The 57,671-nt window shown below is 39.2% G+C and carries 45 protein-coding genes (2 of these 45 cut by a window edge); 16 read left to right on the forward strand and 29 right to left on the reverse strand.

All coding sequences use genetic code 11. The features are described from left to right. Window positions 1-408, forward strand: partial view of a VIT domain-containing protein gene (locus tag CBG49_RS13715; RefSeq protein WP_088594918.1) — the end only. Its footprint begins 2,613 nt before the window's first position; the window shows 408 of its 3,021 coding nt (coding positions 2,614-3,021); its start codon lies off the left edge, out of view; the stop codon is at window positions 406-408. A gap of 87 nt (window positions 409-495) precedes the next feature. Here CBG49_RS13715 and CBG49_RS13720 read toward each other — a convergent pair whose 3' ends face one another. From CBG49_RS13720 to CBG49_RS13795, 16 genes are all read right to left on the reverse strand, one after another. After that, window positions 496-1,665: an OmpA family protein gene (locus tag CBG49_RS13720; protein ID WP_088595339.1), complete on the reverse strand. Its 1,170-nt coding sequence runs from the start codon at window positions 1,663-1,665 to the stop codon at window positions 496-498. A 180-nt stretch (window positions 1,666-1,845) separates the two neighbouring features. Beyond that, on the reverse strand, window positions 1,846-5,007 hold the full coding sequence (locus tag CBG49_RS13725) for an efflux RND transporter permease subunit (protein WP_088594919.1): 3,162 nt from the start codon (window positions 5,005-5,007) through the stop codon (window positions 1,846-1,848). Between the two features lie 84 nt (window positions 5,008-5,091). Further along, entirely contained in the window at window positions 5,092-6,489 is a 1,398-nt protein-coding gene (locus tag CBG49_RS13730; protein ID WP_088594920.1) for an efflux transporter outer membrane subunit, read from the reverse strand. A 57-nt stretch (window positions 6,490-6,546) separates the two neighbouring features. Next, window positions 6,547-7,086, reverse strand: coding sequence for a carboxypeptidase-like regulatory domain-containing protein (locus tag CBG49_RS13735; RefSeq protein ID WP_088594921.1), 540 nt, complete (start codon window positions 7,084-7,086; stop codon window positions 6,547-6,549). Between the two features lie 141 nt (window positions 7,087-7,227). After that, window positions 7,228-7,773 (reverse strand): carboxypeptidase regulatory-like domain-containing protein, encoded by a 546-nt coding sequence (locus tag CBG49_RS13740; protein WP_227002903.1) that lies wholly within the window; start codon window positions 7,771-7,773, stop codon window positions 7,228-7,230. A gap of 12 nt (window positions 7,774-7,785) precedes the next feature. After that, window positions 7,786-8,340: an Ig-like domain-containing protein gene (locus CBG49_RS13745; protein ID WP_088594923.1), complete on the reverse strand. Its 555-nt coding sequence runs from the start codon at window positions 8,338-8,340 to the stop codon at window positions 7,786-7,788. A 5-nt stretch (window positions 8,341-8,345) separates the two neighbouring features. Continuing rightward, window positions 8,346-9,179 (reverse strand): carboxypeptidase-like regulatory domain-containing protein, encoded by an 834-nt coding sequence (locus CBG49_RS13750; protein WP_088594924.1) that lies wholly within the window; start codon window positions 9,177-9,179, stop codon window positions 8,346-8,348. Window positions 9,180-9,348: 169 nt separating this feature from the next. Next, the gene (locus CBG49_RS13755; protein WP_088594925.1) at window positions 9,349-10,455 is read right to left on the reverse strand and encodes an efflux RND transporter periplasmic adaptor subunit; all 1,107 of its coding nucleotides are present in this window, start codon (window positions 10,453-10,455) and stop codon (window positions 9,349-9,351) included. 293 nt (window positions 10,456-10,748) lie between these two features. Then, window positions 10,749-11,624, reverse strand: coding sequence for a geranylgeranylglycerol-phosphate geranylgeranyltransferase (locus tag CBG49_RS13760; RefSeq protein WP_088594926.1), 876 nt, complete (start codon window positions 11,622-11,624; stop codon window positions 10,749-10,751). 30 nt (window positions 11,625-11,654) lie between these two features. After that, a complete protein-coding gene (locus tag CBG49_RS13765; protein WP_088594927.1) occupies window positions 11,655-12,965 on the reverse strand; it encodes a lytic transglycosylase domain-containing protein in 1,311 nt (436 codons plus the stop codon). A 97-nt stretch (window positions 12,966-13,062) separates the two neighbouring features. Beyond that, entirely contained in the window at window positions 13,063-15,384 is a 2,322-nt protein-coding gene (locus CBG49_RS13770) for a penicillin-binding protein 1A (protein ID WP_009750814.1), read from the reverse strand. Between the two features lie 74 nt (window positions 15,385-15,458). Further along, window positions 15,459-15,938 (reverse strand): gliding motility lipoprotein GldH, encoded by a 480-nt coding sequence (locus tag CBG49_RS13775; protein WP_009750813.1) that lies wholly within the window; start codon window positions 15,936-15,938, stop codon window positions 15,459-15,461. Further along, window positions 15,925-17,286, reverse strand: coding sequence for a PSP1 domain-containing protein (locus tag CBG49_RS13780; RefSeq protein WP_193433069.1), 1,362 nt, complete (start codon window positions 17,284-17,286; stop codon window positions 15,925-15,927). Before CBG49_RS13780 ends, CBG49_RS13775 begins: the two co-directional genes overlap by 14 nt. A 226-nt stretch (window positions 17,287-17,512) precedes the next feature. Beyond that, window positions 17,513-19,174, reverse strand: a complete 1,662-nt coding sequence (locus CBG49_RS13785) for an MBOAT family O-acyltransferase (protein ID WP_088594928.1) — start codon at window positions 19,172-19,174, stop codon at window positions 17,513-17,515. Between the two features lie 7 nt (window positions 19,175-19,181). Further along, complete coding sequence (locus CBG49_RS13790; RefSeq protein ID WP_088594929.1) at window positions 19,182-20,642, reverse strand: SGNH/GDSL hydrolase family protein; 1,461 nt, start codon at window positions 20,640-20,642, stop codon at window positions 19,182-19,184. A 3-nt stretch (window positions 20,643-20,645) separates the two neighbouring features. Beyond that, window positions 20,646-22,535, reverse strand: a complete 1,890-nt coding sequence (locus tag CBG49_RS13795; protein ID WP_088594930.1) for an ABC-F family ATP-binding cassette domain-containing protein — start codon at window positions 22,533-22,535, stop codon at window positions 20,646-20,648. Between the two features lie 156 nt (window positions 22,536-22,691). Here CBG49_RS13795 and CBG49_RS13800 point away from each other — a divergent pair, with 156 nt between their 5' ends. Next, window positions 22,692-23,558 carry a lysophospholipid acyltransferase family protein gene (locus tag CBG49_RS13800; protein ID WP_009750807.1) on the forward strand — a complete coding sequence of 289 codons (867 nt, stop codon included), beginning with the start codon at window positions 22,692-22,694 and terminating at the stop codon, window positions 23,556-23,558. 63 nt (window positions 23,559-23,621) lie between these two features. Here CBG49_RS13800 and CBG49_RS13805 read toward each other — a convergent pair whose 3' ends face one another. Together CBG49_RS13805 and CBG49_RS13810 are read right to left on the reverse strand one after the other, a co-directional pair. Continuing rightward, a complete protein-coding gene (locus CBG49_RS13805; RefSeq protein ID WP_088594931.1) occupies window positions 23,622-26,060 on the reverse strand; it encodes a tetratricopeptide repeat protein in 2,439 nt (812 codons plus the stop codon). An 82-nt stretch (window positions 26,061-26,142) separates the two neighbouring features. Continuing rightward, on the reverse strand, window positions 26,143-26,928 hold the full coding sequence (locus CBG49_RS13810) for a DUF3108 domain-containing protein (protein WP_088595341.1): 786 nt from the start codon (window positions 26,926-26,928) through the stop codon (window positions 26,143-26,145). 207 nt (window positions 26,929-27,135) lie between these two features. Here CBG49_RS13810 and CBG49_RS13815 point away from each other — a divergent pair, with 207 nt between their 5' ends. The 14 genes from CBG49_RS13815 (at window position 27,136) to nhaD (ending at window position 43,231) form a co-directional block, all read left to right on the forward strand. Then, the gene (locus tag CBG49_RS13815; RefSeq protein WP_088594932.1) at window positions 27,136-29,397 is read left to right on the forward strand and encodes a GH92 family glycosyl hydrolase; all 2,262 of its coding nucleotides are present in this window, start codon (window positions 27,136-27,138) and stop codon (window positions 29,395-29,397) included. Window positions 29,398-29,506: 109 nt separating this feature from the next. Next, on the forward strand, window positions 29,507-29,929 hold the full coding sequence (locus tag CBG49_RS13820; protein WP_088594933.1) for an SMI1/KNR4 family protein: 423 nt from the start codon (window positions 29,507-29,509) through the stop codon (window positions 29,927-29,929). Between the two features lie 20 nt (window positions 29,930-29,949). Continuing rightward, window positions 29,950-30,492, forward strand: coding sequence for a hypothetical protein (locus CBG49_RS13825; RefSeq protein ID WP_088594934.1), 543 nt, complete (start codon window positions 29,950-29,952; stop codon window positions 30,490-30,492). Window positions 30,493-30,538: 46 nt separating this feature from the next. After that, window positions 30,539-30,985, forward strand: coding sequence for an SMI1/KNR4 family protein (locus tag CBG49_RS13830; RefSeq protein ID WP_088594935.1), 447 nt, complete (start codon window positions 30,539-30,541; stop codon window positions 30,983-30,985). 11 nt (window positions 30,986-30,996) lie between these two features. Then, complete coding sequence (locus CBG49_RS13835; RefSeq protein WP_088594936.1) at window positions 30,997-31,401, forward strand: hypothetical protein; 405 nt, start codon at window positions 30,997-30,999, stop codon at window positions 31,399-31,401. 75 nt (window positions 31,402-31,476) lie between these two features. Further along, entirely contained in the window at window positions 31,477-32,724 is a 1,248-nt protein-coding gene (locus CBG49_RS13840) for an efflux RND transporter periplasmic adaptor subunit (RefSeq protein WP_088594937.1), read from the forward strand. Window positions 32,725-32,735: 11 nt separating this feature from the next. Further along, a complete protein-coding gene (locus CBG49_RS13845) occupies window positions 32,736-34,391 on the forward strand; it encodes a DUF4836 family protein (protein ID WP_088594938.1) in 1,656 nt (551 codons plus the stop codon). After that, complete coding sequence (locus CBG49_RS13850; RefSeq protein WP_227002904.1) at window positions 34,381-35,025, forward strand: ABC transporter ATP-binding protein; 645 nt, start codon at window positions 34,381-34,383, stop codon at window positions 35,023-35,025. The genes CBG49_RS13845 and CBG49_RS13850 overlap by 11 nt, the downstream gene beginning before the upstream one ends. Window positions 35,026-35,043: 18 nt before the next feature. Beyond that, window positions 35,044-36,228: an ABC transporter permease family protein gene (locus tag CBG49_RS13855; protein WP_088594939.1), complete on the forward strand. Its 1,185-nt coding sequence runs from the start codon at window positions 35,044-35,046 to the stop codon at window positions 36,226-36,228. Between the two features lie 680 nt (window positions 36,229-36,908). Then, entirely contained in the window at window positions 36,909-38,309 is a 1,401-nt protein-coding gene (locus CBG49_RS13860; protein WP_088594940.1) for a sigma-54-dependent transcriptional regulator, read from the forward strand. Window positions 38,310-38,385: 76 nt separating this feature from the next. Then, window positions 38,386-38,565 carry a hypothetical protein gene (locus tag CBG49_RS13865; protein WP_009750798.1) on the forward strand — a complete coding sequence of 60 codons (180 nt, stop codon included), beginning with the start codon at window positions 38,386-38,388 and terminating at the stop codon, window positions 38,563-38,565. Between the two features lie 2 nt (window positions 38,566-38,567). Further along, window positions 38,568-38,912 (forward strand): hypothetical protein, encoded by a 345-nt coding sequence (locus CBG49_RS13870; RefSeq protein WP_227002905.1) that lies wholly within the window; start codon window positions 38,568-38,570, stop codon window positions 38,910-38,912. Then, a complete protein-coding gene (locus CBG49_RS13875; RefSeq protein ID WP_088594941.1) occupies window positions 38,909-41,821 on the forward strand; it encodes a glycoside hydrolase family 3 N-terminal domain-containing protein in 2,913 nt (970 codons plus the stop codon). Before CBG49_RS13870 ends, CBG49_RS13875 begins: the two co-directional genes overlap by 4 nt. Before the next feature lie 84 nt (window positions 41,822-41,905). Further along, window positions 41,906-43,231 (forward strand): sodium:proton antiporter NhaD, encoded by a 1,326-nt coding sequence (gene nhaD, locus CBG49_RS13880; protein ID WP_088594942.1) that lies wholly within the window; start codon window positions 41,906-41,908, stop codon window positions 43,229-43,231. Window positions 43,232-43,285: 54 nt separating this feature from the next. On the opposite strand, the gene CBG49_RS13885 is transcribed toward nhaD, so the two are convergent. From CBG49_RS13885 to recJ, 11 genes are all read right to left on the reverse strand, one after another. Continuing rightward, on the reverse strand, window positions 43,286-44,218 hold the full coding sequence (locus tag CBG49_RS13885) for a peptidylprolyl isomerase (protein WP_088594943.1): 933 nt from the start codon (window positions 44,216-44,218) through the stop codon (window positions 43,286-43,288). A 20-nt stretch (window positions 44,219-44,238) separates the two neighbouring features. Further along, window positions 44,239-45,423: an aspartate aminotransferase family protein gene (locus CBG49_RS13890; RefSeq protein ID WP_088594944.1), complete on the reverse strand. Its 1,185-nt coding sequence runs from the start codon at window positions 45,421-45,423 to the stop codon at window positions 44,239-44,241. Continuing rightward, entirely contained in the window at window positions 45,420-45,596 is a 177-nt protein-coding gene (locus tag CBG49_RS15875) for a hypothetical protein (RefSeq protein ID WP_009750791.1), read from the reverse strand. Before CBG49_RS15875 ends, CBG49_RS13890 begins: the two co-directional genes overlap by 4 nt. Before the next feature lie 83 nt (window positions 45,597-45,679). Next, window positions 45,680-46,960 carry a WG repeat-containing protein gene (locus tag CBG49_RS13895; RefSeq protein ID WP_088594945.1) on the reverse strand — a complete coding sequence of 427 codons (1,281 nt, stop codon included), beginning with the start codon at window positions 46,958-46,960 and terminating at the stop codon, window positions 45,680-45,682. A gap of 20 nt (window positions 46,961-46,980) precedes the next feature. Next, on the reverse strand, window positions 46,981-48,165 hold the full coding sequence (locus CBG49_RS13900; RefSeq protein ID WP_088594946.1) for an aspartate aminotransferase family protein: 1,185 nt from the start codon (window positions 48,163-48,165) through the stop codon (window positions 46,981-46,983). Then, window positions 48,165-48,938 carry a GIN domain-containing protein gene (locus tag CBG49_RS13905; RefSeq protein WP_088594947.1) on the reverse strand — a complete coding sequence of 258 codons (774 nt, stop codon included), beginning with the start codon at window positions 48,936-48,938 and terminating at the stop codon, window positions 48,165-48,167. Before CBG49_RS13905 ends, CBG49_RS13900 begins: the two co-directional genes overlap by 1 nt. A 175-nt stretch (window positions 48,939-49,113) precedes the next feature. Beyond that, window positions 49,114-52,053 (reverse strand): type III restriction-modification system endonuclease, encoded by a 2,940-nt coding sequence (locus CBG49_RS13910; protein WP_088594948.1) that lies wholly within the window; start codon window positions 52,051-52,053, stop codon window positions 49,114-49,116. A 2-nt stretch (window positions 52,054-52,055) separates the two neighbouring features. Next, entirely contained in the window at window positions 52,056-53,981 is a 1,926-nt protein-coding gene (locus CBG49_RS13915) for a site-specific DNA-methyltransferase (RefSeq protein ID WP_088594949.1), read from the reverse strand. A 98-nt stretch (window positions 53,982-54,079) separates the two neighbouring features. Further along, window positions 54,080-56,503, reverse strand: coding sequence for an FtsK/SpoIIIE family DNA translocase (locus tag CBG49_RS13920; protein ID WP_088594950.1), 2,424 nt, complete (start codon window positions 56,501-56,503; stop codon window positions 54,080-54,082). Between the two features lie 311 nt (window positions 56,504-56,814). After that, on the reverse strand, window positions 56,815-57,315 hold the full coding sequence (gene tpx, locus CBG49_RS13925; protein WP_088594951.1) for a thiol peroxidase: 501 nt from the start codon (window positions 57,313-57,315) through the stop codon (window positions 56,815-56,817). A 266-nt stretch (window positions 57,316-57,581) separates the two neighbouring features. Continuing rightward, on the reverse strand, window positions 57,582-57,671 hold the final stretch of the coding sequence (gene recJ, locus CBG49_RS13930) for a single-stranded-DNA-specific exonuclease RecJ (protein WP_088594952.1). 1,605 nt of this gene lie beyond the right edge of the window; the window shows 90 of its 1,695 coding nt (coding positions 1,606-1,695); its start codon lies off the right edge, out of view — the gene reads right to left on this strand; its stop codon occupies window positions 57,582-57,584.

Raw genomic sequence — 57,671 nt, forward strand, 5'->3', positions numbered from 1 at the left:
AAAACGAGCTATATCGACAAGCGTTTGCTCAAAAAAGAGCCTGTAGATGTGCGTGTAGTACTCTCTTGGGATACCAATGATTGCGATATGGACTTATGGGTAACCGACCCTAAAGGCGAGAAATGTTATTACCAAAACACAATCACTTATCTCGGTGGAAAAATATCAGACGACGTAACTGAAGGTTATGGCCCTGAAGAGTTTATGATTAAAAAAGCTATGAAAGGTCAATACAAAGTGCAGGTAAATTACTATGGTAGCAATTCCCAAAAGCAATTGATGCCAGTAAGCTTACGCATTACTTTCTACACCCACTACGGAACACCACAACAAAAACAACAAGAAACAACGATACGCCTCAACGATGAAAAAGATGTAATTGAGGTAGGATCTTTTCAGGTAAGGTAACAGGAATAGGAATAGAAACAAAAAAGCGAGGCTTTCGCCTCGCTTTTTTTAGTAATTCTTATTTTTAAGTCTCAAATTATCTATAAATTACTCAACAATATTAGCAATACTTACACGGTTCCAATCTGGCTCGCTAAACATATCACCGATACCATTACCTTCAGCTTGGATTCTATCAGCTGAGATTTTGTAACGTTTAACTAAGAGAGTTTTAACAGCTTCAGCACGAGCAGTAGCTAATTTTTTGTTTTTCTCTAAGTCACCTTCAGGAGAAGCGTAACCTTTGATACTTACTTTAGCATTTGTATATTTGTTAAGGTAAGAAGCGATACGCTCTACGTTAGGCAATTGAGATGCATCGATAGTACTTTTAGCTACACGGAAAGTAACTACAGACTCTAAAGTTTTTTTGTTTTTAGTAACAACTTTCTCAACTACTTCAGGTTTTTTGTTGCGAGCAGCTTCTAAATCATCTTGCAATTTTTTGATTTGTTTTTGGTCATCAGCTAATTGTTTGTTTTTGCTGTTCAACTCATCACGAAGTCTTGCTAACTCACCGCTGTTATCAGGCGCTTGAACAGCTGTAGTGAAGTGGTGAGCACCATTGCTACCTTTGAAACGGTAAACCACACCAGCAGTTACTTGAGTCCAAGAGTTTTTGAGGTTCAACTCATTTTGAGAGTTAGATTCAGCACGGTTTTCTACACCATCAACAAAGTAGATAAGTGCTGGGCTGATTTTGATACCCCAAGCTTTGCTTTGACCTAAGTTGAATAACAAGTTAGAACCAAATTGGCTTGTCATAGCATTCAATACATTAGGAGCTTTTCTGTTGTCAGCACCTTGTGGGTATTTGTGAGCCCAACCTAAACCAGCAAAACCTTCAACTTCAAAGAAACGAGGAGTTCCTTTGTAACCAGCAAAAAGGTTGCTCAAGTTTACAGTACCTACCAAACTTATGTTTGACATATCTACAAAGTTTCCATACTCTGGAGCATCATCAAAATCTACTGGACGTACATACGCCATACCTTCAACGCCTAAACGGAACGCTGGAGAGATTTGTTTACCTATCTCGGCTCCAAAAGTGGCACGGGTGTTTTTGATAAAGGCTTCACGGGTAGTCCAAGAGAATCCACCACCTTTAACACCTACTTGCCAGTTGTCAAAAAATTTGCTCTTACTTAGCATTTCTTGTGCGTTAGCACTTACGAAAGTTGCAACGATAGCTGCAACACTTAAAAGAGTTCTTTTCATAAAAATAACGTTTAAAAAAAACTTATTCACGATTAATACGGGGCAAATGTATAACTATTTTTTATAACTACCTCATTTTTGAGCTACAAAAACGCACTATCCTCTCATTTTTTAACTTTTCTTTTACATTTTGTTTGGAAAAATCTTATAGTTCTGTTAAAAAATAAAATGTTTTTTAAATTAATATTCATCCGTTGGGGTTACAAATATCTCATCGGATTTATGGCGATAACCGCTAATGCGTTCTTGCAAATCTTGGAAAATCACAAAGAGTACAGGTATAACGATTAATCCAAAGAAAGTACCTATCAGCTGTCCTACCGCAGCTCCTGTAGCTACTGAACGGTTACCTTCAGCACCTACTCCTGAGGCAAATACCAATGGCATCAAACCAACGATAAAGGCAAAAGAGGTCATCAAGATAGGGCGCAAACGCGCCATAGCGGCATTGATGGCTGCTTTAGAGAGACTCTCACCCATACGGCGGCGCTGTACAGCAAATTCTACAATCAGAATTGCGTTCTTTGCCAAGAGTCCCATTAGCATAATAAGAGAGATTTGGAAATAGATATTGTTTTCCAAGCCAAAAAGCCACTGTCCTAAATAAGCTCCAAAGATACCAAAAGGCAATGAGAAGAGCACTGATAATGGCAATAAGTAACTCTCATACTGTGCTGAAAGGATAAAATAAGTAAACACCAAGCTGAGCAAGAAGATGAGTATGGTTTGTGAGCCTGCGGTTTGTTCTTCACGTGTTAAACCTGTATAATCGATACTATAATTAGCATTGAGGGTTTGGGCTGCTACCTCTTGTACTGCTTTTAGGGCATCACCCGTACTATAGGCAGGGTTGTTCTGAGCCGAAATAGATACCGAAGTAAATAAATTATAACGGCTGAGCGATTGAGGTCCAAAGGTACGTGTGAGCGTTACGAACTCGGTAATAGGCGCCATTGTGCCACTACCTGTTTTTACGAACAAGTTGTTCAGGCTATTGAGGTCTTTACGCGCTTCGGGCAACGATTGTACCATTACGCGGTATTGCTTTCCGTAGAGGGTAAAGTCGGTAGCGTAAAAACCACCTATATAGTTCTGCAAGGTAGAAAGAATCGTACTCACCGTAATACCCGATTGCATAGCGCGCTCTACATTGATATCCATTTGGTATTGTGGATAATTTACATTGAAAGAGGTTTGAGCAAATTTTATTTCAGGGCGTTGCATCAAAGCACCTAAAAATTGCTGTGCATTTTTGTTCACCTCACTGATATCACTTCCGGATTTATCCAAGAGCACAAATGATACCCCACCCCCTATACCAAAACCAGGTACTGAAGGCGGTTGGAAGAAAATTACATTGGCATCTTTGACATTAGCTACTGCACGAAAGGCATTATTGATAATTGACTGAATGTCTTGACCAGGGAGTTTAGAACGTTGTTCGAAAGGTTTCAGCTTGAAGAAGCCCATACCATTGTTACTACCTTCGCCCGAAATCATACCACGACCCGTTACAAAGGTAACATTTTCCACCCCTGGGATATTGGAAAGACTTTCGTTTACTTCACGCATAATATTGGCGACACGTTCCATAGATGCCCCAGGAATCATAGATACATCCATCATCACAAACCCTTGGTCTTCACTGGGCACAAAGCCCGATTTCATACTTTTATTGGCAAAATAGATACCACCTCCTGCTAAGAGTAAAAGCACTAAGGTTACCCATTTGTGGCGAAGGAAGAAAGTAAAAGTTTGTCCGTATTTATAAGTCGCTGCATTGAAAGCTACATTAAACTTGTGGAAGAACTTACCGAACCACGATTTTTCTTCGTATTCTTTATCGCCGTGAGGTTTGAGGAAGAGCGAGCAAAGTACCGGACTGAGGGTGAGCGCATTGATTGCTGAAATGACAATCGCTACAATCAGAGTTACCCCAAATTGTTTGTAGAACACCCCCGTAGTACCGCCCATAAAGGTTACCGGCACGAACACTGCTGCCATTACCAAAGTGATAGAGATAATCGCCCCTGTAATCTCGTTCATAGCCGAAATGGTAGCGGGTTTCGCTTTCTCGTGAGTTTGCTCCATCTTGGCGTGTACTGCCTCGACGACGACTATCGCATCATCTACCACTATACCAATAGCCAACACCAAGGCAAAGAGGGTGAGCATATTGATAGAATAGCCAAAGAGGTTCAAGAAGAAGAAAGTACCCACGATAGACACTGGCACCGCAATAGCAGGAATAAGCGTAGAGCGGAAGTCTTGCAAGAAAATATACACCACCAAGAACACCAACAAGAAAGCCTCCAAGAGGGTAGACACTACCTTAGAAATGGCAGCATCTAAGAACGTATTGGCGTTGTAGTTGATAGTATAAGTAATCCCTTCGGGGAAAGAAGGTTTTAGCTCCTCTAAAAGTTTTTCGATATTTTGGATAATTTCGTGAGCATTAGAGCCTGGGGTTTGGGAAATACCCATAGCTACCGCAGGACGACCTTTACTTTCAGAAAATCCTGTATATCCCAAGGCATCGAGTTCTACAGTAGCCACATCTTTGAGGCGAAGTACACGTCCGCCATCTAAGGCTTTAAGCACTATATTCTCGTATTCAGATACTTGAGTGTATTTTCCTTTATATTTAATTACATATTCATAGCTACTACCGCTATTTTGTCCCAAAGTACCTGCAGCCGCTTCTTTACTTTGAGCTGAAATTGCAGCAGTTACCTCCGTAGGGTTGAGACCGTATGCTTGGAGTTTCTGAGGGTTGATCCAAACGCGCATAGAATAGGTTTTACCTCCAAAAGCACTGGCATCCCCTACCCCACTGATACGTTTGATTGCAGGAATCACATTGATGCTCAAGTAGTTTTGCAAGAACACATCGTCTAACTCTTTATTTTCAGAAAAGAAAGTGAGGAACATCAGGTTACCTGAACTCTGCTTGCGCACGGTTACCCCCGATTGAGTTACCTCCGATGGCAAAATAGAGTTCGCACGCGACACTGCATTTTGCACGTTTACTGCTGCAATATCACCATTGGTGCCTTGTTTGAAATACACAGTAATATTTGCTGAACCACTATTAGAAGCCGATGAGGTAATATAATCCATATTTTCAACCCCATTTATTTGTTCTTCTAAGGGAATCACCACTGCTTTAAGCACTGTTTCGGCATTGGCACCTGCATAGTTAGCCGATACCTGTACTGTTACAGGGGCAATGTCGGGGTATTGGGAAATAGGTAAGGATATAATCCCTAAAATCCCTAAAATTACTATCAGAATAGAAATTACCGTTGATAGTACCGGTCTGTTTATAAAACTTTTTATCATAAGTTTAAGTTATAGATTCTTCTTTTTAATTTGCCAATTTGGTGCGAGATGCACAAACAATTTGCTAATTTACTAATTTGCCAATTATTTCCAGCCTCCTCCGAGGGCTTTATACAAGGTGATACCATACTGCATACGAGTGAATTGTGCGTTGGCAACACTAAGCTCGGCATTGAGGCGATTTACTTCGGCAGTGATCACCTCTAAATAATTCACCATACCGCTATCAAAGAGTTGTTTAGAGAAATCAGTTGCCTTTTGATAGGCTTCCATTTCTTTAGTTTTGAGTTGGATAAACTCGTCTTGAGAGTTGAATTGGTGCATTGCATCGGAGACTTCTTTGCCTGCTGAAAGAATTGCCTTTTTGAAGTTGAGCAAAGCGGTTTCTTGAGCAGCTTTTTGCACTTCGTACTGGGTGCGTATTTGTCGGCGATTGAGGATAGGTTGCGCCAATCCCGCTATAAAGTTAGCAAACATCGATTTGGCTGAAAACCAAGTATCGAGTTCAGTACTGCTGATACCGCCACGAGCACTGAGAGTGAGGGTAGGATAGAAAGCAGCACGGGCTACATTGGTGAGTTCAAAAGCGTTGCGCAAGTTGAGTTCGGCACGTGCCACATCAGGACGATTTTCGAGCAAACTTACAGCATATCCCTGACGAAATTCAGTAGGAAATTGTTGTTCGGCAAGGGTGCTTCGCTCTATGTGATGAGGTTCTTCGCCAAGGAGTACACATATCGTATTCTCTAATGCCCATACGCTATTGTTGATTGTAATAAGTTGTGCTTGTGCGTTATACACAAGTGCTTCGATTTGCTTGGTCGCTACTTCGGTAGTAGAACCTGCATTTTTGAGTTGTTTGGTAGTTTCTAAACTTTTGGTGCGGAACTCAATTGTTTGTTCGAGTACTTTTTTCTGTTCGTCAAGCATCAACAATTGGTAATAAGCTGTCGCTAAAGTTGCTACCACTTCGGACTGCACTGCTTTTTGAGCTTCGACAGTTGCCAAATAAGAGGCATAGGAGGCGCGTTTTTGGGCGGAGAGTTTGCCCCAAATATCGGCTTCCCACGAGGCTGAGCCTGTGATATCAAATAGGTTGTTGTAAGTACGTTCTCCCAGACCTCCCGCTGCATTGATAGAGTTGGTGCTGCGGGTGTAGTTTGCTCCTACTGAGAGAGTAGGAATAAAAGCCGCCTTACTTTGCTTAAGATAGGCTTGTGCTGAAACTACACTTTGCATCGCTACACGTACATCAAGGTTATGAGAAAGCGCCTTATTGATATGTCCTTGGAGAGTAGCATCGGTGAAGATGTTACGCCAAGAGACATTGGCACTGCTAAGACTATCCGTAGGGATATTATCTGTACGGAAAAGTTTTTCATTTACGACATTGGGGCGCTCGTAAGTTTTGCGACCTGCGCAAGCGGTGAGAGTAAGGGCTACAAAAGCCGCTGCGAAACCTTTATAAATGATTCTGTTCATAATCTTAATTTAGGTAATAAGTAATAGATAATAAGCGATAAGGTTTTATAATATTAATTATTTTTGTTTGTTTTTGATATGTTGGTTATAGTAATCTTGGGTGTAAACAAACACATTATACATAGAAATCTGTTCTATTTCCTTAGGCATCTCATCCCAAGTGCGTATCTCATAGGTATAAAACTCTCCATTGCGCACACGCTCCTTGAATGCTTCTTCATTCGATTTTTCAACTTTTGAATCATCTAGGTAAAAACTAAAAGATAATGTATAAGGATCCACAAAATATTTATAAATTACATCAGAATCTAATTGTACTTTATACTTTTGATGCGGTATATTCTTGATTACATAGTAATATTGTTTATTCATTTTATACCCTTTATATTCGCTTTCAACAGAGAATTCTAATATATCAAATAGTTTTGCTTGTATAGTATAGTTTCCTTGGGCATCGGTATATACCTTTTCTCTACCATTGGAGACTATTACCCTAGGGAAAGGTTTATTTTCGTCATCAAAAACCCTTCCTGATACGGTGATTTGCGCCATAGTGGAAAGCGTAAAAAAGAATAGAAATATAGTAATTCGGATCATAGCTTATGGAAATTTTTGCTTTTTTCAATGTTCAACGATACGTTTATTTAACGAAAAGTATCTTTTTTCAGAAATCTACATACCATAGAAAATACAAAACAGCACAGAAATCAAAGTTCAACGATTTATAATAAAATGTATTTATTCTTTTTTCTCTTTGTCTTTGATATGCTCATTATAGTAATCTTTGGTATAAACATATAGAATATAATCGTAATAGTTGCTAATTCTGCTCGAAAAGAAAGCGTTTTTCTTTAGTGAATACTGAAAAAACTCTCCGTTTCTGAGTCTTTCCTTAAAGGATTCCTTATCTTTTTTCTCTATAGGCACTCCATCGAGCACAAAAAGCATATCTGGTTTTTTCCTACCTCTATCACACTTAAAAAAATCAATAGAATGTACAAATGCATCATAACTTTGATGAGGTGTTTCCGTCAGTACATAGTGAGGTGTGGCGATTTCATAAGAGCGAAACTTTCGATCCAATCTATAAAAATAAATAACATCCCATAGTTTGGCTTCTATTTTATACCTGCCCTCACTATCGGTTCGCACCGTATCTCTTCCATTGGTAACCGGAAAATCAACATAAGGTTTCTTTTTCTCATAAAAAACCCTTCCTGATATGGTAATTTGCGCCATAGTGGAAAGCGTAAAAAAGAATAGAAATATAGTAATTCGGATCATATCAAAAATATTTTATTTCTTTTTACTTTTATTCTTTTTATGTCGGTTGTAGTAATCTTTGGTATAAGCCACTAATCCATATTGACTGCGGAAGCCATAATGTTTAGATAACTCTTGATCCTCCATTACTGAATACTTGTAAAACTGTCCACTTCGGAGTTCTTTTTTGAATGCTTCTCTATCTTCTTCTTCAACTATCTTATCATTACGTATAAAAAGGATGCCACAAGCATAAGCATATTCAATATGAATATCACTATTCCTATAGATTCTATCCATAGTATGGTTATATACTTGGTGAGGTGTGTCTTTAAACACAATATAACAGCCCATATTGTCAAAGTGGATTGTATCCCACTGTTTTGCTTGTATCTTATACATACCATTGGCATCAGTTTTTACCTCATTAGCGGCATAATGCCCTTGATTGGTATAAGTTATCACGTCTGTATTTACAGTAATATTGGCAAGAGGCTTCCCTTTATAGTCGGTAACTTTGCCTGTTATAGTAATTTGCGCCATAGTGGAAAGCGTAAAAAAGAATAGAAATATAGTAAGTCTGTTCATAGCTTTTATTTTTTAGTGTTTACAATGATTACGCCATAGGCTCCAAGAGAGCCATATAATGGAACTCCTAATTGTCCATCTATTTCTATTATTTCCTCTATTTTCTTCCGTCGTATTTTTTTGAGAAACTCTTCCTTTTTTTCTATAGGCAATCCGTCGAGAACAAACAGCTTGTCGCAAGGAGTTTTCAAACTTATAGAAGGTGTAGAGGCTCTTGGGTCGCTGTTCCTGCTTTCAATAGGAGGGTGTTGTACAAAGTTATAACTCTGCTCTTTTGCTTCTTTCACAACAAGGTAACAATCCTCTATATTTTCAGCTTGTATCGCATTCCAGCGACGGGCTTGGATCGTGTAATTGCCTATGCTATCGGTGAGAACCTCGGTATTGCTATCTTTGTTATATACCCTAATATTAGCCAGAGGTTTGCCTTCTTTATCTGTAACTTTTCCTGAAACCACTATAAGGCGATAGGTTTGATAGAATTCCCAAATCTCTGCATAAAGTTGCTCTTCCTTATTGAGCTGTCTATTGGGAGGATTATTAGCAAGTGCTTTTGCTTTCCGAAAAGTATCCTTAGTGATAAGATATACCGCTCCATATTTTGCACTATTACCAAAAAGATTTTTAGCTTCTTCTCTAAAAAGCACCAAGATTTCGGCTATATCATCGGGTTGAAGTTTTTCAGTCTTTAAACTCCATTTAGTAATTTTCTTCCCATCGATAATATAAAGAGGGGGCTCGTTAGGAATTCTCCCTATATCCTTTATGCCTCCGCCTTGGGATTCCTTAACTTGTGCTGTGAGAGGCAGAGAAAAGAGTAATAATAACAAATATTTCATAATGACGAGGGGCAAATGACGAATGACGAGTGACGAATGACGAATGACGAGTGACGAATGACGAGTGACGAATGACGAGTGACGAATGACGAGGGGGCAACTTTGCCAAAGTGTGAAACTTTGGCAAAGTGTAGTGAAGCAAAAGCGGCTTTTCACTCTTCACTTTTTCTTAAAAAATGGGTTGTATTTTCTTTACGAGGCTGTCCATTGAAATGGGTTGGGGTTTGATCACGGTACCGGTATGTACCTTGTTGAGACCTTGTGCGAGGATGGTGTCACCTTTTTTGAGTCCGCTTTCTACAACTGCATAATTATCAGCGCGGTTTTTAAGTGTGATGACGGTTTGTCGCAAGGTATCTTTTTCGGCTACGCGGTATACAAATACTTTTCCTTGTTGTTCAAAAGTGGCTACCTCAGGAATTACAAGTGAATTATTGAAATTTTGAGGTATTTTAATCGTTCCACTATTGCCATTAGTGAGCAATTTGTTAGGATTAGGGAAAGTAGCGCGGAACTGTATGCTACCTGTAGAGGGGTCAATTTGTCCGGTTACCGCTTGAATTTTACCTTTTTCAGCATACTCTTTTCCGTTAGCTAATACCAAAGAAGCCTCAGGTAGGTTTTTGAGTTTTTCGGCAGTAGTTTTGCCTTCGGTGTTAGCTAAAAAGTCGAGGTATTCTTTTTCGTTCATTGAAAAATAAGCATATACCTCTTTCACATCAGAAACGGTAGTGAGTACTGTATTATTGGCAGTTACTAAAGCGCCTTCGCGGAAGTTGATTGCTCCTACTACTCCATTTACAGGTGCTTTTACTACCGCAAAACCGATATTGCTGGCCACCTCGTTGTAGGCAGCTTGAGCGCGTTGCAAGTTGGCTTTGGCAGTTGCTAATTGCACGGAGCTCACGATATTTTTTTCTACCAAGGGCACTAATTTATCTACCTCCACCTTAGCCGCATCTACAGCTGCTTTGGCTGAGGCTGCCGACTGGTTAAGGGTTTGTGTTTCCAGCTGAAACAAAGGTTGCCCTTGGGTTACTGCCTGACCTTCGTCTACTAATACTTTGGTGATATAACCTGATATTTTGGCCTGCACAGAGCTGTTTACAATACCTTCAATATTTACTGGATAAGAGAGTTGAGAAACCGTATTTTGCTCTCCTACTACAATTACAGGATAAGCCTCAGGTCCTTTTGATTGTTGTTGCTGTTGATTTCCATTATTACAAGCTACCAATGCGATAGCTACTGTTGTTGCTAAAAAGATTTTATTCATTATACTTAGTTATTAGTCGTTAGTGTTAGTTTTAGGACGAGTCGGACGGGGCTGACAAGTCGGGTGAGGTAGATGGAGTTGGAGGGTGAGGGTTATTGGCAAAAATACTTCAAAAATAGTTATAGGCAAGTGTGGGATGGCGTTAATCTTTTGTTAAAGTTTAGCAAATGAGACAAATGCACTGTTTTAAAATTTATGGTGCAAAGGTAAGATGAAGAGAGGATTTAGGCAAATAATATCGACAGAAAGGCTGATTTTATCGACGAAAAGTGTAAAGTACGAGATGTATTTTTTTAACCTTTGATTTGCTTTACTAATATTACACTAAAGACTCCCATTACGAGAATCACTCTAAGCATATTGTGTAAGGCTCTGTATTGAGGTTGGGTTTGGCTTTTCCAAAGAAAGGCTACAAAAAACAATAAATAAAGCATTGTGAAGTAGAGAAAGTACGTCAGTTTGAATATGAGGAAACTATGAAGTAGCCAATAGATAGGCAGAAAGCAGAGCAATACGTTCAAGGTGATGAGTTTTTTAGCAAAACTCTCACCATAGACCACGGGAATTGTAGCATAGTTGTGAGTGAGATCTCCTTTGATGTTTTGCAAATCTTTGATAAACTCTTTGGTGAGCATTAACAGAAAGATGAGTATAGCATGGGCGAAAATCACGGTTTCGAAATTGCGATAATACACAAATATTGCAAAAAAGGGGATAATAGCTAAACTTGCTGAAGTGAGGTTGCCCCAAAGCAATAGTTTTTTGATACGGTGTGAATAAAGCCACATTGTGAAGATATAACCTGAAAAGAAAATCACTGCTCTAAACGACACATAACTAGCTACTATTACTGAGAGAAAATTGAGCAAAAAATAGAGGGTAAGTTTGGTATTCTGACTCACTAAGTGGTTGATCATCGTTTGGGTAGGTTTATTAATCAAATCTTTATCTTTGTCGTAAAAACCATTGATAATATACCCTCCAGCGATAGCCAAAGCTCCTGCTATGACGAGCATCAACAAGTGTGTATCGGCAAGGACTTCACGCCAAGGTTGTTTGGAGAGCACGAAGATAGAGGCTAAGTACTGAGCTACACAAACCATCGCGATATTGTAGCCACGCACTACCGAAAAAAGCCCCAATAATTTTAATAAAGCTCTTCTCTTCATACTATCTAACTGTTATTTCTAACTTCTATATTACTTGTATATAGAAAGTCGTTGTCCCACGCGTACTTTATTACTTTTCATTCGGTTCCAGCGTTTGATATTATTGATTGTCACGCCGTGGCGACTAGCAATTTTACCTAAGTTATCGCCTTTTTTCACCGTATAAACTGTTTTTTTAGTAGATTTACCTCCTGCGTATTGTTCGCCTTTGGTTACTTCAGGAAGAACTTGTTCACGTTGAGCTTTTTGTTCGTTTAGGTAGTTGTAGATAGCTTGTTCATTGGATACGAACTTACCTATTTCGGAGATAGGCAAACGCACGGCATAGTTGCGCCCTTCAACATAAGGCACTACATCTAATTGGTAAGAAGGGTTAAAAAACTGAATATCTTGTACATCCATACCTGTAATTTCGGCTATATCCTTGAAAGGAATGGCTTGTTTTACACGAATGGTATCAGTTTGGAAGAGATGATTAGCGCGTTTTTGAGGTTTGAAGCCGTGTTCTTTAGCATATTCAAAAATATAGAGTGTTGCCAAGAAAGCAGGCACATACCCCGCTGTTTCACGAGGAAGATAGGGGCGCAAATTCCAATAGTTAGTCTTTCCGTTAGATCGGCGTATAGCTTTAGTGACATTGCCAGGTCCTGAATTATAGGCAGCGAGAGCTAAATCCCAGTCACCAAATATTTTATAGAGTTCGTTTAAGTATTTTGCAGCGGCCTTAGTAGAACGAACGGGGTCGCTGCGTTCATCGACATAGTTATTTACCTCTAAGCCATAGCTTTTACCTGTAGCATACATAAATTGCCATAAGCCTGTAGCCCCAGCGCGAGAGCGGGCTTTAGGATTTAAGGCTGATTCAATAATGGCGAGGTATTTCATTTCAAGAGGAATTTTTTGGTTACTCATTTCCTGTTCGAACATTGGAAAATAGTAATCACTGAGGCTCATCAGGCGTTCTAACGAAGAGCGGCGATTTTTCAAAAACGATTTGATCACCTGTTCTAATATAGGGTTATACTCCACGTTGAAAGGTGTTTTTTCATTCAGTTTACGCAAGCGCTCTTTGAGTACTTCAGTAGGCAACTCACTGTAATCTACATCAGTAGGGGTTGCGGCTACATCTTCGCTCATTTGAAAGAACAAATCGGAATTAGACAGTTCTTTCAGCCATTTTTCATCGTATTTTTTTATGTTGGGATTATCGTTAAACTTGTGTAATCCTTCGCGTTTAGGATTTCTATTTATTGTGTCTTTTTGAGAGTTTTGCGCCTGCATTGGCATACTACCTAAGAGCAAACAGGCGATGGTAGTGAGTGTATATTTTTTAAATTTCATATTCTTAATAATGTAAGTGCGTTTTTTAGTTTATTACAATAAGGGCGACAAAACTACTAAAAATATTACAAAGAGACAAATATTCGCTCAAGAAACTTTAAAAATCGATTTCAGGGTCTTCAGTATCTCCTTCTTTTTCTTTATTGCAATCTATAGGAATTTCTTTGTTTTGAGGGGCAGGAAAAGCGCCTTTAGAAACACTCAAATCTTTATCGGCATAGCATTTTTTCATATAATAGCCGAATATGGGGAGTGCCATTGTAGCCCCTTGACCGTAGGCAGTAGTACGGAAGTGTACCGCGCGGTCTTCACCTCCTACCCAAACACCGGTAACAAGATTAGGTACCATACCGATAAACCAACCATCGCTATTATTTTGAGTGGTTCCTGTTTTACCTGCAATAGGGTTCGTAAATTGATAAGGATATCCTGTCATTACATTTTTGTAAATGGTATTATAAGTTTCTGCACCTTTGGTACGCAAGCGCGCTCCTGAACCATAGCGTGTAACCCCTTCCATCAAGTTTACAACAGCACGAGCTACTTCAGCACTTACTACATCGTGAGTTTCAGGGGTATTTTCAAAAAGTACTGTACCGTTCTTATCTTCTATACGCGTTACTAACACAGGTTTTACATATACCCCTTCATTGGCGAAAGTACCATAAGCCCCTACCATTTGGAAGACAGTTGCATCGGCAGTACCTAAGGCGATAGAAGGCATTTCGGGCATATTGGATGTGATGCCGAGTTTTCTCACCAAATTAATCACGGGTATAGGGCCTACTTTATCCATCAGGTTTACAGTAATAGAGTTTACTGAGTTTGCTAAAGCGTATTTGAGGGTCATCATTTTACCTGTGAAATTACCTGTAGAGTTACGTGGGCACCACGCTTGCACATTGCCGTACTTATGAGCTTCTACACACGTTGGGATATCAGGGAGTTCCATACAAGGAGAATAGTGCAATTGGTCGATAGCGGTGGCATATACAAAAGGTTTGAAGGTAGAGCCCGTTTGGCGAGCACCTTGTATCACTTGGTCGTATTGGAAATGCTTGTAGTTGATGCCTCCTACCCACGCTTTTATGTGTCCTGTTTGAGGTTCCATAGACATCATACCTGTACGCAAATAAGCTTTATAATACAATATAGAGTCACGTGGGGTCATAATGGTATCTTTTTCACCTTTCCAACTGAAGACACGCATCTCTACTTTTTTATCAAACGACTCGCGGATTTCCTTTTCGGAATAGCCTAAATACTTAAGGTGTATCCAGCGATTAGAGTTTTTCATTGCGCGTTCCATTAGGTTTTTATACTCTTCTTTAGAGACTTTTACAAAAGGATAGGTAGCATTTTTCTTAGGGTTATTTTCGGCGTCGAAGGCTTTTTGTAGTTGTTTCATATGAGCTTTCACAGCAGCCTCGGCATAAGCCTGCATCTTAGAGTCGATGGTTGTATACACTTTCAATCCGTCAAGATAGAGGTTGTGTTTAGTACCATCGGGTTTAGGGTTTTGGTCTATCCACGTTTTCATATAAGAACGCAGGTACTCACGGAAGTAGGTTGCCATCCCGTCGTTATGACTTTCGGGGGTAAACTTGATTTTCAATGGCAACTTTTGCAAGGAATCTTTTTGTTCTTGGGTAATGTAGTTGTTCTTAGCCATTTGGGCGAGTACCACATTGCGACGGTTAGTTACTCCTTCTTTATTTTTCACAGGATTGTAGAGAGCAGAGTTTTTAAACATCCCTACAAGCATTGCGCCTTCTTCTATTTTGAGGTTTTTAGGTTCTTTATCGAAGTAGATTTTAGCAGCCGAACGGATTCCATCGGCATTGTTATTGAAGTCGTAGATATTGAAGTACATTGCTAATATCTCTTCTTTAGTATATTGTTTTTCAAGGCGTGTAGCAATCACCCATTCTTTTATTTTTTGAGTATAACGTGCTAAACCTCTGGTTTTTTCTTTATGAAAAAGCTGTTTTGCCAATTGTTGTGAGATGGTGGAAGCACCTCCTTTTCTACCAAAATAGACCATTGCCCGCAATGTACCACGCACGTCGATTCCTGAGTGTTCATAGAAACGTTCGTCTTCGGTGGCGACGAGAGCATCGACTAAGTGTTTAGGTAAATCTTTGAAGCGGATAGGCGTACGGTTTTCATCTAAATAGAATTTTCCTAACGATTTACCATCGGCGGTAACGATTTCGGTAGCCAAATTGGTTTCGGGATTTTCCAAGTGTTGGAAGTCGGGCATTTCGCCCAACAAGCCTAAAGAAGCCGAAGTAAAGAGTAATATCACTCCTACCACGCCCGCTATAAAGATATACCAAAACCATCTCACGACTGTGCTGAGTCCTTTTTTAGGTTTGCGGCTGCTGTTGTTACTGTTTGTGCTGTTTGCTTTTTTCATAGTTTATTATTTTTTAAGTCTCCTACGAATTTACACGAAATTGAGACTATATAAAACTCTTTTGTATTAGGCAATTATTTATTAGTTTCTTCGCGTAGCCCCACTTCGGTGATTCCTTTGAGTATTGGTATTCCTTCATCATCACCTATTTTGCGCATTGCTTGTTCTATTTTGATGTTGTACTTACCTTTAGCAGGGAAAACGAATTGTTCTTTGTACCACAATTTGCTTTCTTTCACTGCTGAATAGCCATCTCCCAACCATTTACCTTCGGGGGTTGCCATTTCGTATTGCAACGTATCGACAATTACCTTATCGCTATTGGGCACTTCCATTTTGGCAATCAAATAGATATTGCTAAACTCGTAATGCTCATCGTTACGCAACATTATGAACAAGTTTTTTTTAGCCAACGTATCGTTTGCTTCTAAAAGAAAGGTTACAGGTTCGTTTTTAGTCCAACCATTAGGCAAAGACACATATTGGCTGTATTCCACATTACTATGGCAAGACACGAGGGTTAGCCATAGGAGTAATACACTAAGCGTTCTCATTTTTAGGTTTATCGGCATTAGAGTTGGGTTTGTTATTTTTATTATTGGGCTTTTTCTTAGCGGTATTGGGGTTGTTATTAGCATTAGGATTGTTATTATTGCCGTTATTTTTAGGCTTGGGCGATTGTTTCTTTTTGTTAGACTGCCCTTGGGGTTGGGATTGTGCTTGTTGGGTTTTGTTATCTCGCTGAGGCTTACTGTTATTATTGCTCGCTTTTTTGTTGTTATGCTTGTTCTTTTTGCGTTTAGGGGCATCGAAACGGGTGATGCTATCTTCTTCTACTGGAGCGAGTTCAATACCTTCATAAGCTGAAGTGCTTTTACGTGAAGACAAATCGGTAACGATGGCATACTCTTCTAACTCTTCAATAGGTTCTCCCTCTTTATTGAGTTCGATAATTTCTTTTACGCTATCTACTGAGAGTTTGTGCCAAGTGATAGGATTTTCGTCGTAAGTGAACCACATTAGGCGTTTGAAGATGTCTATTTTTTGGCACGATGCCATACCGCGCTGTGTGTGGAGTTTTACATCGGTGCGGGGGAAATCTTGCAGAGCATCGAGATAGGTGTCGAGTTCGAAGTTCAAGCAGCATTTGAGTTTACCGCACTGACCTGCAAGTTTTTGAGGGTTGAGTGACAATTGCTGGTATCGTGCTGCTGAAGTGGAAACGCTTCTGAAATCGGTAAGCCAAGTAGAGCAGCAGAGTTCACGACCGCAAGAACCTATTCCACCTAAGCGGGCTGCCTCTTGGCGGAAACCTATTTGTCGCATTTCTATACGCACAGAAAAGGCTTTTGCCATATCCTTGATGAGCTGGCGGAAATCTACACGCCCCTCGGCTGTGTAGTAGAATGTTGCTTTAGAGCCGTCGCCTTGGAATTCTACATCGGAGATTTTCATCTCTAAACCTAAGGCAATTGCTAATTCACGCGATTGTTTTTGGACTTCTATTTCTTTGGCACGCGACTGTTGCCATACATCAATATCATGCTGATTAGCTTTGCGATACACTCGAGGTATATCGCCTTCCCAATCGACTTTGCGTTTTTTCATTTGCGAGCGCACCAATTCACCTGTAAGGGTTACGACTCCTACATCGTGTCCTGAAGGGGCTTCGGTGGCTACTACATCACCCATTTGGAGGGGCAATTTATCGACATTGCGGAAATACTCTTTGCGGCTGTTTTTGAAGCGCACCTCGACGCAATCAAAATACTCTTGTCCGCCAAGGAGTTGGGTATTTGCCAGCCAATCAAAAACTGATAATTTGGCAGTGCCAAAGCTTCGCGCTCCGCAGTTTGTATTACAGCTATTGTTCGTATTGTGTGTGCAAGTATTGCAACTCATTTTTCTATGGATTATTACATTAATAGAGAGGGTATAAGAGCCCTTTCAATCGGCAAAAATACGAATAATTTAGAAATTAGCAAATTTGTGAATTAGCAAATTAGAGAAAAGTAGAGAGAATATTATAGGGAGAACCTCGAAGAATCTTGGAAGATTCTGGAGGGTCTCGGGGAAAAGTAGACAGATAAAAAGGATTGATTATTGATTTCTAAAACCTAATTCTTGATTAAAACTGGAAATAGATAAATGGCTGTATATCGGTGGAATAGGCTTGATAACATATCAATACTACCACTAAGGCGATGGCAGCTTTTACTACGTAATGGCTTTCGGCAAAAACGTGCTCGGTATAGTCTTTCCAGCGTTGGGGCAGCCAGTGGGTGATATAGCCTATGAGGATGATTCCTAAACTAATATTGTTGTACTTCATCACTTGCATAGCCGAACCCCAGTCCATATTATGAGCGACTTGGTCAAACCATTGGTTTATACTTTCCATATCGTTGCTTCGGAAAAACACACGTGTGAAAGTGATAAAAACAAAAGTAAAAGCTATTTTCCAAGCGCGTACTACCCACAAGTTACTGTTCTCATACGGGCTCACCTTACGCCAATACTTATAAGCCACAACTCCTAAACCATTGAGTCCGCCCCAGATAACAAACTTCCACGATGCACCGTGCCACAATCCTCCAATGAGCATTGTAATCATAATATTAATATTGGTAGTAAGGTAGCGTTCAAAGGGTTTATAAAAGAACGCAACCGCAGAACCTGCTATTAACAGTAGCCCTGTGATGAGGGTGAAAACGAGATTGTTGATCGCTACTACCAAAATCACTACAAAAAGCAAAGAGAAGACGAAAGTGCCTATGGTACTATTGCGGTTACCTCCTAATGGGATGTACAAATAATCTTTCAGCCAAGTGGAAAGGGAGATATGCCAACGTTTCCAGAAATCACCGCAATTCAAGGCTTTGTAAGGCGAATTGAAGTTTACAGGCAAATGAAAACCCATTAGCAGTGCTACCCCTATAGCAATATCGGTATAACCAGAGAAATCACCATAGATTTGCAACGAATAGCCTATGAGAGCCAGAATATTGGCAAAACCTGTGTGCATAGAAGGGGCATCGAATATTTTGTCTAAGAAGTGCAAAGCAATAAAATCGGCAAAAATCATTTTTTTAATGAGCCCTTTGAGAATGAAGAATATCGCTTTATTGAACTCTTCTTTAGAAACAACAGTTTTCTTGAGAATTTGAGGTACAAACTCTTCGGCGCGGACGATAGGCCCTGCTACGAGTTGAGGAAAGAAACTCACATAGAAACCAAAATCGAGTATAGAGTTCAGTGGAGTTACCTTGTTACGGTATACATCTACTGTGTAGCTAATCGTTTGGAATGTATAGAAAGATATCCCTACAGGCAAAATGATTTTATCAACTGTGAAATAGCCTTGATTGCTAAAGCCATTTGCCCAATAGGCTAAATAGTTAAACGTTTGGTGCTGGGTGTGGAAGAGTGCATTGTAAGTATCGGTGAAAAAATAAGCATACTTGAAATATGCTAACACTAATAAATTTAAACAAACACTCACGGTTACAGCTATTTTGCGTCGGCGTTCTTCGGCTTGCCGATAGATGTAGTGTCCCAGATAAAAATCGGTGACAGTACTGAATACTAACAGCAACACAAAAAGGCCGCTCGCCTTGTAATAGAAATAGAAACTAGCGATTAGCAAAAACAGATTGCGCAGATGTCGGCGTCGGTAAATCAGAGCAAAGACAGCATACACCAAGACAAAGAATATCCAGAAGTCTATCCGCACAAAAGTAAGCGGATGCTCAGGATTAAACATAAAGAAATTGTTGAAAAAGTCTGTCATAAATCTGTTATTCTACCGCTGTGAGGTCGTTGTGTAAACACTGATAAAACACTTCTGAAATAAGTTTAGTTCCTTTAGGGCTAAAATGCACATAATCGGCAGCTGCCATTCCTTCTTTTACCCACGTAATCATAGAGTTTTCGCCACCCATTGCCTCATACATACTGAAGTAGGCGATATCGTTTTTCATACACTCTTCTTTCATCAAATCGTTGAGTTTAGGCACATAAGGATAAGTGATGCGCTTGCCGTTGCGCGAGGTGGTCATATCGCCATTACCTATGAGCATAAACATTGCATTAGGGTTGGCACGTTTCACCCATTTCATATTGAAAATAAGTCCTTCAACATAGTCTTTCAGCTGTTGGTCGGTTTTCATATAAGGAATGGTATTACCACCGAACTCAAAAATAAAGAGGTCGGGTTTACGAACGGCAGACATTTGGCGATAGTTTTCGTAGTTCATACGGGTGAAAATACGTCCTGCTTCACCGCGCATTGCCACGTTATCGGCGCGCACTCCCGAAGCAGCATCGAGGGTAATTCCATAGAAATCAGGACTTACACGTGCTTCCAATTCTATATATAACTCATCGGGGGTAGTTGCAAAATTCAGTTGGTAGTTATGGTATTTACCATCGGCGATGAGAGTATCAATTTTAATTACATTTTTTCCTTGGTATACCCTAATAGCAGTTCGGCTGGTAGCATTACCATAGTGCAACCCAAATTTGGTATAGTTTTGCAGGCGTGCGTAGGATTTTTTAGAAGGTTTGATTGTAAAGGATGCTTTTGTAGGTTTCAACAAAGCAGTATCTTTCACATAAGGTGTAAAGCGCGAATAAGTAGCATAAAGTCCGTAACTATTGTGTTTCACAGTTTTGCGCTGTTTGCGATCAAAGAAAGCATAGCGCATCCAGTTAGGTGAAGAGACTATATCTACACTATTTTGGCTATAGACCACCTTGATAGGAACGAAACCAGGTCCGCCTCCACCATAGGAGAGTTGCAAGCGGTTGCGTATATAGGCAGTGATACGGTCGCCTTCTATTTGAGAGTCGCCATAATGTACAATTTGGCAAACGCCTTGACGGAGTTTAGCTTTGAGGCGTTTGATATAGTCAATTTTATTTCCAGGGTAATAGATTTTACCTTCTACATTGGTATCTAAAGTGTGTAGAGAATCTTTTTCGATAGTATCGTTCGTTGTTAAATTTTTTGTTTTTTCATCAACGATACTTCCCGAAGTTTCTTTGATTAGTTCATCGAGTTTGTTGTTTTCTTTTTCATCAGCTTTGAAGAGTTCTCCTAAAATATCGGGGGTAGGATAGCGTAACATTGCATCACCAAAGGCAATACCTTCACGCACCATACCGTTGGCGGTGGTGTGATAACGACTGAAAAAGGTCATCGCAAAAAGGGCAGCAAGTAGTCCCACAATAAAGAGTAAGATTTTCTTAGGTTGCATAGATTAACTCATTAAAGATTCCCATTCGGTCATTAAATCCTCCAACTGTTGTTTTTTTTGTTCGTACTGTTTGTAGAACGCATCGGTTTGTAGGCCTTGCCCCATTTGCTCGTTCATCACTTTGAGTTCCTGTTCGAGGTCGGTGATGTTGTGTTCTATTTTATTGAGTTTGTTTTGAGCTGCTTTCTGTTGTTTTTGTTCTTCGAAAGAGAGTTTTTCAGGAGTTTGAGCAGCTTTAGCAGTAGTAGTAGTAGTTTCTTTAGGTTGTTCTATTTCGCGGAAATTAGCGACAGCACGTTGCTCTAAATAGAAATCGATGTCGCCCAAATATTCTTTAAGGTGTTGGTTTTTAAATTCGTATACTTTATCGGTGAGTCCTTGCAAGAAATCGCGGTCGTGCGACACGATGATGAGCGTTCCTTCGAATTGCTGAAGTGCTTTTTTGAGTACATTTTTGCTCTTGATATCCAAGTGGTTCGTAGGCTCGTCCATTACCAAGACATTGAAATCTGACAGCAACATTTTAGCCAATGCCAAGCGGTTGCGTTCGCCTCCTGAAAGCACTTTCACTTTCTTATCTACTTCATCGCCACGGAAGAGGAAAGAGCCGAGTATGTCGCGGATTTTCATACGATTGCTATCGTTAGCAGCGTTGAACATCGTATCGAGTACGGTAAGTTCACCATCCAAATAGTCGGCTTGATTTTGGGCAAAATATCCCAATTGCACATTGTGACCTAACTTGATAGTTCCATCGTACGGAATTTCGCTTACAATCATCTTGGCGAGGGTAGTTTTTCCTTGTCCATTTTGTCCTACAAAGGCCACTTTACTGCCGCGTTCTACGAGTAAACTCACGTGGCTAAGCACTTGTTTTTCACCGTAGTTTTTAGATACATCGTCTATTTCGAGCACCACTTTCCCTGGAGTTACCGATACGGGAAAACGCACATTCATCACAGCATTATCTTCCTCATCTACCTCTATGCGCTCTATCTTGTCGAGTTTTTTCATCAGCGATTGCGCCATAGAAGCCTTAGTAGCTTTTGCACGGAATTTTTCAATCAACTTTTCAGTTTGTTGAATTTTCTTTTCTTGGTTTTTTTGTGAAGCGAGTTGTTGCTCACGTATTTCTTGGCGCAATGCCAAAAATTGAGTGTAGGGTTTAGGATAATCGTATATTTTGCCTACTGAAATCTCGATAGTGCGATTGGTAACATTATCTAAAAACATCCTATCGTGAGAGACAATTACCACTGCCCCGCTATACGTAGTAAGGAATTGTTCTAACCATATAATCGACTCGATATCCAAGTGATTCGTAGGCTCGTCCAGCAACAACACATCGTTGTTTTGCAAGAGCAGTTTTGCTAACTCTATGCGCATACGCCAACCTCCTGAAAAGCTATCGGTGAGTTTATCAAAATCACTACGCTGGAAGCCAAGACCTTGTAATACTTTTTCGGTTTCACCTTGGTACTGATAGCCTCCGATGAGATCGAAACGATGTGTATAATCGCTTAGCTTATCGAGCAAATCGTGGTATTCTTGACTCTCGTAATCGGTGCGAGTTTCTATTTGATGATGGATATTGTCTAACTGGCGTTCTAATGCTTTGATTTCGGTAAATGCCTGATAGGCTTCTTCTAAGATAGTGCGCCCTTTTACAAAATCGATATCCTGTTTAAGGAAACCGATGCGCACATCTTTATCGGTAGCAATTCCTCCAGTATCGGGTTTCAGTTCGCGTGAAAGCAGTTTGAGCATTGTAGATTTACCTGCTCCATTCTTACCGATAAGCCCCACACGGTCGCCTGCATTGAGCATAAAAGCGACATCCTCGAAGAGGTATTCACCTTGAAAAGAAACAGATAGATTGTGAACGTTCAGCATAGAGAATAATTAGCAATTGATAATTGACAATTGACTACTGACAATTAATAATTTAAAAACGGGGGCAAAAGTACGAATAATTTGTGAATTAGCAAATTAGCAAATTGGCTATTTGACAAATTATTTTTACCTTTGCGGCTTGAAACTGAACCTCTAATGAATTTATTTATCTATATTATTGCCTTCCCACTTATTTGGCTACTCTCGCGAATGCCTTTCTGGATGCTCTATGGCATATCGGATTTTTTATATTTTATACTATATACTCTATTGAAATACAGAGTAAAAGTGGTACGCAAAAACTTGCATACAGCCTTCCCTTTTAAAACTGAAACTGAACTTTTAGACATCGAACGCAAATTCTACCACCACTTTTGTGATACTCTTTTAGAAATGGTAAAATCGTACGGAATGAGTGAAAAAGAAATGAAAAAACGTATGGTTTTTCCTAACTTGGAAGTTTTGAAGAAATACGAAAATGAGGAACGCAACATCTTGTTTATGTGCAGTCATTACGCAAGTTACGAATGGTTACTTTCATTGGCCTACTTCTTAAAACACAAATCGTACGCTCTCTATACCCCGCTAAGCAACCCTTATTTTGACAAACTTTTGCAGAAAATACGCACTAAACATCACAGCTTTTTGCTACCGCGCTACACTGCTCACCGCGAGATGAAAAAACACAAAGATGCTCATGATGTATATTGTTATGGATTTGCTTCCGACCAGATTCCAAACAACAAAAAGAACTACTTACGTCCGTTTTTAGGTTTGAATGTACCTGTTTTCACTGGGGCAGAACGCTTGGGTAAGGCTTTGAACACGGTGATTGTGTTTGCTAAAATAGAAAAACTAAAACGCGGGTATTACCAAACAACTTTTGAAGTTTTAGCTGAAGTACCTAACGATTATGTAGATTTTCAAATCACAGATATGTTCTTTGAACGTGTAACCCGACAAATTTATGACCGTCCTGAGTTCTACTTGTGGACACACAATAGATTTAAAAGAATGAGATAAAAGATAATAAAAAAAGCTGTCCAGAGTTGGACAGCTTTTTTATTTGTAGTGTTTGTGTGATATTTATTTTTTAGCCACTGCAACTTTTAGCATATCGCAGGCTTGTTTTTCTCCACTATCGCAGGCTTGATCAAACCAATCGATAGCACGAGCATCGGATTGCTGGATACCTTCGCCGTGATAATAGCAATTACCCAAGCGGAATTGTGCAGGTGCATAACCTTGGCGGGCTGCGCGTTTATAATAGTCGGCGGCTTTTTCGTTAGAGCGTTCTAAACCACTACCATTGTAATAACAATTTCCTAATTTGTATTGCCCTTCAGCATATTCGCGGTGAGCAGCTTTTTGGTATTGAGTTACCGCCTGACCGAAATCTTGTTTGCTTTCGTAGTAAGCACCGAGTTCGGTGAGTGCCGCTACATTGTTTTGTTCGGCAGCTTTAGAGAGCCAAAGTACCCCTTTGTGTTCATTGAGGCGTTTCATAGGTGTTTTAGGTGCAGGAGCATTGTGTGTTACTTTATGTTGGGCAACAGTGCGGTTGTTCACTGCTGGCGCCTTAACAGTAGTATTTTCTGTTATTGTAGGGCGTGCAGAAGGGCGCACTCTGGTACGTGTTGTAGGTGTAGCAGTTGTAGTTGCCGCAGCTGTAGTTACTGTAGTAGTTTTACCTTTAGCAGGAGCGGGAGTCTTAGGCGCAGGAGCTGGTTTTTCTTTAGGTGCAGGAGCTACATCAGGAACAAAAGTCATATAGTATTTACCTAAGTTAGATTGTGTTTCGGCATCGCCTTTTTTAGCAACACGTTCGCTCCAATACACTGCTTTTTCTTCGTCTTTTTGAGGGTTTTTTGCCTCGAAATAGTATTCAATCAAGCGTTTTTGCGCTTGGGTGTTATCTTGTTGTTTAGCAAGTCTTTCATATAAAGGAAAAGCCTTATCATTTTGTTTTTTCACTCCTTTACCATAGAAATATCCATCGGCAACGGTGAGGATTACATCAGGATTTTCTTTAGGATCGTTTGCTTCTACTTTTTTGAGTAACCAATCAAAAGCTCCTTTATGAGACAAATCGGCAGCTTTCATCGCCCATTTAGCTGCTTCACGTGGTGATTTTTTCACTCCTTTACCATCTGCATAGCATTGAGAGAGGGTGAAAAGCACATCGGCATAAGCATCGGCTTGCCCTTGATAGAAATAGTCTAACATTTGATTTTCAGGGGTAGGAGTAAGTTTTGCAGCTTTATTGTAATACTCAAAAGCACGAGCGTAAGATTGATTTGTATATTTCCCTGTGAAATTCAAATCACCTAATTTTTTAAGCGCAAGTAGGTGGTTTTGAGCGGCTGCTTTTTCGAGATATTCAAAGGCTTTTTTCACATCTTGTTGTGGTTCTTCAAGCAAGAGAGTTCCTAAGTTATATTGAGCAGTTACATCGCCTGCATCAGCAGCTTTTCGGAAGAGTTCTACTGCTTGAGCTACTGATTGCCGTGTGCCATTGCCTGTAGCATAACATACAGCTAAATTATTTTCGGTTATAGGAGAGGGATTAGCATTCACTGCTTTGAGAATCCAGTTGAAAGCATCGCGTTGAGAAGCTGCTCCTCCAATACCATTGTAGAGGCATACTGCCAATTGTCTTTGAGCATCTACATTGCCTTTATTAGCTGCTTGAGTGTAGTAATCAAGTGCTTTTTTAGGGAATTTACCTATGAGTGGACTATTGCCATAGAAGTAGAAATTAGCTAAGTGATAGAGTGCTGTAGCATTGCCTTTGGCTGCTGCCTTCTCAAACCATTCTATCGCTTTACTTTCAGATTGTTCTACCCCTTTGCCATTGAGGTAAGACTCACCTATCATTGCTTGTGCCTCAGTATCACCTTTTTCAGCTACTTGCATCAAGCGTTGTATCGCTTCGGGGTTAGAAGGGTTGATTTCGTACACCCAAGTAGCGAGGAGAAGTTCAGCTTCTTTATTTCCTTTTTTAGCAGCTTTGTCAGCCCAAAATTTAGCTTTGTTCACATCTTTAGTCACACCATCACCCGCATAATACGCTTTAGCAAGGTCGAGCAAAGTTTCAGCTTTTTCTTTATCGGCATTCTTTTCAATCCAAGCGTAGTACTTTTCGGTAGACTGAGGAACACCGCGACCATCGCGATAACAAAGTGCGAGTTCTTGTTCGGCTTTTTGGTTGCCATTTTCGGCTGCTTTAGCGAGCCATTCAGTACCTTTTTCTTCAGATTTAGGCATTCCTTTACCATCGAGATGGAGGTGGGCAAGCTGGTATTGCGCTTGTGCATCGCCTGTTTCGGCTACTTTTTCAAGCCATAAGGCAGCATCTTGAAAAGAGCGTTTTACCCCTTTGCCTTTCAGATAAGCTTCGGCTAATTCCGACTGGGCTTTCACATCGCCTTTCTCGGCGAGTTTCATCAGTTTTTTCACACTTGTATCTTGCCCATACGCTAAAGAGGCAAGAAAAACAGAGACTGCTAAAAACAAGTTTTTCATAGTATAATTTGTTTATTTTTGAGATTATATTGTTTGAGGGCACAAATATACGTAAAAAAAATAAACTATCTATACAATGCACTTATTTTTTTTTCAAATCAGTTTCATTTTTGAGATTGTTAAACCCGTCGAGTTCAGCTACTAATGAGCCTACACGTAAGGCGGCACGCAGTTTTACGGGCACTTTGTTCTTGTCGTCAGTAATCCACATTGTGATACTTTCTTCTTCTTTAAACACGCGACCATCTTGTACTAAAGGGCAGAATTTAAGCGTATTTACAGTACCAAAATGCGTTTTTACTTTCTCACGACCGAGGAGTTTGAGTTTGAATTTATACACTTCATCGTCATCGAAAATCATATCTAAAGAGATTTGTCCCCCCACTTTCATATTTTCGATATCTGGGTGATGACGAAGAGCGTAGAAAGCCGAAATCACATCGTGAAGCCCTGGTTGGAAGGAAATTTCGGTATCTTTACCATTTTCCATATTGTGGATTTTCACTTTGTTATCGGTATGATTGAAGTACATTTTTAAATATTTAGTATAGCCACCTTCGTAGATATTACGGATGAAAAGACGCGGCTTGCCATCGGTGATACCAAAATAGCTCTCATAAGTATCATCTACCTTAAAAAATACACGTGCTAAACCTGTAGTCGCCCCTTTTCCGGTAGCGTGATACACTTTTTCACCTCCATACATCTCTTCTTTAACCGACATTGTAGCGATACTCGCATTAAAAACACCATATTTTACTTTAAAACGCAACCATTCGCCTCCTTTAAAAGGCAAATCTGAAGTTTGTGCCGACAATGGTGCCAGAAAACAAGAGAAAAGAGCAATGAATAAAGATTTGTTTTTCATAAGTTTCTTTTTAGTACCCTGACCTTCAAAAATGAAACCTTTGTTTAACATTTTGTGATGTATAATCAGGGGTTTAGATTCAATTTTGAGAAAGTTAGCAATTAATGTGCCAGTTTTACACAAGAAATAATATTGAGATTAAGTAAGTTATAAAACTTGTTTATTCAAATTTTATTATTACCTTTGCCTTCAAATAAAAAACACCTTATGAAACGATTATTTTCAACCATCTTTTTAGGGAGTTTGTTTGCTTGCTCCTCTCCTACTTCAGAAAACAAACCACCTCAACAACAAGACGATATCCCTATTGTACCCGAAACTTCTTATACTCAGTACGTAAACCCTCTGATGGGTACTGATTCCAAGTTTAGTCTTTCTAATGGTAATACTTATCCCGCAATAGCTGTGCCTTGGGGTATGCACTTCTGGACACCTCAAACAGGCAAAATGGGCGATGGCTGGGCATATCAATATCACGCTGATAAACTTGTAGGTTTTAAGCAAACTCACCAACCGAGTCCGTGGATTAACGACTATGGGGCTTTTGCATTGATGCCTGTAGTAGGTGACTTGAAAATCAAAGAAGAAGAGCGTGCTTCGTGGTTTTCGCACAAAGCAGAAACAGCTCAACCCCATTACTATAAAGTGTATTTAGCCGATTATGATACATCAGTAGAGATTACACCTACTTCACGAGCGGCACAGTTTCGCATTACTTTTCCCAAAAGCGATAAGGCTTATTTGCTTCTCGATGCTTATTTCAAAGGTTCGATGGTACAGGTATTGCCCAAAGAGCGCAAGATTATAGGCTACGCGCGCAACAACAGCGGGGGAGTACCCGAGAACTTTCACAATTACTTTGTGCTTACTTTCGACAAAGATTTTGAGAGCGTACAAACGTGGAGTAACGGTTTTAAACTATCCAAAAACACTGAAAGTAAGGGCGAACATACAGGAGCAGTAATAGGTTTCCACACTAAAAGAGGCGAACAGGTAACTGTAAAAGTAGCATCGTCGTTTATTTCACCTGAACAAGCCTTGTTGAATTTGCAAACAGAATTAGGCAACGACACTTTTGAACAAACCAAACAAAAGGCTCTTGCTCTTTGGGAAACTGAACTAAGCAAAATACAAGTGGAGGACGAAAATATAGACCATTTGCGCACTTTCTACTCTTGTTTGTACCGCACTCTGCTCTTTCCACGCACTTTCTACGAGTACAACAAAACAGGGGAAATGGTGCATTACAGTCCGTATAACGGTAAGATAGAAAAAGGTTATATGTTCACCGACAATGGTTTTTGGGATACTTTTCGCGCTGTATTTCCGCTGTTTAACCTGTTGTATCCCGAGATGAACCAACAGATGATGAAGGGATTGGTAAACGCTTATAAGGAATCGGGCTGGTTACCCGAGTGGGCAAGCCCAGGGCATAGGGATTGTATGATAGGCTCTAACTCGGCTTCTATCATTGCCGATGCTTACCTAAAAGGAAATATAGAGGCTGCTAATGCCGAAATTCTTTTAGAGGCAATGCTAAAGAATGCTACCCAAAACGATGGCAGACCAGTAAAATCAGTAGGTCGTGAAGGGGTAGATTACTACAATAGTTTGGGCTATGTACCTTACGATGTGAAGATTAACGAAAATGTAGCCCGCACCCTTGAGTACGCTTATGCCGATTATTGCATTGCGCGTATGGCAGAAAAAATGGGCAAATCCAATATAGCTAAACAATACTACGAACAGTCCAAACGCTATAAAAATGTATTTGACCCCGAAACTAAGTGGATGCGAGGCAAAAATAAGGACGGCAAGTTCCAGTCACCATTTAATCCACTGAAATGGGGCGATGCATTTACTGAAGGAAATAGTTTGCACTACACTTGGTCGGTATTTCAGGATTTTGAGGGACTCATACAACTGATGGGGGGCAAAGAGGCTTTTGAGAAAAAGATAGACGAAGTATTTGAAATGCCGCCTTTGTTTGACGATTCGTACTACGGATTTACCATACACGAAATACGCGAAATGCAAATTATGGATATGGGCAACTACGCTCACGGCAACCAGCCTATCCAACATCTTATTTACCTATATAACTACGCTGGCAAACCTCATAAAGCTCAAGCTAAACTGCGTGAGGTAATGGAAAAACTCTACGCCCCTACCCCCGATGGTTATTGCGGCGATGAAGATAACGGACAAACTTCGGCTTGGTATGTGTTCTCAGCTTTAGGTTTTTACCCTGTAACTCCTGCTAACGATACTTATATTTTAGGAAATCCTTTATTCAAAACTGTAACTTTGCAACTACCTGAAGGTAAAAAGTTTTTAATTAAATCTGTAGCTCGCAACAGCACTGATAACTTAGTAGAATACGTTCAACTCAACGGCAAGAAAATAGAAGGTTTTGAAGTTCCTTTTGAAGCGTTTAGAGAGAATGGAAAAATGACGTTCTTTAGGTAAATCACGATAGACGAATCACGAGGTAAGAACTAAAAATTTATTTTCTTAATAGATGAAAGTGGCTATCCCAATAACTTAATCAAAGAGAGAAGTATTTTTGAAAATAGAAATGAAAAATATTATAAAGGACTTAGAAAGAATAGGCTGGAATAGTAACAAAGGAACGAATTTAAATGATATAGGTATAGTAGAGAAGCAATTACATATTGCATTTCCAGAAGATTATTTAGAGTTTTTAAAATGGAGTAATGGTGGGGAGAGATATATAGGTGAAAACTATATTTCATTTTGGAAAGTAGAAGATTTAGCAGCACTAAATGCAGAATACCAAATTCAGAAATATCTATCCGAAAAGTTTTTAGGTATTGGTACTGATGGAGGAGGAATTTGTTATGGCTTTTGTTTGGAAAAACAATTTGCTATTTTCAAATGTCCTTTGGGAGATTTAGATATCAACGAAATAACTATTGTTGCTAATTCCATAAAAGATTTTTTTGGTAGCGCCTTAGGTTTCAGAGTTATAGAAAAATAACCATAGCAACAAGTAATAGAATGACCCCATTATATGCACAATGTATCCCCTATAACGAAAGTATTAAGGGACGTATAGGAGGAAACCCTCCCATAAATATAGAAACTGAAATCCCTGAAGGATATGCTTTCTATGCAACACTTGTTCATCCAGAGAAAGAAGATAAGATGTTATCTATTTGTATAGCTAAGGATTTCAAGATGTTGCTTGAAAATAATAGATTTCCTAATATAGCCATAAAAGTAATAGAGCATACTTTTTCTCCTATGGGAAATAATATAGAAAAATCTTTGGAAGATTTTGAAGGGGTAAAAGCTTCTATTTCTGATTATGGTGATGATGAGTTTGATTTTGAATTTATTAAAGTAAAAGGAACTCCTATTTTTATACAGAATAATGCTTGGTTTTGGGAGAATATAGATGAATCATATTCCTTTTTTCTTTCTATAAATGAAGAAGGATATATAGATGGGTTAGTGGATATTCTTTGCTTTGGAGCAATATACTTATACCAACATAAAGAGACTAAGGAGGTTGTTGCAGGTTTTTGGCAATGTTCATAACAATAAGTAGCAGAATCATAGAAAAATAACCAAAAAAATATAGGTAATGACAAACAATTTTAAAAATAAGGTAGATTCCTATCTTTCTTCAGAAATAGGAAAGCTTTTCATTCGCTATAAAAATGATGCTAAGGATATTGATTATACTGAGAAAGAATTGGGTATTACAATAGATGATGCTCTCAAATATGTACTATTGACCTATGGAGGGGCTTATATAGGGGTAGATTTGTCACCTTGTTCTAAAGACCCTAATAATAAAAATCAAGAGACCATTTTAGATTATACAAAATCTATAAGAGACTATTATAAAGAAACAAATGTTTGCCATAGTATCCAATCAGGATATGTTATATCCATAGAGGGAAATGGGGATATTATCTTTATAGATTCAGAGAACAAAGTAAAAATATTCTATCACGATACTAATGAAGAAGAACTTTTAGCCAAGAACTTTGAGTCTTTTATAATAGATTCTATATCAATAGTATAATACAATAATTAATGAAAAAAAACATAATAATTTTACATCTAATTATCCCCCTTTTACTCATAAGCTGTAACAAACCTAAAAGGGATTTTGAGGTTATCTGCGCCGAGAAAGTGAGTAACACTTATCAATATAACCCTGATGGTTTTATAAAAAACAATTACGGAAGGCTACTTATCAAAACCATTTCGCGCTACGATAAGAACGGAAAGTTAAAAGAAATTTCTTGGAATAGGACTAATGGCTTCTTAAAATATACATTATCAGAACTTAAAGAGGATGTAGCCTTGTTAAATAGTTTTGATATTGACACTATATACTCTAACAAAAAATATATTGGCTATATAAAAGAAGAAAAGAATGATACTATTTTCTATCTATCGGGTGATAAAATTGTAATATGTTACCCTATAGAATAAGAAACCTCATTCCACAGAATTTGCTCATTTACTAATTGTTTTATATCTTTGCCTTTGAAAAACAACTTGATTGTTATGAAAAGAAAAACTATATTCATTATTTTATCCGTTGTCTTGCTTTTAATCGTACTAATTGTCGGGAAAAAAGCAGGCTGGTTTGGTGGTAACAGCGATGTCTTAACTGTTGAAACAGAAAAAATTACCCCTACAACTATTGTCCAAAAAGTATCTGCTACAGGAAAAATACAGCCTGAATTGGAAATCAAACTATCGTCAGAAGTATCAGGCGAAATTATAGAACTCCCTGTAAAAGAAGGGCAAATGGTCAAAAAAGGCGATCTTTTGGTGCGTATCAATCCTGATATTTACCAATCAGTAGTAAAACGCAGTGCGGCGAGTTTAGAAACCGTACGTGCGAGCTTACAACAATCAGCCGCAACGCTCAAAGAAGCCGAAGAGAGTTACAAACGCAACAAAGTATTGTACGAAAAGGGTGTTATCTCTAAATCCGATTGGGACAAAGCTGTATCAGCCTATGAGGTTGCCAAAGCCTCTCGCGAGTCGGCTCGTTTCAATGTACAAAGCGCGATGGCAAGTGTATCGGAAGCCCAAGATAACCTTAAAAAAACAATTATCTACTCACCTACTGATGGCACTATTTCTAAACTCAGTGTAGAGTTAGGCGAGCGCGTAGTAGGTACGATGCAAATGACGGGAACTGAGATTATGCGCGTGGCTAACCTTCACAATATGGAGGTAGAAGTAGATGTAAATGAGAATGATATCGTGAAGATAAGCGTAGGCGACTCAGTGAATGTAGAAGTCGATGCTTACCTCAAACGCGTGTTCAAAGGTAGGGTTACCAATATTGCGAACACTGCCAATGCCACTACTAGTGTAGACCAAGTAACAAACTTCAAAGTAAAAATACATATAGAAGAAACTTCTTACAAAGACCTTTTAGAAGGCAAACCTGCGGGCTATTCTCCTTTCCGCCCAGGAATGACTGCTACTGTTGATATACTCACTAAAACCAAAAAAGATATAGTAGCAGTGCCTATCAGTGCTATTATTGTAAAGAAAAAATCGGAAATCGACCCTAAAACACCTAAAGAAGACGCTGATAAAAAACAAGAAGCGGTATTCGTGTTCAAAAACGGTAAAGCCGAACTTCGCGCTGTAAATACAGGCATTCAGGACAATGTGCATATCGAAATCCTTTCAGGTGTCGCCAAAGACGAAATTATCATCACAGGACCTTATAACGTTGTGAGTAAAAGTTTAAAAAATGGAGATACCGTTCAACTAACAAATAACAAATAACAGTTAATACTATGAAAAAGTTTATTTTATTATTAGGTGTATTAGCCTTAGGATTTACTTCGTGTTCTAAGAAAAGTGAGAACTTAAAAGTAATCCCTAAAGATGCTATGGTAGTCGTTTCATTCGACTTACAATCGCTTTACCAAAAAGCCGATGTAGAGGAATTACAACAACTCAAGAGTTTCCAAAAACTCAAAGAGGAAATCAGCAACGACAACAAGGAAATGGGTAAAATTTTTAATGAAATTCTAAAAGACCCTAAGTCTTCAGGAGTTGATTTTAAAAAGAACGCTTTCTTTTTTGTATGCGACAGTAAAAAATACGGAGGTGATAGCCGCAACCCTTATATAGGTATAACTGCAGTACTAAGCGATGACGCTAAATTTAAAGACTTGCTAAACAGAGTCTCTCAAGCTACAAAACTTCAGTTGGACATCAAAAAAGAAGGTGCTTTAAACATCGTTTATTTTAAAGAAGGAGCATCCCTCAGTTGGGACAACAAGAAAATGCTCTTCCTTGTAAACGACAACTATAGTACAAGAGTTGATGTAGTGCTTAAAAAACTATATGAACAAAGTAAATCAGAGCAAATTACTGATATCAAAGGTTTTTCTGATTTCTTAGACGGACAGAAGGATATCAATGTATGGTTGAATTTTGGAGGCTTTATGCAAGACGACAGTATGTTCCTCAATGGAATTGCAGCTTCTTTATACAAAAGTCTCTTCAATATGCAAAAAGACTCTTATTTCTATGGCTTTATAGATTTCGGTAAAGATGATATCAAGCTCACTACTTATAGCATCTACAACCAAGAAACAGCTAAACTCTTAAAAAAATACGACTTGTACGATATCTCGTTTGATAAAGATATCTTGAAAAACTTCCCTGAAAAATTACCTATAGCCATAGGTGGCGCTGTAAATGTGAAAAACTACTACGAGTTCTTAAAAGCTCAATTTGGCAAAGAACTCAATGAGGACGACCTCGTGAAACTCCTCAACACTCAAGGACTTACTAAGGACAATGTGCTCAACTTCTTTGGTGGTAGCTTTGTGTTAGCTATTGAAGGTTTTGAAAATCAAAAATATATCAGCTATGATTTAGTAGAAGATGAGCAAAGTGAAGATGGCTATGAATACAAAGAAGTAGAAAAAGAAAGAATGTTTCCTGTTTTTGGACTCTCATTCAATATAGGCGATAAAACGCTCCTCGACAAAGGGGTAGCACTTGCTCACTTAGCGTTAGAAAACGGTTATTACAAACTCCCTCTTCAAAAAGACCTCACGCTTTATTTTGCTTATAACAATAAGGCTTTCTACGGCAGTAATTCTCCTAAAGGTGTAGAAGCATTCCTAAAAGGCGGTGTGAGCAACAACGCAGTGAAGTCCGATTTTGGCAAACACGTAAGCAAAGATCTCGCCTATTTCTATATGAGTTTAGAACCTAAGGATTATCCACAAGAGTATGTTGATATAATTAGAGAAAAAAACAGCCGTGAAGGCAGTCTAGCTTTCGATTTATTTACCCAACATTCCACTAATATAGAGTGCAAACGCATCGACAACTCTTCAGCTGAAATTATTTATCACCTTAAAGGGATTGAAAAGAACAGTTTGAATACTTTCTTCAAGTCGATAGACAAAGTAATAAACTATGAAAATTAAGCTACAACATTTAAAACCCACCTATATGTCGGGCGACGAAATACCGTCGTCCGATATCTATTTACAGCCAGAAGTAATTTTTGAACAGGGTCAGTGTTACCTCATCAGGGCACAATCGGGGCAAGGCAAAACCTCACTTTTGAATTTCATCTATGGTGCGAGTTTTAGTTACGATGGCAAAATTACTTACAACGAGATGTTTAACAAAAAAGAAGTTCTTCGCTATCGCATTGATAAACTGAGTTATGTATATCAGGATTTAAGGCTCTTCCCTACCCTCACCACTTTTGAGAATATCATCTTGAAAAACAAACTCACCCACTACAAAACTGAAGACCAAATAAACAGCCTCATAGAGCGTGTAGGGCTCTCCCACAAACGCGACACTTTGGTACAAACACTTTCTTTAGGGCAACGCCAGCGCATCGCCCTTTTGCGCGCCTTGTGTCAGCCTTTTGAGTTACTGTTATTAGATGAGCCTTTTAGTCATTTAGACGATAGCAACACCGCTATTCTAAGAGAAATTATAGAGGAAGAACTACAAGCCCGCAACGCCAGCCTACTCCTCACTTCTTTGGAAGACAACAACTTTTTCCACTATAACAAAAAACTCAATTTAGGTTTTAGAAATTAAATATGTTAATTGTAAAAAATGTTATACAAACTACAAAAAAACACACTTGTTAAATCACAAGTCATAGGTTATGCCCTCACACTTTGTATAGGAGTGTGTATACTGCTCACCGTTTGTCAGTTATATTTTGATGTAAAGCCGTTATTACAGCATCAAACCGATGTATTTGCAAGTAAATACGCAGTAGTGAGCAAAAATATTTCCATTTTCAAGACTTTTGACAAAGAAGGTATTTACTTCAACAAAAACGAGATGGAAAAACTCAAACAAGAGCCGTTTGTAAAGAGTGTTTCACACTTCACTCCAGCCTCCTTCAAAATAGGTGCTTATACTGATAAAAATGACAATATTCCCCTTTTCTACACTGATCTCTTTTTTGAAAGCATCCCCGATAAATACCTCGATGTTCAACCCGATGATTGGCAATGGACTGAAGGCAGTAGGTTTGTGCCTATTATCATCCCTGAGAGCTATCTAAACCTCTATAACTTTGGCTTTGCCGAAAGCCAAGGGCTACCCGTATTTTCTAAAAATACCATTTCGCAAGTGCGTTTCAATTTAGAAGTGAGCGGCAATGGTAAAAACGACAACTACGCCAGCAGAATTGTAGGATTTTCTAACAAAATCAACTCTATATTAGTACCCCAAAGTTTTTTAGATTGGGCAAATAAAGAGTATGGCAAAACTGAAGTGAGTAACACCAGCCGATTGTTAGTAGAGTTTGAAAACCCCTCCGATGAACGCGTGTTGCAATATTTTAACACTCACAATCTCTCCATTAATAAAGACGAATTAGAACTCAGCAAAATGAGCTTCTTTTTCCATTCAGCCTTGCTCTTTGTAGTAGGCATCGCACTGATTATCATAGTACTATCGGTTGCTTTTATCTTGCTCAGTGTAAATCTAATCATCCAAAAACACAAAGAACAAATTGTAAATCTATATTATATAGGTTACCAACCTTACCAAATCGCACGATTCTATCAATGGATCATCAGTGTTGTTACTGTGATAGCCGTTGCAGGAGCAATAGCACTCAGTCTATACATACGCAAACTCTATACTGAAAAACTCAACACCCTTTTTGAGTTCAACAGCGAACAAAGCATACTATTTATAGCCGCCATCACAATTTTATTAATATTAGGGGTATTATACAACCTTTTAGTACTGCGAAATATCCAAAAAACTGTAAAACTGTAAACAAGAATTACACACATATTACACACTTTAACTGTGTAATTATACGTTTTTCAACAAAGTATCAACATAGTTATTAACAGATTATCAACAGTATATTTCACTGAAATAAAAGCAATTAACGAGTTTATAAACATACTTTTCAAGTTTGGCACGATATTTTCAATAGAAAAGGCGTGAGTGAATAAAAGAAATCACTTATGATGCATACATAATTAAATAATGAATGATTTGTTCATAAGTACAAAAATTGGTTAAAAATTAAATTACTGAGAAAAATTGCTAAAAGAAACATTGTTAGATAAGAATCATTAAAACAAAATTGTGTAAAAAATTAAATTTCATTTCATTTTACTAAAATCGTTGGGAAACGACATTCATTTAAAGAAACATTGCTAAAATTTTAATTGTTAAACAAAATCATTTATTGAACTATTGTAAAAAATAGTCTTTTAAACTGCCGAAGAGACTTTGCCAGTTTAAAAATACTAACAAATTTGGGAGTTAGTAGTAGTATTTATATTATATGCATTGGAAAAGACTTCCTGAATAGGGAAGTCTTTTTTTTTTGACTAATTACAATTATTTCGGAAAAAGTTTGTACATTTGCACGCTTTTTGTGTATAAAAGAAAAAAACAACAAAAGCAAATATTAATTTTATATATTTTAAAGACATACGAATATGAAGAATCCTATTCTTTTAGTAGAAGATGATGTAGTATTTTCCAAAATGTTAAGCCGTTTTTTAGAACGCAATGGATATGATGTAATAGGGTGTTATACGTTAGAAGAAGCGGAGAAAAACCTAAACGCATCGCTGAGTATGGTTTTCACCGATTTAAGACTTCCTGATGGTGATGGTATCAATTTCCTAAAATCTGTAAAAGAAAGCTTCCCTAACCTCCCTGTAGTGGTAATGACCAGCTACGCCGAGGTTTCTACTGCGGTAGAAGCAATGAAATTAGGAGCTTTCGATTATATATCTAAACCATTCCAGCAAGAAGATGTACTCAACGTTATCAAAAATGCCCAAAGCAGCACCCGCACCGCACAACAAGACATTGCTGTAGCGAAAAAAAGTACTCCCTCATCAGCTACCGATAATAGCGCCCCTGCCAAGGTGACTAAAGCACCTGAAACCGATGCTAACAATCCTTACATCGAAGGTATCAGCCCTGCCTCTAAACGCTTGAGTAAATTTATCAACTTAGTAGCCCCTACCGATATGTCGGTGCTTATTATGGGTGAAAGTGGTACTGGTAAAGAGGTAGTTGCTAAATCTATCCACCTTAAAAGCGAACGCCGAAACAAACCGTTTATCGCTGTCGATTGTGGCGCTATCCCTAAAGAAATCGCTTCAAGTGAATTCTTCGGTCACGTGAAAGGGTCGTTTACAGGGGCTATTGGTGATAAAAAAGGACACTTTGAAGAAGCCAATGGCGGTACTATCTTCCTCGACGAGGTAGGTAACCTCAGCTACGAGAACCAAATCCAGCTATTGCGCGCCCTCCAAGAACGCCGTATCAAACCTATCGGTAGCTCTAAAGAAATTGATGTTGATATCCGTGTATTGGCAGCTACCAATGAAGATTTACTCGCTGCTGTAAACAAAGGCGAGTTCCGCGAAGACCTCTATCACCGTTTGAACGAATTCTCTATAAAAGTACCTTCTCTCAACGAACGCAAAGACGATTTGATGATATTCGCTTCACATTTCTTGGAAAAAGCTAATGAAAAACTTCACAAAAATGTACAAGGATTCACTGAAAAAGCTGTACAAAAAATGCTTCTATACACTTGGAGCGGTAACTTGCGTGAGCTATCAAACACCGTGAAACGCGCTGCCCTACTCACTCAAGGCGATTACATCACCGAAAACGAATTGCCTGAACCTGTGATTGTAGAAACTCGCCATTTCCCTACCGAACGCTTCTCATTCTCTACCAAAGAAAATGAACGTGAGCTTATCATTGGGGCTTTACACGAAACCCATAACAATAAAACAGAAGCAGCTAAATTATTAGGCTTTACACGTAAAACTCTTTACAACAAACTCAAAGCCTACAATATCGATGAATTTTAGATAGATAAGAGGTAAGGGATAAGAAGTAAAACTTACTCTTACCTTTTATTTCTTATTCTTTTAACCTAATAAAAATATGAGAACAGCAAAAAAACAAGTAGTAGTAGTAACACGAAAAACACATAATGCTACGCAAGTAACTATAAAAAATCCAAATCAGAAACTTCTGAGTTTTATAGAAAAATTAGCTGAAAGATCTAAAAAACTAAAAGAAGAAATAATGCAAATGGATTTTAAGGAATACAAAAGAATCTAGCTTTGAAAAAGCAAGTAACTTCCACTAACTCACTGAAAGTTTTCAATTATATCATCAAAGAAATAGAAGAATATCTTTCAAAAAGAGAGGTCATTTTATACTATTATTGTGATAACGCAGAAATATATTACAGAAATAGTAAGAAACGATTTTTATCTCCCCAACATTTTAGAAGTGAGCTCTTTTATACACTTTTTATCAAAGCTAATCCTAAAAATTTATTGATAAAAACTTCTGAAATCATCAATGAGACAGTAGGAAATCACTATATTAATTTTATTTATAAACCCAAACATCAACATTATATTGATATTCTTAGCAAAGAAATAGAAGAATACCAAAAATGAAAAAAACTTATATTTTTATATCTTTATTTATTGTATCTTTCTTTAGTTCAGTAGCTCAATCACCGCTGCGCTCTCCCGATGCTCAAGCCCAAGAAAAATGGGTAAACGATACTTACAACCAGATGTCTCTCGACGAAAAAATAGGGCAACTCTTTATGGTATCAGTCTACTCAAGCCATATAGGCACCAAAAGGGCTGAAGAAATTAAAGACTTCATCAAAAAATACTACATCGGTGGGATTATCTTCTCTAAAGGCGGCCCTAAACGTCAGGCTAAACTCACCAATGAGTACCAATCTCTCTCTAAAATACCTCTTTTTATGGCAATGGATGCCGAGTGGGGACTCGCTATGCGCCTCGACTCTACCTATGCCTATCCGTGGAATATGACCCTCGGCGCTATTAAAAACAATGCACTTATTGAGCGTACGGGCAAACGCATCGGGATGCACTGCAAACAATTAGGTATGCAGTTCAATTTCGCACCCGATATTGATATCAACACTAACCCCGACAACCCTATTATCGGTAACCGCTCTTTTGGCGAAGATAAACTAAACGTCGCCGAAAAAGGACTCGCTTTTACCCGCGGAATGCAATCAGTGGGGGTATTGGGCAGCGCCAAACACTTCCCTGGCCACGGCGATACTTCTAAAGATTCTCACAAAACCCTTCCTACCATTTCATTTACCAACACTCGATTGGATGAAGTAGAACTCTATCCATTTAAGGTTCTTGCCAAAGAAGTTGCCAGCGTGATGATAGGCCACCTAAACGTCCCTGCCTTAGAACCTAAAGCGGGGTTGCCTTCTTCTCTTTCTTCGGTTATCATTACCAATTTGCTCAAAAAGAAAATGGGCTATGAAGGACTCATCTTCACCGATGCGCTGGGTATGAAAGGTGTATCGGAATATCTGCCTGTAGGCGAAGTGGAAGTGGAAGCCTTCTTGGCTGGAAACGACATTTTGCTAATGCCTGCTAATGTAGCCAAAGGTTTTGAAGCTATGAAAAAAGCCTACCAAAACAAACGTATCAGTGAGGAACGTTTGGCTCACTCAGTAAAAAAAATACTGATGGCTAAATACAAAGTAGGACTCACTACTTTCACCCCCTTAGACGAAACAAAAATCACTGAAGGCTTACACACCCTCGAAGATGATTTGCTCACCGAAGAACTCTTTGAAAACGCTCTTACTATAGGACAAAACAAGGAAAACATTCTCCCTCTAAAAGACCTCGATAAACGCAAAATTGCCTATGTGAAATTTGGCAACGACAGCGGTTGGACATTCTATTCTTCTTTGCGCAAATACGCAGAAGTTACTCTTATAGAACCTCAAAACGAAACTCAACTCTACAACGCAATAGAGAATTTCGATACGATTATCATCGGTTTGCACAAACCCGACAAAACTCCTTGGGACGATTATAAATTCAGTGACAATGAACTGAAATGGTTAGAGCATATCGCCAAAAAGAAGAAAGTGATATTAACTATTTTCACCCGTCCGTATGCAATGCTCAATGTAAAGAATATTGCACATATCAAGGCAATCGTATTTGCTTACCAAAACCACAAAGTAGCTCAAGAAAAAGCGGCTCAGCTCATCTTTGGTGCCATTGAAGGCAAAGGTGTATTGCCCGTAACCGCTCACCCCAATTTGCCTGTAGGTACTTCCATCAGCACTCAAAAAATAGGACGATTGGCTTTTGGATTACCCGAAAGTGTAGGGCTCAATTCGGCTAAACTTAAAGAAATTGATAGTATTGCCTTAGATGCTATCAACCAAAAAATGACCCCTGGTATCCAAATATTAGTCGCCAAAAAGGGCAAAACAGTATACCGAAAAAACTTTGGTACTTTGGATTACAATCCTGCTAATAAGGTTACCGATAACACTATTTACGACCTTGCTTCACTCACCAAAATATTGGCAACCCTCCCCGAACTGATGCGTCTATACACCAAAGGTGATTTCAAACCTGTAGATACCTTTGAAGACTTGCTGCCTAAACTCAAGCACACTAACAAAGCTGAAATGACGATGAAAGATGTGCTCTCTCATTACGCACAATTTCAGGCTTGGATTCCTTTTTTTAAAAGAACCTTAGACTCTGTACAAAAGCCAAGTACAGCGTTTTACAGCACTGTGAAAAGCGATGAATTCCCCACCGAAGTAGCCAAAGATATGTACCTCATAGAAGGATATACCGATACGATTTACAAACGTATAGACGAGAGTGAGCTCATCAAAGATAAAAAGTACTTATACAGTGATTTACCATATTACTACTTCAAAAAATTCATAGAGAAGAAAGAAAAAAAGCCTTTACAAGAGTTGGTACAAAAACACTTTTACAGAGGATTAGGGGCTTACCAACTCACCTACTTGCCTCTACATAAGTTTTCCCCTGTAAATATTGCTCCTTCTGAAGATGAAAAAGGCTTTCGCAACCAAGTGCTTCGTGGTTATGTACACGACCAAGGTGCGGCTATGCTAGGAGGAGTAGGCGGACACGCAGGGCTTTTTGGTTCTGCCGATGATGTAGCCAAAGTGATGCAAATGTATCTCCAAAAAGGTTATTATGGGGGCACGTGGTTTCTGCAACCTCAAGCCGTCGCTCTTTTCAACACTTGCAACTACTGCAACGAAGGCAACCGTCGTGGTTTAGGTTTCGACAAGCCTCAATTAGGCCGCTCAGGACCAACTTGTGGTTGTGTACCTATGAACAGTTTTGGGCATACAGGCTTTACGGGCACTTTTGCTTGGGCTGACCCTACTAATGAAATTTTAATTGTTTTTCTCTCTAACCGCACCTACCCTTCTTCAAATAATAAACTACTGATTAACAAATTAGTGCGACAAAAAATACAAAGTGTAGTATATCAAGCTATCACTTCACAATAAAAATTAAACAAAAAGATTTGGCGTATAATAGAAAGATTTAGTATATTTGCGCCACATTAATCTTTTTTAAATAAAATTTATTGTATGGAACCTTGGATTATTGCCATTTTCATTATTGGCTATCTTTGTATTACTACAGAACACCAAATAAAGGTGGACAAAACTATTTCGGCTTTAGCTATGGCTGTTATCTGTTGGACGCTCTTAAAAGTTTCGAACATTGATGTAATGGAAGTATCAAATGGTATATTAGTACCCTCTGACCCTACCAACAACGCTACTGCTATCGACAAAGCTTTACAACATCACTTAGCTGAAACAGCTGAGATTCTCTTCTTCTTAATCGGTGCAATGACCATTGTAGAAATTATTGATATGCACCGAGGGTTTGAAATCATCAAACGATTGATTCGTACCCAAAGTAAGGTAAAACTCCTATGGATTATAGGAATTATCGGTTTCTTCCTCTCTGCAATTATCGATAACCTTACTACTACTATTATCCTCATCACCATTCTGCGCAAACTCATCCCAGACCAAAAAGAACGTATATGGTACGCTTCTCTGATTGTAATTGCTGCCAATGCAGGAGGTGCTTGGTCACCTATCGGCGACGTAACTACCACAATGCTTTGGGTGAAAGGCAAAGTAACTGCTGCTAAATTAGTGGAATATGTATTTATCCCTGCAGTAGTATGTTTAGTAGTACCTTTGCTCATTGCATCATTTTTACCTGTGTTCAAAGGAAAAATCGATACTTCTAACAGTGAAGAAGGCGTTACTTACAAAAGCAGTATGCCCGTACTCTCTATAGGATTTATCGCTATTATTTTTGTTCCTATTTTCAAATCAATCACTCATTTGCCTCCTTATATAGGAATGCTCTTTGCTTTGGCTACAATGTGGTTTGTTTCTGAAAAATTGAAACCTATCAGCGAACTTTCGTTTACTGATAAGGATAAATTCAGTATTCACCGTGCGATGAGTCGTATCGAGTTTTCGAGCATCTTGTTCTTCTTAGGTATTTTATTGGCAGTAGCTTCATTGCAAACAATTGGTACACTTTTCAATTTTGCACAAACACTCAACGAAACTATCCCAAGCAAAAACGTAGTAATCTTACTCTTAGGTTTTGCTTCAGCTATTATAGACAACGTACCATTGGTAGCTGCTAGTATGGGTATGTTCCAAGAGGAAATAGACAACGGTATTTGGCACTTCATCGCTTATGCGGCAGGTACTGGTGGTAGCTTGCTTATCATCGGATCGGCGGCGGGAGTTGTAGCTATGGGTATGGAGAAAATTAGTTTCTTCTGGTACGTAAAAAATATCTTATGGATAGCCCTTTTAGGATTCGTTTTAGGATACCTCACTTTGGTAAGTTTTGAAGCGTTACATTTTTTTGGATAATTAACAAGTAAACAGATAAAATAATAAAGCCAGCTAAAAGCTGGCTTTATTATTTTATCCTACTGAAACTAATTCGACATCAAAGATGAGAGGCGCATTAGGAGGGATAACACCACCAGCACCTCGGCTGCCATAAGCAAGCTCTGAAGGAATAACCAAGCGGGCTTTATCACCTTCGCTGAGCAGCAAAATTCCCTCGTCCCAGCCTTGTATCACTTGCCCTACCCCTACGGTAAATTGCAAAGGTTCTCTACGGCGATGAGAGCTATCGAACACAGATTTATCTAACAACATACCGGTATAGTGCACCGCTACTTTTTGTCCGGCTACTGCTTTTTTACCATTGCCTTTATGGGTAATTTGGTAGTACAAACCACTGTCAGTTTTATCAAAACCTACTACTTCTTTAGCTAAGGCTTCTTCGGCTTTGCGTTTTTCTTCGGCTAAACGAGCTGCTTTTGCAGCTTTGAAATCTTCAAAAGCCTTGAGAGCATCCCATTTTTCAGCCTCTGCTCCTACTCTTAAAATTTCCACTTTTTCAATTTTATCACCTTGTGCAATAGCATCTACCACATCTTGTCCTTCTACTACTTCACCAAAAACAGTGTGTTTATTGTCTAACCAAGGCGTTGCCAAATGCGTGATAAAAAACTGACTCCCATTAGTGCCAGGACCTGCATTTGCCATAGAAATGACCCCTGCTTTGTTGTGTTTCAATTCTGGGTGAAACTCATCATCAAAACGATAGCCTGGGTCGCCAGTACCTGTACCTAACGGACAGCCGCCTTGTATCATAAAATTAGGAATCACACGGTGAAAGGTGAGTCCGTTGTAATAAGGAGTGCCTAATGGTTTTTGTGAATTTTTCATTTTTCCTTCGGCAAGAGCCACAAAGTTACCTACCGTAGCAGGAGTTTTGTCGTAAGTAAGACGCAGTAAAATAACGCCTTTATTAGTAGTTATTTTAGCATAAATTCCGTTTTCCATTTTTATTTATTTGTTAATTATTAATTGAATTGGTTTAGCGCTTCCAAGATAATATCACAACCTTCTTTGATTTCTTCATCGGTGAGGGTAAGTGGCGGAGAAAGTCGTACGGCGCGGTGTTCAAATAAAAGCCAATAGACTATCAATCCTTTATCCTGACAGTAATTCACTACAAAATCGGCGATTTCGGCAGTTTTCACAATGACTGCCAACATCAATCCGCGACCGTTGATACTTTCGATAAGTGGATGTTGCAAATACTTGCGGAAGAGTTTTTCTTTCTCCAAAGTTTGAGCCATCAGGTCGGTAGTGAGGAGCTGGTTGAGGGTTGCTAACGAGGCAGCTGCTATCACGGGATTACCTCCAAAAGTGGTGATATGTCCCATTTTAGGACTATTTGCCAACAACTGCATACGCTCATACGACGACACGAATGCCCCTACAGGCATACCACTTGCCATTCCCTTGCCTATAGCGATAATATCGGGGGTAAAGCCATAGTTTTGGAAGCCAAAGAGCTTACCAGTACGCCCGAAACCAGGTTGTATTTCATCGATGATGAGCAAAGCACCTACTTCTTCACAACGGCGTTTTACCTTGATGAGATAGTCGTTTTGAGGTTCGATAAAGCCCGCTCCCCCTTGGATACTTTCCAAGACTACCCCTGCGGTACGTTCAGTGATTTTGAGGATATCAGCTTCGTTGTTGAACTCTATAAAATCTACGTCAGGGATAAGCGGACGATAAGCGCGTTTGCGTTCTTCATAGCCCATTAAGCTCATCGAGCCTTGTGTATTGCCGTGATAAGCATTTTTGGCAGCGATGAGTTGGGTGCGCCCCGTAGCACGTTTGGCTAATTTTACTGAGCCCTCAATAGCTTCCGTACCGGAGTTTACCAAATAGGTAGTATTGAGTTCGGGGGGTAGTTGTGCTGCGAGGAGCTTGCAGAAGTCTACCGCAGGCTTTTGTATGTACTCGCCATACACCATTACGTGCATATAAGTAGCGCATTGCTCTTGTATTGCTTTCACTATTGCAGGGTGGCAATGCCCTAAGGTACAAGCCGATACTCCTGCTACAAAATCTAAATATTTCTTACCGTCGGTAGTGTAGATATAGCTACCTTCGGCGCGCTCTACCTCCAACAATCGCGGATAGGGCGAAGTAGGAGCTTGATATTTTAGAAAATCTTGTTGTTGATTCATTCTTTTTCTTCTTTTATAATTTTAACCATTGGGCTGGGGTCTATACGGCTAATAGCATTCCCTTTGTATCGCAATTCGAAAAAGCCATTAGATTTGCCTTGTATAGTGCCGTTAATATACAATTTAGCTTTTAGTATTGATGAGTTGTCAAAAGTAGCATCTTGTATTTTCAAATCGTATGTTTCTATATCAGCTATGCAGTTAGTAATAGAGTGTAAAGTAATATGTTTTTCATATTTGTAATATTTTTTAAAAGTTATTTGGCTATGGGGTAGTCGGCAGGGGCATTATTACAGTCTTTCACACATTCTCCTTTTTGGTTTATATAGAACCATTTGTTATTTAGCTTTACTTGTGCTAATCCTTCTTCTGAAAATCCTTCTGCATAATCATACTTTATAGGAATCACTTCTTTGCCTGTTTTATCTATAAAGCCATATTTATCATTCAATTTTACTTTAGCTAATCCTTCTGAAGGACTTTCAGCATCATCATACTTTATAGGAATCACTTCTTTACCTGTTTTATCTATAAAACCCCATTTGTTATTTAGACTTACAGCTGCTAATCCTTCTGAAAAACTATATACATCATCATACTTTATAGGAGTCACTTCTTTACCTGTTTTATCTATAAAATCCCATTTACCATTAAATTTCACAGTAGCTAAACCTTCTGAAAAACTTTCAGCATCATCATACTTTATAGGAATCACTTCTTTACCTGTTTTATCTATAAAACCCCATTTGTTATTTAGCAGAACGCTTGCTAATCCTTCTGAAAAAAGCCAAATATAATCATACTTTATAGGAATCACTTCTTTACCTGTTTTATCTATAAAACCCCATTTGTTATTTAGCTCAACCTTTGCTAATCCTTCTGAAAAATACCAAACATCATCATACTTTATAGGAATCACTTCTTTACCTGTTTTATCTATAAAACCATATCTATAATTCAAACTCACGCTTGCTAATCCTTCTGAAAAACTTTTTGCATCATCATACTTTATAGGAGTCACTTCTTTACCTGTTTTATCTATAAAATCCCATTTACCATTAAATTTCACAGTAGCTAAACCTTCTGAAAAACTATATGCATTATCATACTTTATAGGAGTCACTTCTTTACCTGTTTTATCTATAAAACCATATTTTTTATCTAATATTACTAAAGCTAATCCTTCTGAAAATCTATCTGCATAATCATACTTTATAGGAATAACTTCTTTACCTGTTTTATCTATAAAACCCCATTTGTTATTTAGCCTAACGTTTGCTAATCCTTCTGAAAAACCCCAAGCATTATCATACTTTATAGGAATCACTTCTTTACCTGTTTTATCTATAAAACCATATTTTTTATCCAATTTTACCATTGCTAATCCTTCATAATATTCATCTTTCCAAGCGTACTTCTTTGTTTGTTGCACAGGCTGGGCAGACGGCTCTTTTTTTACCTTTTCTTCAGGTAGCAGACCTTGCGCATAGGTTAGGGTAGCAGTTAGTAATAGAGTGTAAAGTAATATATTTTTCATCTTTGTTATATTTTTAATTGTTAATTGAATTGGTTTAGCGCTTCAATAATGATATCGCAACCTTCTTTAATTTCTTCATCGGTGAGGGTAAGTGGAGGCGAAAGTCGTACGGCACGGTGTTCAAACAAAAGCCAATAGACTATCAATCCTTTATCCTGACAGTAATTCACCACAAAATCGGCAATTTCGGCAGTTTTCACGATAACAGCGAGCATTAAACCGCGACCATTGATACTTTCGATAAGTGGATGTTGCAAATACTTGCGGAAGAGTTTTTCTTTCTCTAAGGTTTGAGCCATCAGGTCGGTAGTGAGGAGCTGGTTGAGGGTTGCCAACGAGGCAGCCGCTATCACGGGATTACCCCCAAAAGTGGTGATATGCCCCATTTTAGGACTGTGTGCCAACAGCTGCATACGCTCATACGACGACACGAATGCACCTACCGGCATACCGCTTGCCATACCCTTGCCTATTGCGATAATATCGGGGGTAAAGCCATAGTTTTGGAAACCAAAGAGCTTGCCGGTACGTCCGAAACCAGGTTGTATCTCGTCGATAATAAGGAGAGCACCTACTTCTTCACAACGGCGTTTTACCTTGATAAGATAGTCGTTTTGGGGTTCGATAAACCCAGCTCCCCCTTGGATGCTTTCGAGCACTACTCCTGCGGTGCGTTCGGTGATTTTGAGGATATCGGCTTCGTTGTTGAACTCTATAAAATCGACATCAGGGATAAGCGGACGATAAGCGCGTTTACGTTCTTCATAGCCCATTAGGCTCATCGAACCCTGTGTATTGCCGTGATAAGCATTTTTGGCAGCGATGAGTTGAGTTCTGCCCGTAGCGCGTTTGGCTAATTTCACCGAGCCCTCAATAGCTTCCGTACCGGAGTTTACCAAATAGGTAGTATTGAGCTCTGGTGGCAACTGCTCGGCGAGAAGTTTGCAGAAGTCTACCGCTGGTTTTTGCACGTACTCGCCGTATACCATCACGTGCATATAGGTAGCGCACTGCTCTTGGATAGCCTTCACTACCGCAGGGTGGCAATGCCCCAAGGTACAAGCCGATACGCCAGCTACAAAATCTAAATAACGCTTGCCATCGGTAGTGTAGATATAGCTACCTTCGGCGCGTTCCACCTCTAACAATCGCGGATAAGGCGATGTAGGAGCTTGATATTTTAGGAATTCTTGTTGTTGATTCATTATTTTTCTTCTTTAATGATCTTAATCATTGAGTTTGTTTCTATTTGGTTAGTAGCATTACCTTTGTAATAAAGTTCAAAAATACCGCTTGGTTTTCCTTGTATAGTACCATCAATTCTCAATTTTGCTTTCACAATACCCGAAGTATTAAAAATAGCATTTTGTATTTTTAGGTCGTAAGTTTCTAATTGGATGATTCTGTTAGAAACGAAGTTAAGATTTTCTACTTTTCCACTAATAGGCAGCTTAGTGAGAGAGCCTGCATTGAAAGTGAGATTTCGGCAATTGAGCTGTAAGTTTCCTTCCCTACAACTACCTATTTCTAAATCCAAATCATTGACATTCAGTTTTAAATCAATCTCCGAAAGAAAGTCGAGAAGCATTTTGTAGGAAGACATATTTATAGGTTCTTCTGAACGAATTTTGCCACTTTGCATTTTCAATTCGCTTGTTCCTTTAATTGGGATTTTGAGTTTTATACCTCCTGTTTGCACAAAATTCACGCCTTTAGGTGTTTCCAAAGATATTTTCAAAGTTCCCTCTTCAACAGTAGCTTTGATGATAGGGTGAATTGCATTATCAGCATCGATATAGATATGGTCGTTTTTTTCATTTACCAGTGTAACCTCCCACCTACTATCGATATCTATTTTGGTGTACTTGGGTAGTTCTGTTCGTAGTACACTTCTCTCACCAGAGGCTTGGAATACGTTTTGGGCTGTTGATAAGGCTGTTGCAAATAGCAAGCCTATTGATAAGATTATATTTTTCATTGTTCAATTATTTATTTCACTTTATGTATAGCCCCCTCACATACTCTGCTCTCGCTGGTTTTCCTACACAACATATTACAAAAGCTATTGATAATCAGAGTAATCAACTTTGACAAAGGGTCGTAACACGACAGGTAATTAAGGACTTTGACAAAGTGTAGCGACGCAAACATTGTTAATTGTTATAATAGGTTTCTTGTAAGAGGGTCATTATTTTGTCGTTGCTGAATTGGGTTTTGAAATGTATATTCACTTTGCCTTTGAAGAAAGCTACAGCGTGCCTTATTTTCAGTTTTTCTTCTTCGCGCAAAGCGTTGTCATTGGGCACGTTCTTGCTCTCTATCACAAAGTGCAGTTGTTGGGATTGGTTTTTGTACTGCACGATGTAAGCGAAATCGGGTGAATAGGTTTTACCTCCTGCCACAGGTATTTTGATAGAGTTTTTAGGTATTTTGGTAAATACGGTTACACTATCGATATTTTGCAAGATGTTTTCGCGCTCTAATTCCGAATCAAAAAAGAGTTCATCGAACAGATAGTTATGAGCAACGGTTTGATTTTCGGAAAGTATCCCAACCTCAGCAGCAGGTATTTCGGCTAAAGGCTCTCCCTTAGCATTAGTGAGCTTGGTAGGGTGTATCGCATTGCTAACTTTTTGGTAGCCTACTGTATATTTAGTAAAGGCATTGGCTAACAAGAAAAACTCAAAATTTTGTTTGATAGCCCTTATCGTCGCTATATTTAGATACAGATTGATGTCGGTAGGGGTGCTGCAAAACGCCTTGTGTAGGGTTTTGATGTTCACAAAGAGTATTTTTGAAAGTTCTTTTAAGAAATCACTATAGCTCATTGTTGAAAACGACTGCTTGCGTTCGTGGTATTCAGCTCTTTCTTCGGATACATAAGCGCGTTTACCTTGTACGTGTATTCTATTGACAATTTCTACTAAAGTACATTTCTCAAAAGAGCGGTTAGCACTGCGACTTTCGTTTTTGAGATAGTCTACAAAGAGATCTTGAAACTGTTGTTCGTTTTTGAACTGATATTCCAAAATCGCTTTTTCGTTGAGCTGCTCCCAAAACTCTTTTAGCTTACTGTATTTATCGGCGCGTATACGTATAGTTCTTTTAGGCTGGGTAGCCTTGCGTATCTTGCTGCTATCTACCCCTTGGAAAGCTAAGGGGAAATGTGCTCGTACATAGTCTAAACCACCTTGTTTGAAACTGTTATCGCGTTTGAGTACATTGTGTTCATCTAATTCCTCTAAAAGCGCATTTTTATCATCAAAATGATACAGTTTTACAATTTGACTGATAAGATCGTCGTTCAAACTATCAAGCGGCGTTTCAATTGAAACAGACCCTGATTTGTCGTTAATTTCCTTCACCAATTGATCTACAAATTGGTTTTCGGTGAAATCTACAAAATAGTTTAGAAAGAAATTGCTATCCTTCACCCTATTGCCGTACTCATTCACAGGCAAGCGCAAGCCACGCCCTACTTCTTGCAGTTTGCTAATCTCACTACCACTACTGCGCAACTTGCATATCTGGAAAACATTGGGGTTATCCCAACCCTCGCGCAACGTCCATTTAGAAAAGATGAACCGGCGTGGATTTTGCAGACTCAATATTGCTTCTTTGTCGTGCAAAATTTCGTTGATTTCCTTTTCTACTTCTTCATCTTTAACCGAATTATCTTTAGAGAAATAACCGCCGTGCGTACCGGCGATATTGTCGATGGTTTTCTGTAGATAAGCGCGATAAAACTCGTTTTCTTCAGAATACAAGCGTCTTTGGGCTTCAGCTTTGATAAGGAGTTCTACCGTTTTGCGCAAATGACCTTCGGTATTGCGGTATTCCTCGATGTTATCGATAAAGAACAAAGTGAGCGGTTTGATGCGCACTTCACGACAGAGCAGCTCGCGTTCTAACTCAAAATGATGGAAAATTGTTTTTTGCAACATTCTATCTTGCAAGGTTTCCGAATACGAATAAGGGTTGAGTTTATCGCCTTTTTTGAGTTCTAAACCATTGGATAATAGCACGGTAGTTTTATTTAGTTGCACTATCTGCAAGCCGTGCATTGCGGAGTGAGCCCTCTCAAAATCATCGCCTTTGGTTAAGACAATTTTCTTCTGACTATTGTTTTCTATCAGCTCAAAATGCGCTTCTTTGCCATCGGTGTCCGTAAGGCGCAACAAAGCATTGTTATTTCCTGAAAACTCAGTTACATATCCCACTACACCTTTTACCAAGTTGCTGTTGAAAGCATCGACAGAGGTGAGTTGGTATACCAAATTGTGGTAATCTTTTATTTTAATTGTTTCGGTAGTACCGAATACTGTTTTGCGTTTTAGTTCTTTATCAGGGAAAGTAGCCCCATAGCGGAAAATAAACTGAGGGGACATCTTTTTAATGGCTTCCCACGTTTTGTTTTCTTGGGCAAACTTATGAGGTTCATCGATGATGAGGAAAGGGGCGGTGGCAGCAATGGCTTCAAAGGGTATCGCATAACGGTCGAACAAGGTTTGGTCGAACGTTTTTTGCATTGTATCCGAATTGAGCATCCCCGCATTGATGAGCAGCACTTGTATTTTGTTTTGTGTAGCAGTGGCTTCTACAAAACTGCGCACAGCAGGCGGAAAGCCGCTTTTGTTGCCCTTGCTACTCTTTTGACTTTCGACTATATGCACTTCAATGGTTTTGCTATAGTCGTCCATAAAATGGCTACGTGCACTTTCCGACTTTAGAAAACTAAGGGTACCCGCTTTGATAGAGAGGGTAGGGACTACTATCACAAACTTAAAGATGCCAAGGGCTTTGTTGAGCTCAAAAATAGTTTTAGTATAGGTATAGGTTTTGCCCGTACCTGTTTCCATCATCACATCGATAATATTGCTGCGGGCATCGCAATAACGCGTGTCTATTTCTTGGGCTTTTTGCAGCTCCCTAATATTGCGCTCATAAGCATAGCTATTTTTATCCACCTTAGGGTTGATACACTCAGCTCCTTGTTTTTTAGGCGACTGCACGTGTAACTCATCAAAAACACTCACCGTATTTTTGACTGCCTTTGACTGGTGGTCGAGATTTTTTTCAAATTTGAGCTTCATACTTAGTTCCTTATGATAAAATCGGTGCTGATACTTTTTTTATTGGCATACGCTTTCACGTTTTCGGCAATTTGGCGCAGGTGTGCACTCTCGAAATGATAGCCAAAGACTACAATGGTCGTAGGGTTGAAATTGGGGGTGTTGTCCATCATTTCAAGCAATACTTTTAAGCTTTCGGTAGTAAAACCGCGATGTATTAAGTACAATTTATCAAAACCGTAATAGCCTTCATAGCCTGCTAAATTTACAGGAGCAAGGCTTTCTGTTAGTGGAATGCCATCGTAGGTTTTCCAAGTGAGTAACAAGGCACGGAGGTCGGCATCGGTGAGTTTTGTTTCATCAAAAAGAGTAAGAGAAGGAGTAAAATCCTTTGCCTCAAACTCATAGTCGTCCCAAATAGGGAAAGTTTCATAAATTTGGAAGCCGAAGTCTACCGCTTTTGTGTTAAAAAGGTCGTTTTTTTCAGCTTTGAGTTTAGCAGCTGCTCTTAGCAAACGTTCTTTAGTAATATCGAAAATAGTAGGCACGGCGGGTAATGACGAATTACGAGAGACGAATGACGGGAAAGACAAGACAGCTTCGTAAGCAGTTTTGTTCTTTTTCTTATCGATAAGCTCAGGGAGTTGTACGAGTATAAAACGGCGGTTGCCATCGTCTTTCGCATTGAGTTGCATCACGGCATCGGCGGTAGTACCTGATCCTGCAAAGAAATCGAGAATGAGGTCGTTAGGATTTGTACCTATTTCGATTAAGAATTTCATTAATTTGACGGGCTTAGGAGCTGAAAAATAAGCACCTTCAAAAAGAGAAGTGAAATCTGTTTTACCAGTTCTTGTTCTGCCAAATCTTTCATCAATTAATAAAGAACGTGGTATGCTTCCTTCTTTCTGGTAGTTTTTGGTATAGACATAACCATCTTTGAATACAAGTTCATTATATCTTTCTTCTACAGTTTCTTTGCCCCAACGCCAAGTTGCATTAGGTTCATTAGGATTCTTATGATTTGGAAAATAACTATTCCCCTCCTTATCTTTAATTTCGTAGTCTAAAGATTTAGAATATCTAATACTTTGTTTATCCAATCGGTCTAAAGCATATTTACCTTTTTTATCTTCTAAGTTATAAGATGTTGATACTGTTGCGTTTTTATCAATATTGACAACAAGCCTGTCTATATTTCTGGCATAGCAGAGAATATACTCGTGATCATTAGCAAAAAAGCGACTATCATTAGCTCCCCCACTTTTGCTTTTCCATATTAGCTGACTCACAAAATTACCCTCACCGAACACTTCGTCCATTAGTAGTCGCAGTTGTGCTACTTCGTTATCGTCTATAGATACAAATATGACACCATCGTCTTTGAGTAATTGGCGGGCAATATACAAGCGGGGATACATAAAAGTAAGCCAAGCGGAATGCGAGTTGCTCTTGCTCTGGGTGAAACTCAAAATACGTTGGGCTACCTCCTCACTTACTCCTGCCAACTGGGCGAGCTGAGGGACGGTGAACTTGCGGTCGTCCTGATATACAAAACCGTCGGAGCCTGTGTTGTAAGGAGGATCGATGTATATCATTTTCACCTTTTCGTAATAGGCATTGGTGAGGTGCTTGAGCACTTCGAGATTATCGCCTTTGAGCAGTAGGTTTTGCGAATGGGCGTTTTCAGGCAAGGCGTTATGCGCCTCATCGGCGCGCAAGAGCGTTGTTACAGGGTCGGTAGCTAACAGACGGGCATACTGCTTGCCGAGCCATTGCAAGGAATAGCTTTCGGTGAAAAAGTCTACTTCTTTTTGTTGTAATACTGCTTTAAATTTCTCAAAATCAAAACTTCCCTCTTTACTGAAGCAATCGGCAAAGTGAGCGTGGAGTACTGCTTGGAGGTCGGCTGTTTTTGTGGTAAGGTTTGTGGTGTTACTATTAGTCATTAGCTATTAGGTATTAGTTATGGGAGTTATGGGAGTTATGAGAGTTGTGGGAGCTGTGGGAAAAGCCGCTAAGAGGGCTTTTCACTTTATACTATTCACTATTCACTTCCTCCTAAGAGGCGGTCTAAACTTGTGATGTCTTGGATGAGCACTTGGCGGGCTTTACTGCCTTCAAAAGGTCCTACTACGCCAGCGTGTTCTAACTGGTCGATGAGGCGACCCGCGCGGTTGTAGCCCAATTTGAGTTTGCGTTGCAAGAGGGAAGCTGAACCTTGTTGCGCATTGACAACTACTTCGGCGGCTTCGCGGAACATAGGGTCACGTTCGGAGGGGTCGAAATCTAAATCTACAGGTTCGCTATCGGGGCCTACATATTCAGGTAGCAAGTAGGCATCGGGGTAGGCGCGTTGTGCCCCGATGAACTCGGTGATGTGTTGTATTTCAGGTGTATCGACAAAAGCACATTGTATGCGCACGGGTTCATTACCTTGTGAGTAGAGCATATCCCCCCTACCGATGAGCTGTTCAGCCCCAGATCCGTCCAAGATGATTTTGGAGTCGATTTTTGAACTCACTTTAAAGGCGACACGTGTAGGGAAGTTGGCTTTGATAATACCCGTAATTACGTTAGTAGATGGACGTTGGGTAGCGATAATCAAGTGAATACCAATGGCGCGGGCAAGCTGTGCCAAACGAGCGATAGGGAGTTCCACCTCTTTACCTGCCGTCATAATCAAGTCGGCAAACTCATCTACCACCAATACGATATAAGGTAAGAAACGATGTCCCTCGTTAGGGTTGAGTTGTCGCGCTTTGAACTTAGCGTTGTACTCTTTGATGTTGCGCACTTGAGCATTTTTTAGCAGTTCGTAACGGTTGTCCATCTCAATACAGAGGGAGTTAAGCGTATTCACCACTTTTTTGTTATCGGTGATAATTGCCTCTTCACTATCGGGTAGTTTGGCGAGGAAGTGGCGTTCAATGGTCTCGAAGATAGAGAGTTCCACTTTTTTAGGGTCGACGAGCACGAATTTCACCTCAGCAGGGTGTTTTTTGTAGAGCAGAGAGGTGAGCACGACATTGATACCTACCGATTTACCTTGCCCAGTAGCCCCTGCCATCAGCAAGTGTGGCATTTTAGTAAGATCGGCGACAAAAGTTTCGTTACTAATGGTTTTACCAAAGGCAATAGGGAGTTCCATTTCGGCATTTTGAAACTTTTGGGCGGTAATCATTGAGCGCATATACACCATTGTCGGTTTTTTGTTAGGTACCTCAATACCAATGGTTCCTTTGCCGGGGATAGGAGCGATGATACGAATACCGAGAGCCGCGAGTGAGAGTGCAATATCATCTTCCAAACTCTTGATTTTCGCAATACGCGTACCCGCCACCGGTACAATTTCGTAGAGAGTAACAGTAGGGCCTACTGTCGCTTTGATTTTGGAGATTTCAATTTTGTAATCGGCTAAGGTTTTGATAATCGTATCGTTGTTTTCCTTTAGCTCTTCCTCGTTGATAATGATACCTTTATCTTTAGGTTCGTTTAACAATTCAATCGTAGGGAAACGATAGTCGCTGAGGTCTAAACGCGGGTCGTATTCGCCGTAATTTTCTACTAATTGCTTGGCTAAATCTTCAGGATCAACCATTACAGGCGGCACTATAGGAGTGATGGTGAGTTCAGGAGCTTCATCTTCAGGGATATTGGTAATTTCCAACTCACCTTTGCCATCGAGGAATGGAATTTCTTTTTTATGTGTAAAAGGGTCGATTTTTTCATCATCTACTTGAGGAAGAACGATTTCCACATCTTGTTCCTCTTCATTGTCAGTTATGATATCAGAAGAGGTTGTAGGAGGAGTATCATCAGCATCTTCAAAATCGTCATCTTGTTCATCGTCGTGTTCTCGTTTCAGTTTAGTAAAGGTATTTTGGAAGAAAGACTTTATCTTCTCGGGAGTGAGTTGCCATTTGGTAATAGCATATACCAAAGCAAAGAAGAAAAGGATTAAAAAAGTACCTATTTTACCAAAGTAATCTTGCAGAAAATGATTTACTTCATAGCCAGAAACTCCTGAAAGGATAGTAGATTTTCCTTGCAAAAAGCCTAAAAAAGTAGCGAGGAGTACCATTAGCAAAGTGCCCCAATACCAGCGGTTGAGCAATGCTATTTTGATATTGAACAGATATTTGAGTCCGGAGAGGAAAATGAGCCATACGGCGATGAAGGTTGCGATGCCAAAGCCTTTGTACATCAATAGATAGCTGAGATAAGCTCCTATTTTACTGCCTAAGTTATCGGCGATTTCTTCACGATTAGCAAGGTCAGCCCACACACTTTGGTCGGCTTGCCAAGAAAAGAAAAATGAAGTAAAAATAAAAAGCAAATAGACTGTAAGCAGTACTAAAAAACCACCCCATATCAGGCGGCGTTGCTTGGATTTAACGGTTTTAGCGTCTTTGTTTTTTGTAGAAGATTTATCGCTATCTTTGTTTTTATCTTGTTTCTTTTTAGCCATTTTTATTAGGGTTTAGGGGGACAGGTGTGAGGGTGGCCTATTGAGGGGGCAAAGATAAGAATAATTTGGCGATTGGGCAATAAAAAAGGAAACAAGCTGTGATTTGACGATAGAGAAGGTGTCCAAAAAGTTTTTATTGAGGGGGCGTTTGCAGCACATACCCAGCTATCGCTGGCTTTCCTACATAATATACTCTAAAAGTAATTGATTATCAAACTTATAAACTTTGTCAAAGTTTTGGGACTTTGACAAAGTTTATGATGCAAAAGCATTTTTGAGACTTTTCGGATAGCCTTTTTGTGACACAATTATTAATTGTTAATTGCTTGAAGTGCTTTAGCGTAGTTAGGCTCGTTAGTAGTTTCGGCTACTTGCTCGGTATATACTACTTTGCCTTGTTCGTCGAGCACTACTATACAACGAGATAGCAATCCTTTTAGCGGACTATCGGTAAAAACAATAGGATAATGAGCTGCAAAATCACCGCGGAAATCGGAGAGCATTGTAAGATTATCAATACCTTCGGCTGCACAGAAACGTGTGAGCGCAAAAGGCAAATCTTTTGATATACAAAGAATTGCTACGTTGTTGAGCTTTGAAGTCTCGACGTGAAATTTACGCACTGAAGCAGCACATACACCTGTATCTACACTGGGAAAAATGTTTAGGATTACTTTTTTACCTCTGAAATCAGAGAGTTTTACTTCAGCTAAATCGTTTTTAACAGCTGAAAATTCAGGGGCTACAACGCCCACTTTTGGAAGTTCGCCAGCAGTGTGTGCAGGCTGATCGTGAAATGTAATGTTTGCCATTTTTTTAGTTATTATTTAGTTGTTAGTCGTTAGAATAGCTACAAAAATAATACCAAAATATATTAATTAGCAAATTAGGAAATTTGGAAATTAGCAAAATGTTTTAAATCTCCCACAAAGCCAGCGAGTTGGCGCAGCTGGGTATGTGAAACACGAATTTTCACCTGACGGTGAATTATTTTGTGAATATATTATGTTACAAAACTGTAAATCAATGTTTTGTTATATCGAACTGACGTTAATTAGGAAATTTGGAAATTAGCAAATTATTTTATGTCTCTGACTTGTAACTGCAAACTTAGCTTGCCATTCCACAGGTTTTCTTCTACTGAATAGACAATGCTAAAAGGTTTGCC

This window comes from Capnocytophaga endodontalis (assembly GCF_002209445.1).
Taxonomy (GTDB): domain Bacteria; phylum Bacteroidota; class Bacteroidia; order Flavobacteriales; family Flavobacteriaceae; genus Capnocytophaga; species Capnocytophaga periodontitidis.

Excerpts from the sequence above, each read along its gene's own strand:
- CBG49_RS13920 (WP_088594950.1), bottom strand. The coding sequence starts at position 56,503 with ATGGCTAAAAAGAAACAAGATAAAAACAAAGATAGCGATAAATCTTCT.
- CBG49_RS13720 (WP_088595339.1), bottom strand. The coding sequence starts at position 1,665 with ATGAAAAGAACTCTTTTAAGTGTTGCAGCTATCGTTGCAACTTTCGTA.
- CBG49_RS13800 (WP_009750807.1), top strand. The coding sequence starts at position 22,692 with ATGAATTTATTTATCTATATTATTGCCTTCCCACTTATTTGGCTACTC.
- CBG49_RS13755 (WP_088594925.1), bottom strand. The coding sequence starts at position 10,455 with ATGAATAAAATCTTTTTAGCAACAACAGTAGCTATCGCATTGGTAGCT.
- CBG49_RS13915 (WP_088594949.1), bottom strand. The coding sequence starts at position 53,981 with ATGACTAATAGTAACACCACAAACCTTACCACAAAAACAGCCGACCTC.
- CBG49_RS13860 (WP_088594940.1), top strand. The coding sequence starts at position 36,909 with ATGAAGAATCCTATTCTTTTAGTAGAAGATGATGTAGTATTTTCCAAA.
- CBG49_RS13780 (WP_193433069.1), bottom strand. The coding sequence starts at position 17,286 with ATGAGTTGCAATACTTGCACACACAATACGAACAATAGCTGTAATACA.
- CBG49_RS13845 (WP_088594938.1), top strand. The coding sequence starts at position 32,736 with ATGAAAAAGTTTATTTTATTATTAGGTGTATTAGCCTTAGGATTTACT.
- nhaD (WP_088594942.1), top strand. The coding sequence starts at position 41,906 with ATGGAACCTTGGATTATTGCCATTTTCATTATTGGCTATCTTTGTATT.
- CBG49_RS13865 (WP_009750798.1), top strand. The coding sequence starts at position 38,386 with ATGAGAACAGCAAAAAAACAAGTAGTAGTAGTAACACGAAAAACACAT.
- CBG49_RS13745 (WP_088594923.1), bottom strand. The coding sequence starts at position 8,340 with ATGAACAGACTTACTATATTTCTATTCTTTTTTACGCTTTCCACTATG.
- CBG49_RS13785 (WP_088594928.1), bottom strand. The coding sequence starts at position 19,174 with ATGACAGACTTTTTCAACAATTTCTTTATGTTTAATCCTGAGCATCCG.
- CBG49_RS13855 (WP_088594939.1), top strand. The coding sequence starts at position 35,044 with ATGTTATACAAACTACAAAAAAACACACTTGTTAAATCACAAGTCATA.
- CBG49_RS13885 (WP_088594943.1), bottom strand. The coding sequence starts at position 44,218 with ATGGAAAACGGAATTTATGCTAAAATAACTACTAATAAAGGCGTTATT.
- CBG49_RS13825 (WP_088594934.1), top strand. The coding sequence starts at position 29,950 with ATGACCCCATTATATGCACAATGTATCCCCTATAACGAAAGTATTAAG.
- CBG49_RS13740 (WP_227002903.1), bottom strand. The coding sequence starts at position 7,773 with ATGATCCGAATTACTATATTTCTATTCTTTTTTACGCTTTCCACTATG.
- CBG49_RS13795 (WP_088594930.1), bottom strand. The coding sequence starts at position 22,535 with ATGCTGAACGTTCACAATCTATCTGTTTCTTTTCAAGGTGAATACCTC.
- CBG49_RS13725 (WP_088594919.1), bottom strand. The coding sequence starts at position 5,007 with ATGATAAAAAGTTTTATAAACAGACCGGTACTATCAACGGTAATTTCT.
- CBG49_RS13775 (WP_009750813.1), bottom strand. The coding sequence starts at position 15,938 with ATGAGAACGCTTAGTGTATTACTCCTATGGCTAACCCTCGTGTCTTGC.
- CBG49_RS13770 (WP_009750814.1), bottom strand. The coding sequence starts at position 15,384 with ATGAAAAAAGCAAACAGCACAAACAGTAACAACAGCAGCCGCAAACCT.
- tpx (WP_088594951.1), bottom strand. The coding sequence starts at position 57,315 with ATGGCAAACATTACATTTCACGATCAGCCTGCACACACTGCTGGCGAA.
- CBG49_RS13850 (WP_227002904.1), top strand. The coding sequence starts at position 34,381 with ATGAAAATTAAGCTACAACATTTAAAACCCACCTATATGTCGGGCGAC.
- CBG49_RS13910 (WP_088594948.1), bottom strand. The coding sequence starts at position 52,053 with ATGAAGCTCAAATTTGAAAAAAATCTCGACCACCAGTCAAAGGCAGTC.
- CBG49_RS13765 (WP_088594927.1), bottom strand. The coding sequence starts at position 12,965 with ATGAAATTTAAAAAATATACACTCACTACCATCGCCTGTTTGCTCTTA.
- CBG49_RS13790 (WP_088594929.1), bottom strand. The coding sequence starts at position 20,642 with ATGCAACCTAAGAAAATCTTACTCTTTATTGTGGGACTACTTGCTGCC.
- CBG49_RS13760 (WP_088594926.1), bottom strand. The coding sequence starts at position 11,624 with ATGAAGAGAAGAGCTTTATTAAAATTATTGGGGCTTTTTTCGGTAGTG.
- CBG49_RS13840 (WP_088594937.1), top strand. The coding sequence starts at position 31,477 with ATGAAAAGAAAAACTATATTCATTATTTTATCCGTTGTCTTGCTTTTA.
- CBG49_RS13750 (WP_088594924.1), bottom strand. The coding sequence starts at position 9,179 with ATGAAATATTTGTTATTATTACTCTTTTCTCTGCCTCTCACAGCACAA.
- CBG49_RS13905 (WP_088594947.1), bottom strand. The coding sequence starts at position 48,938 with ATGAAAAATATAATCTTATCAATAGGCTTGCTATTTGCAACAGCCTTA.
- CBG49_RS13805 (WP_088594931.1), bottom strand. The coding sequence starts at position 26,060 with ATGAAAAACTTGTTTTTAGCAGTCTCTGTTTTTCTTGCCTCTTTAGCG.
- CBG49_RS13900 (WP_088594946.1), bottom strand. The coding sequence starts at position 48,165 with ATGAATCAACAACAAGAATTCCTAAAATATCAAGCTCCTACATCGCCT.
- CBG49_RS13835 (WP_088594936.1), top strand. The coding sequence starts at position 30,997 with ATGAAAAAAAACATAATAATTTTACATCTAATTATCCCCCTTTTACTC.
- CBG49_RS13895 (WP_088594945.1), bottom strand. The coding sequence starts at position 46,960 with ATGAAAAATATATTACTTTACACTCTATTACTAACTGCTACCCTAACC.
- CBG49_RS13820 (WP_088594933.1), top strand. The coding sequence starts at position 29,507 with ATGAAAAATATTATAAAGGACTTAGAAAGAATAGGCTGGAATAGTAAC.
- CBG49_RS13815 (WP_088594932.1), top strand. The coding sequence starts at position 27,136 with ATGAAACGATTATTTTCAACCATCTTTTTAGGGAGTTTGTTTGCTTGC.
- CBG49_RS13730 (WP_088594920.1), bottom strand. The coding sequence starts at position 6,489 with ATGAACAGAATCATTTATAAAGGTTTCGCAGCGGCTTTTGTAGCCCTT.
- CBG49_RS13875 (WP_088594941.1), top strand. The coding sequence starts at position 38,909 with ATGAAAAAAACTTATATTTTTATATCTTTATTTATTGTATCTTTCTTT.
- CBG49_RS13735 (WP_088594921.1), bottom strand. The coding sequence starts at position 7,086 with ATGATCCGAATTACTATATTTCTATTCTTTTTTACGCTTTCCACTATG.
- CBG49_RS13890 (WP_088594944.1), bottom strand. The coding sequence starts at position 45,423 with ATGAATCAACAACAAGATTTTCTAAAATATCAAGCTCCTACTTCGCCC.
- CBG49_RS13830 (WP_088594935.1), top strand. The coding sequence starts at position 30,539 with ATGACAAACAATTTTAAAAATAAGGTAGATTCCTATCTTTCTTCAGAA.
- CBG49_RS13810 (WP_088595341.1), bottom strand. The coding sequence starts at position 26,928 with ATGAAAAACAAATCTTTATTCATTGCTCTTTTCTCTTGTTTTCTGGCA.